Source organism: Shewanella sp. HN-41 (assembly GCF_000217915.1).
GTDB lineage: Bacteria > Pseudomonadota > Gammaproteobacteria > Enterobacterales > Shewanellaceae > Shewanella.
Genome location: NZ_AFOZ01000017.1, coordinates 1 through 57,671 on the forward strand (window position 1 = coordinate 1; position 57,671 = coordinate 57,671).

Below are 57,671 nucleotides of genomic sequence, written 5' to 3' on the forward strand. Positions count from 1 at the left end.
TATCGAATGTCTTGCAAACCGGATGGGTCCATATATGTTTTAGTAGAGCCCTCAGGGACACTTCTTGTTAAATAAAGGGGCGGCGTGTCACTGGGGAAGCAATGACAATTAATACGTAATGCGCGTAACTCAACTGTCTTGTGTTGAGGCATTTGTAGTTATAGATGGCAATGAATTGATATCGCACTGCCATTTTCAAAACTGCTTAACATGCTTATGGCACTTAACTTATTGCGATAACAGTGCCAGAGCAAAGTTAGTTTTTGCTGCTAGTCTCAGTCTCTTTGGCTGTGGGACTGACAACATCCGTTCCGGCATCGAGATACTGTTTATAGGTATCCTCACCCCAGGCCATGAGCTTATTATTCTTAAAAATGAGAGGAGTGCATTCTTCTTTAGTGGTGATACCATCGGATTTCTCATGGTGAGTGCGATAAAAGAGCACTTGTAATTGTGTTTCTTGAACTGCCTTGGCCTCTGAAAAATCCGCTTTTCCCAATAGCGACTTCACCTCGGTAATATCCTGCCCTAGGCTTAAATCAGTCATTTTTTGGCTGTTATAGACTTGCCTGTCTTCCCAATCCATTTCATCCGGGGTGGGTTCATAGACGAGTACTACCACTGCGACAAAGGCCACATAGGCGGCGAATATACTGCCAATAATTACCGAAGTTTTTGATTTCATTTAACCTTATCCTTTCCTCATCAAGTGAGTCTTCCTAGCTCGCCAATAAAATACGCTTTTGTAGCCTTAAGGTAAATGCGTTTATTGCAACTTAGTGTTAACAAGATTCTTATTACTCTATGTTAGGGGCTCGATGTGCGCCGCTTACTCGGAAGTCTTTTAAATTGATATTGAGGGGCAAATCTGTTTGCAATTGCGCCAGTTTGTAACTGAGGCGTGCCATTTCTTTGCCTTCGGCCAGTTTCTTCGCTTGCTTAGCGCCTAAGTTAGGCAAAGATGAAAAGAGTGTGCTTAAGGTTCTAAAGGTTTTTAATAGCTCAGCCGCCGATTTGGGGCCAATCCCTGGGATGCCGGGAATTTTATTGCCGCTATCACCGGCTAGCGCCATTAAATCGAGAAACTGGCTCCGTTCGACCCCAAGCTTTTGCTCTAGTGCGGCGATATCGAGGTATTGTTGATTAAAATGATCCCACTGGTTTATACGGACATGATTTAACTGACTAAAACCCTTATCGGTTGAAACGATAATAGCTTCTCCCTGTGCCTTGGCGGTTTTCATCGCTAAGGTGGCGATAACATCATCGGCCTCGGCGGCGGCATAAATGGAGCCTATGCCTATTGATGTTAAATGCTCCTGCAGCGCAGTAAGCCCCTCTGCCAGCGGTTCTGGCATAGGTTTACGGCCCTTTTTATAATCGGGGTAAAGCTGTTTTCGCCAGGAAATCTCATCGCCATCCCAGACGATAGCGACATGGGTTGGCTGGTGCACGCGCAGCAGTTTTGAGCATGCAGCACTGACACGCTCCTTAAGGCTAGCCATATCGTTCTCATCGGGGATCGCCGCATAAATACGGCGAACCAAATTGAGACCATCGATGATTAAAAATTTATTCATTGGCAAATTTGCATGAGTTAACTGACGCTATTTGACTATCTTATAGCAGGGAACATAGGTGCTTCCCGGCAGTTTCATCCTGTGTTGGGTGACGAATGCGTTCAGTAGATTGTCCATCAGCGCCATTAAACGGGGATCACCTTTTAATAGGAAGGGGCCAAAACGCTCAACATGTTTGATCGTATCCGCTTTTACATTACCCGCTACTATACCCGAGAATGCTTTGCGAAGATTGGCGGCGAGGTCGGCTTTATTGGTTTGGAAGTGTAAATCCAAATTTGCCATGACTTCGTGGGTTGGTATAAAAGGTAATTGGAATTCAGGCTCAATTTTCAGTGCCCATTGGTATTGGTAGGCATCGCCCGTGGCGCGGCGGTAGGTTTTGACTTGCTCCATACCTTGTTTCATCACCCTTGCCACCTCAGCGGGATTGTCTATGATAATTTGGTATTTTTTCTGTGCTTCAGTTCCTAATGTTGCCCCAATAAATTCATCTATTTTACTAAAGTAATCCGTACTTTCCGTGGGCCCAGTGAGCACGAGCGGGAAGGGGGTTTCTTGGTTTTCTTTATTTAGCAAAATACCTAGAATATAGAGTAGTTCTTCAGTCGTGCCCGCACCGCCGGGGAAAATAATAATGCCGTGACCCAAACGTACGAAGGCTTCCAGACGTTTTTCGATATCGGGTAGGATAACAAGTTCATTGACGATTTGGTTGGGCGGCTCGGCGGCGATAATACTGGGTTCAGTCAATCCTATATAACGCGCGTTTTTAACTCTTTGTTTTGCATGGCCGATGGCCGCACCTTTCATCGGTCCTTCCATCGCCCCTGGCCCGCAACCAGTACAGATATCCAGCTCCCTTAGCCCGAGTTGGTAACCCACCTCGCGGGTGTATTGATATTCGACGGCGTTGATACTGTGGCCGCCCCAGCACACAACCACGTTGGGATCCTTCATCGGTGCAATTGCCCTAGCATTGCGCAGAATATCAAATACAACGTTGGTAATATGATTCGCATTGGTCAAATTGATGTGCTTCAGCGTATCGTATTTATCGCTGATATAGAGAATGTCCCTGAGTACAGCGAACAGATGCTCTTGAATACCTATGATGATTTGGCCATCGACAAAGGCTTGTTCTGGGGGATTAATGAGTTCTAATTTTACGCCGCGTTCTCGCTGCAGGACGTTTATATCGAAATTATGATATTGCTCGAATAAGGCTTTCGAGTTATCGGTTTTTGAACCCGCAGCAAGCACGGCTAATGAGCAGTTACGATATAGTTGATATAGTGCGCTTTTGGCGCTTTTTTTAAGGCGATCAACTTCGAGTTGTGAAAGCTGATCCATGCTACCTTTTGGGCTTATTCTTACTATCATTTACCACTCCTTCGTTTCGACAGGAGTGATAAGAGGAGACGTATAGTTGAATCTAATTATACGTCTATCACAACCCTGTCTCTGCTTTCATGTTTTGCTTTGTAGAGTGCTGCGTCGGCGCGCTCAAAAGTTTCATGTATGAGTTCATTCCCCATAACCTGCGCTGCCCCTATAGATACTGTAACTGTAATTCTCTGATTTTTAAATTTAAATGGAATATTTTTTACTTTCTCCCTCACCCTGTTTAAAAGTTGAACAATATCGCCATTGCCAACATCTGGGAGTAAAAGTACAAATTCTTCGCCGCCATAACGGGCGACAAACTCAGTGTCTCTGAGTGAATTTTTGAGTGCCATGGCGATAACCTGCAGCGTTTTATCACCTGTGCTGTGGCCAAAACTGTCATTGATCGTTTTAAAGTGATCAATATCGGCAACCGCCACCCAGAGAGGGCCCTTATGGCGTTGATAGTTGCGGTATTCTAGCTCCATGCGCTCTTCTAAGGCGGCACGGTTAGGCAGCTGCGTTAGGCTATCGAGTAAATTGAGTTTTTGCTGCTCGAACAAACGCTCTTTATAGGTGTTAGCCTCAGAGCTCAGTTCATTGAGCTCTTTACGCATGGTCTCCATCGACTTACGTAGTAAAGCCTGCTCCCTTTGTTCGAGGGCTTCTTTGCGGGCAAGGGCTGAACGAATCGAATTGAGCTGCTCGGTAAGTTGCGCCTTGAGATCGACGATGTCTTCCACATCGATGATAATCTCACCGGCGTTATCGACGCGGGTGTTGATCTCACGATTGAGCTGGGTCTTAAGTTGGAAACTGCGCTGATTGTGGTTATAAGACTCTGTGACGACTTCTCGCACCGCAGTTAAGGCATCGTTCAGGGCGTATAAAAATTCCTGCGATGCCGATTTTTCACGGGCGATATTGTCGAGCAGTAAGGCTAAAATCGTCTGGTAGGCCTCGAGCAAACTGTCGACTTCGATATCCGATGCCAGCACTTCTTTAATGACTAAGACTTGGTCCCGCTGATCTTTACGAAATTCGATTTCCGAAATCATTTGCGCCAACTCATGGGCGAGTTGTCGGTGCTTGGGGAGAACATCGAGTTTTTCAGATTCGTTAAACTGCTGCTGTAAGATGGTTTCGTAGAAGCCAATGATTTGTTTTACTTTAGGAATATACTCCCAAACCGTGTGAAACGGTTTGGCGAGATCCTGTTTGAAATAGTTAACTTCTTTTTTTAGCTTTTCAGGGGCAGAGTTGACCCTTTGGATCTGACGGACCACCTGTGCAAGGCCTGTTCGACTCTCTTCGAGCTGTACCATCACATGGTGGTACTGGCCTTTTAGTAAGCGTTCGACATCGACTAATTCTGGCAATGCTTCATCGACACGCTCAAACGTGTTTAAGTTATGGCGTAGTTTGGCGAGCTTATTATCCAGTTCAAGATTTTGCCCTTTGCAGGCGAGACTTAAATGGCCAATAAATTGGAGTAACGTTTGTAACTTGGCATTTCTATCCTCATTGACTTCATCTAGGGCGAGTTTAGCCGAGTGAAGTTTTTGTTGAAGTAATGCAAGTTGTGAAACTGTCGCGTTGGAATCCTTCATCCGGAGTGTTTTCCTAGCTCTGCAAGGCTAAAAAGCATGATGATCCTCTGTCCAGATTAGCTATTAACTCTCATGCTACTAATGTTATAACAACGGCTGTAGAGTGCAAATCTGTTTGCCCGTGTGTCTGTGATTAATTGCTGATATTGATCAAATATTTTCCAATAAATGCCTATCTTGATTATTTTCCCAGCAAGGCCAGTGAATTTCCTCTTTATTGCCGTTGGTTTCGACTCGGATAAGCCCGCGTTCGATCCCTTTCTCAAGGTGTAGGAATAGTGGGTTAGCAAAAAGGCTAGGGGGCACAAAATTCAGTGCCCTAAGGGTGACAAAATGATCCCTATTTGTAGGTAAACTGCGGGCACAGGCTAGTGCCATTTGTACGGTTTCAAATTGCAATTTAGGGGCTACTTTCATTTCTGATTTGGCGAGCAAGGGCAAGTGGATAAATCCAAGATTAAAGGTCTGCGTTAGTTGCCGCTCATCCAGTTGTTGTCGCATGCGTGTGATAACGTGCTGCGGCTCAATACTCTCGGTAAATCGTACGGCCAAAACCCCTTGCCTAATCACATAAACAGGCATGGATAAGGTTTCTGATATGAGATCAGCGAGCTGTGTCATTACGGCATTAGCAAAGTATTGGCCATGATTGATATCTGAGGCTAGATATCCTTGGAATTCAATTAAACCGAGGGCCATTGTGGGACGTTGATTTGAACGTCTATCACCTAAATGGGCAAGCAGGGCGGCATAGCCTAAGTGATGGGTAAACTGTTCTTCTTGGCTTAATTGTATTAGAACCTCGTTTTGGGCGTGCATTTTTCGGTGACGATTGAATAGTATAATGATTGTTATCATGAGGATAACTGCAATCACTCCACAGATAGCTAGGAGTATATTGGCGTTTTTTGATGCTTGAATAGTATCGTCAAGCTTACCCCGCAGCATACCGAGTTCGAGCTTAAGTTGCTGCTCCGCGAGGGCAGAGGCCGATACTGCAGAGTCTTTTTCGGGTGTTTGCGTCTGTTGGCTCAGTTCGATAATGCGTTTTTGGGTGGCAATTGTCTTACCTTGATCCCCTAATTTTTCGGCGGAGAGGGCGATTTGTGTCAATGCGGATTTTTGTTCATCCGCGAGCTTTAACTCGTTGGCGAGGGCCAAGGCGTTGTCGGCATGGGCCATCATCAGTGGCCAATCTTCCTTGGCTTGGGCTATTTCCCCAATTAAGAGTTCATTGTAGACGAGATAGTGATGGCTATTTTTTCCTTAAATATTTGGTTTGCCATCAATAAATACTTTAGGGCACTACTATTGTCATCAATGTTTGAATACGCTTGGCCAAGGTTATGAAAGTTGAGACCTTGGGCGATATAGTTGCCTCGTTTAGCATCTAATTGTTGGGCGTTGAGGTAGTAATCGATTGCTTTATTCCAATCCCCTTGCTCGCCGTATACCATAGCTATTACTGTCATACAGCTTGATAGATAGGTGTCATTGCCGAGTTTTTTAAAGCCAGCCGCGGCCTCATGGGCATTATTTAGTGCCTCATCCCATTGTTTTAAGTCTCGATATACCTTGGCAAGTTGTAGCTGAAGATGGGTTTTCATCGAGGGATAGTTGGAGCGATTTGAAATCCGAATGGCTTCGCTATAATGTTGTAATGATTTAGTGAGTTGTTGATTTTTATTGTAATAATGACCAAGTTTTGATTCTGCTGCCGCAATTAAATAATCATTTCTGAGCTTGTAGGCAATGTCCCTGTAGGTATGAAAGTGCATTAACGCTGGCACGTCTTGGCGGAGCACTAAATGTAAGCCACCTAAATGTTCCTGAATCGTATGTTTGAGCAACATGGCTTCAATATCGAAGCTGTCATTAATGCGAGTCAAGGCTTCATTATAGAAGGTAATCGCTTCTTGATATTTTTGCTCTGTTCGCCCAAGGTAACGCCCTCGCAGCATGGAAACTGTTGCTTGCTCAAGGGGGGATTGGGCAATGTTAGCGAGGAGTTCGATTAACGTCTTGGCATCTTGAAATCCAACCTTAGATTTAACATTTGGCTCCATATTGAGTCTTGCGAGCAGTTGCAAAATATGTTGAAACTCATCGGGGTTATAGCCTTGTTCCTTGGCGGCGCGTTCGAACTGTTCACGGTTTTTAAAGACGATAGGAAAAGAGATCGATTTATTTAAGGTGTCGTACATTTTCTGCGGGGTTTCACGCAGTTCTATCTCTTCCGATTCGAGATCGCGTCCTAGGGTGCTAAAGGATGCTGACATCAACAAGGCTACGAGAATAATGATGAGTTTATGCATTTGAAGGGGGATCCCATATTTCCTAAATCAAGGCATTTATTTTGTTAGCGTTTGTTAGCGCCTAATGAGGATGCTACATCGACTTGTTATACTTGGGAAAATCATAAGAAACATAATAACAGAAGGAAGCAAGAGTGAAACCCAACAGATTATCAATCTTGGTATTAAGTGCATTATTTTCGGCCAATGTGTGGGCTGATGTAGATTATCAAATTGAGCTGAGTCAGCCAGAGCAGCATTTGGCTCAGGTGAGTGTGACTTTTCCGCATGTGAACGTGAGTGATTTAACCGTTAATTTGCCTGTGTGGCGAACGGGGAAATATCAAGTATTGCCCCTATCCGACGGTGTCCGTTTATTCAAAGCTCAAGATAGCCAAGGCCAGGCTCTCCCATGGAAGCGCACCGCCAGCGGTGAATGGCAAGTTTTACTCAGCCAACCAACGAGTGTCACCGTCAGTTATCAATTGTATGCTAATGAGCTTGGCCAAAGAGTGCGGCATATCGATGCGAGCCACGCGTACTTAGATGCCAGCGGTGTATTCATGTATAGCCCGCAATTTCGCTCTGAGCCTGTATCGGTTCAATTGAACGTCCCTCAAACGTGGCAAAGTTACTCTGGTATGGCTTCGGGCAATGCCTCACATTCTTTCGTTGCTCCCAATTATGATGTGTTAATTGATTCCCCTATCGAAACGGGTGTGAGCACCCATAAGCAATTCAGTGCTAATGGCAAAAACTATGAGTTGGTATTTTGGGGGGAAGGCAATTATGACGCCGATAAAGTCGTTAAGGATTTAACGGCATTAAGTGATCAGGCTAAGGCGATTTGGGACGATTATCCTTTTGATCGTTATGTATATATGGTGCATGCCACCAGCGGCGCCAGTGGTGCGACAGAACATTTAAACTCTACCGTTATCCAGTTGCCGCGTTTTAGTTTCCGTGAGCGCAAGGATTACCTACGCTTTATCAGCACTGCATCCCATGAGTTTATCCATACTTGGAACGTAAAAGCCTATCGTCCTGCGGGACTTGTGCCCTACGATTATCAGCATGAAAACATGACGGAATTACTGTGGATGGCCGAAGGCTCTACCAGTTATTTCCAAGGCCAGTTACTGCTGCGTGCTGGGGTGATGACGCCTAAAGAGTTCCTCGAAGACTTAGCGAAACGCGTTGAGAAAAACCAGCTCAATCCTGGGCGCGAAACTCAATCTGTTGCCGAGGCGAGTGCCGGGGAGTGGAGCAGCACGGGCGGCGATTATGCGATTAATCACAGTGTGAATATCTACTCTGAGGGTTACTTAACTTCCTTAGCGTTAGATTTTTCGCTGCTGCAAGATACTAAACTGAAGCATTCATACCGCGATGTGCATCGCCGTTTATATCAAGATCACCGTGTGCCAAAGGGCTATAGTGTTGACGATGTGCAGCACATATTGCAGGATTTATCCGGCAAAGATTATGCGCCTTGGTGGCAGGGAAATGTGAATAGCCCGATGAGTTTAGATTTCCCTGAGCTGTTATCGCAGGCTGGGTTAGTGATGTCCTATGGCAAAGATTCAAAAGCCGAGGCATTTGCCGGCATGACGTTAAGCAGCACCCATGGCTCTTTAGTGTTAGACCAAGTGCTGCGTAATGGCCCAGCGTGGAAGGCGGGGATTGTCGCGGGGGATGAAGTATTAGCGATTAATGGTCTTAAGGTGACTGCTGCGGGTTTTGATAAGCGCATCAAAGACTTTAAGACTGGCGATAGCATTGAAGTGACATTATTCAGTAACGATAAGATCAAGCAGGTTAAGCTCATTCTGGGTGAACAGCAAAGCGGCAAGCTAGTGCTCAAGGGCAATGCGAAAGCGACTAAGCAACAAAAAGCCTTCTTCAAGGCTTGGTTGGGCATTGATTGGCCGTTCGATAATAAAGGCGAGTTAGAGTCTAAAGCCAATGACTGACACTAGTGATTAAAGTTAGTGCCTAATGCTAGTGCCTAAAGTTAGTAACTAAATCAAGTGATTCGGCTTAATGCGATTAAGCTAAATGCCTTAACTTTAGGCGTTTAACTGTCATAAAAAAGGCGCGCCCTCATTTGGAAGGTGCGCCTTTTGTTATTCTGTCTTTCAACTCACTCATACGAGCGAGTCGCAAATTTAGCTTAACTCACTCGCTGAGGCTTAAACTTGCGCTTCTTCGAGTCCACCGAGTGCTGCAACGAGTGCATGCATCAAGGCGACTAACTCACTGCCCATCAAGGCAAAGTCGGCATCTAAACGGGCCATTGGGTCATCGGTGCCCACTTCGTCGTTACCCGCTCTAAATTCTTCAGAAAACTTAAGGCGCTTAACACTGGCGTCCGATTGCAACAGTAGGGCGATTGATTGTCCAAAGTGCAGGGCTATCTTATGGACTTCTTTGCCCGTGGCGAGGTGGGCTAATACTTCATCTTCCTTAAGATCCTGCTGCTTAAAGCGAACGATTCCGCCTTCGTCGGCGGCGGATTTAAGTTCAGCTTCATCTTGCATCTCAAAGGGTAATGGCGCGCTGCCATTCTTTAACCATTCGGTTAAATGGGATTCAACAGGCGCTTTAAAGCTCAAAGGGATCACGGGTAAACTGCCTAAGGCTTTACGTAATAAGGCTAATAATTCTTCGGCCTTAGTGGCGCTTGAGCTATCGACGAGGATCATTTCAAGCTCTGGTAAAATCAGTGCGTGAGTCTGGCTACGGCGTGAAAAAGCCCGTGGTAGTAAGCTAGTGATGATTTCATCTTTGAGCGCATCTTTTTCTTTTTTCGCGAGTTTTCGATTTTCTTCATCTTCGATGAGGGTGACTTTTTCTTCCAAGGCTTCTTTGATGACTTGGCCGGGGAGAATTTTTTCTTCTTTGGTCACACAGATCAGATGGCGATTATTGGCGCTGTGTACCAATGAACTGCCTTGTTTGCCCAGTGCGTTGGAGAAGCCAAATTTACTGACATCTTGGCTTGAGCACGGAGAAAAAGTGAAATCGGCCAGCGCAGTTTCAAGAGTTTCAGTTTCGACGGCAAAAGGTTTATTGAAACGATAAAGAGTAAGATTTTTAAACCACATAAGAAGCGCTCATTGGAAAATAAAGTGGCAGTTTACGGCATAGTTGGAGCTGGGTAAACCTGTGCGAAACAGTCAAATCTTTACCCAGATACAGAATTCATCAAATTGTAACATTGAAAAAAATCCCGCTGTAACCCTTGTGGTTATTGGCTTTTTATTTCGAGATGTCAGGTGAATCCCAATGATTAAACCCAAGTTGTCACATTTGAAATAAAACTGAAACACATTCATTGCACACTTTCGGTCGTTCCAAACCAATAACCAAGACGAACATAACGTCGAAAGGATTAAATGATGAACGTTTTTTGTAAAACTCTACTTGCTTCTGCGCTAGCTTCTGCAACTCTGGCTTCAGCTTATGCCGCTGAGCCACTGACTGTTTATGGTAAGTTGAATGTCACCGCTCAATCAAATGATGAGAAAGGTGATGCTACAACAACTATTCAAAGTAATGCTTCTCGTTTTGGTGTGAAGGGTGATTTCGAACTGTCTAGCTCGTTACAAGCTTTCTATACAGTTGAATATGAAGTTGATACTGGTGCTGCGACGAGCGACAACTTTAAAGCCCGTAATCAATTCGTTGGCTTGAAAGGCTCCTTTGGTTCGTTCTCTGTGGGTCGTAACGACACACTGCTGAAAATCTCTCAAGGTAATGTTGACCAATTCAATGACCTTTCTGGCGACATAAAAAGCCTGTTTAAAGGTGAAAACCGTTTAGGCCAAACTGCTACTTACCTAACTCCTTCATTTGGTGGTTTCGTATTTGGTGCTACCTATGCTGCTGAAGGCGATGCTGACCAACAAAGTCAAGACGGTTTCAGCTTAGCGGCCATGTACGGTGACGCTAAACTGAAAAAATCACCTTTCTATGCTGCAATCGCTTACGATTCAGATGTGAAAGGTTATGAAATTGTTCGTGCTACGGTACAAGGTAAAATCGCTGATTTCACTTTAGGTGGTATGTATCAGCAGCAGGAAGAGACCTATAAAAACGCATTGCCAGTAACGACCGATAGCATTAATGGTTACCTGCTCAGTGCGGCTTATGATATCAATGCTGTCACTTTGAAAGCACAATACCAAGACATGGAAGACAAAGGTGATTCATGGTCTGTGGGTGCGGATTACAGCTTAGGTAAACCAACGAAATTATTTGCTTTTTACACTAATCGTTCATTAGAAGCCGCTGCCGATGATGACAAATACATTGGTGTTGGTTTAGAACACAAATTCTAAATCCGGCATTAAGGTTCAATTAAGGAGGCATATAGCCTCCTTTTTTATTGCGCTAAACAAACAGTTATATAAACTTATTATGACAAATATCGCTACTATATGGCCTGTGCGGCACGCTTATTCATAAATCTGTAATAAAAATGACTAATAATAGCCGTGTTGACATTCACTGACAGAAAATCACTTATGACTGCAAGGATATTGATAGTAGAAGATGAGTTAGCCATCCGTGAGATGCTGACTTTTGTAATGGAACAGCATGGGTTTACGACCTCTGCGGCGGAGGATTTTGATTCGGCCATTGCGCTGCTAAAGGAGCCTTACCCCGATCTGATTTTATTGGATTGGATGTTTCCTGGCGGAAGTGGTATTCAATTGGCGAAACGCTTGAAACAGGATGAGTTTACCCGCCAAATTCCGATCATTATGTTAACCGCCCGTGGTGAAGAGGAAGATAAAGTCAAAGGCCTTGAAGTCGGTGCCGATGATTACATCACTAAACCCTTTTCCCCTAAAGAGCTAGTCGCCCGAATTAAGGCCGTATTGCGTCGTAGTGCTCCTACCCGTTTAGAAGAAACCATTGATGTGCAAGGCTTGCTGCTCGACCCTGTGAGTCACAGGGTGAGTGTGGGCGAGACTGTATTAGATATGGGGCCCACCGAATTTCGTTTGTTGCACTTTTTTATGACGCATCCAGAACGTGTCTACAGTCGTGAACAGTTGCTCGATAACGTGTGGGGAACCAACGTGTATGTAGAAGACAGGACCGTAGACGTGCATATTAGGCGTCTTCGTAAAGCCGTTGAAGAATCTGGACATGATCGTTTGATCCAGACGGTTCGTGGTGCTGGTTATCGTTTTTCAACACGCATATAGTGCCTAATAAGAGATAGGCACAAGTGGGCTTTTAGGCTATCTTGTGCTCCTCCTATTTAGCCTGATGTCTGGGTTTATCTATGTCTCACTCTTATTCAGGGTATCGGTTATTTACGCGCTTAGCCGTTTTTCTACTGCTTTGTTTGCTACTTGGTTTACTGGTTGGGAAACCCCTCTGGATACTCACTATCGGCCTGCTAGGTCTAGTGTTGTGGCATTATCGCCAATTAGCACGCCTTAACTTTTGGTTATGGCGAGATAGAAAACTCACCCCGCCGCAGGGTAGTGGTAGCTGGGAAGGGGTGTTTAACGGTATTTATCGCCTTCAAGGGAAGAATCGTCGCCGTGTCGGTCAATTGGCCGCACTGTTAGCCCGATTTCGCCAGGGGGCTGAGGCCCTACCCGATGCCGCTGTAGTGCTCGACTCAGAGCATAATATTTTATGGTGTAATAAGTTAGCACAACTTATCCTAGGTTTTGTTTGGCCACAGGATAATGGTCAGCGTATCGATAACCTGATCCGTCATCCCGATTTTTCCGCTTATATTAAATCCGCACAATACAAAGAGCCGTTGGAGTTACCTTCGCCCGTATCGGATAGGCGTTTGCTCGAAATTCGTATTATGGCCTATGGTGACAGGCAATTACTGTTAATTGCGCGGGATATTACGCGGATAAGACAACTCGAAGGCATGCGTAAAGAGTTTGTCGCCAATGTGTCACACGAACTTAAAACCCCGTTGACCGTGCTGCAGGGGTATCTGGAAATGATGCAAAGCATGGCAGAGCCCGATTCGATGAACGCTAAGCCGCTGGCATTGATGCAGCAGCAAACCCGGCGCATGCAGTCCATGGTCGAGCAGTTATTAGTGTTATCGCGAATTGAGGACGCGGCGGATATTAACCTCGAAAATACGGTCAATATGGCGCAGTTAATGGAAGTGTTGAAGGAGGAGGCGAAGGCTCTGGCCCAAGATAAATACGAGCTGAGTTTCTACTGCGAGACGGGACTTGATTCCCATGGCAATGAATTGCAGCTTCGAAGTGCCTGTTCTAATTTGATTTCTAATGCCATTCGTTACACAGAACCGGGCGGAAAAATCACTGTACAGTGGCGTAGCGTGGCGACGGGGGGACTCTTTAGCGTGACAGATACGGGTGAAGGGATTGCCCCGCAACATATTAACCGCTTAACTGAGCGCTTTTATCGTGTCGACAGTGCCCGCTCAAGGCAAACCGGTGGTAGTGGTTTAGGGCTTGCGATCGTGAAACATGCACTTAATCACCATCACAGTGAGTTAAATATTAGTAGCGAATTGGGTAAAGGCAGCACTTTTAGCTTTGTGATCCCACTTCATTTAATCGAACGCAAAAAATAAACGCATAATGTACATGTGAATACTCTTTTTAAAACAGGTCATTATGGCCTGTTTTATTTTTTGCATCTCACCTCTGAAGGCATATGAACTGAAAAAATATAAAATTGTGACACTGTCATCTAAGTGTCATATCACCGACATAGAATTGTCACTGTAGCGATTGATACTGGCTGCGTCTGAAGAAACTTAAGTTAGAAATTAGTTAGCTTACTACTGGAGCACATAATGAAACTGAAAAAGCTTGTCGGCGCGATGACTCTCACAGCCGCTGGTGTATTCTCTGCCACTGCCATGGCATCTATTGACCCATCTCTGCCAACGTACGAGAAAGCAAGTGGTGTATCAGGTAACCTCTCATCTGTAGGTTCAGATACTTTGGCCAATATGATGACACTGTGGGCTGAAGAATTTAAACAGATGTATCCTAACGTTAATATCCAAATTCAAGCTGCTGGATCTTCTACTGCGCCACCAGCGTTAACCGAAGGCACTTCACAATTCGGCCCAATGAGCCGTAAGATGAAGCCTAATGAAGTTGAAGCGTTTGAAAAGCATTATGGTTATAAGCCAACCCAAATTCGTGTAGCGATTGATGCCTTAGCGGTATTCGTACATAAAGACAACCCAATCAAAGGGTTAACAGTTGAACAAGTCGACGGTATTTTCTCTTCTACTCACAAATGTGGTAGCAGCGACATCCAACGTTGGGGCGAATTAGGTCTTGACGGTAACTGGTCAGCAAAAGACGTTCAACTGTACGGTCGTAACTCAGTATCGGGTACTTACGGTTACTTCAAAGAGCACGCGCTGTGTAAAGGTGACTTTAAGGCTAACGTGAACGAGCAACCAGGTTCAGCTTCTGTGGTTCAGTCAGTTTCTCAATCACTTAACGCAGTAGGTTACTCTGGTATCGGTTACAAAACTGCTGGCGTGAAAGCGGTTGCCATTGCTAAGAAAGGTAACGACTTTATCGAAGCAACTGCAGAGAACGCAGCTAACGGTACTTACCCATTATCACGTTACTTATATGTATACGTGAACAAGCAACCAAACAAAGACTTAGCACCAATGGAAAAAGAATTCATCCGTTACGTGCTGTCTAAGCAAGGTCAGCAAGTGGTAGAAAAAGACGGTTATGTGACTCTGCCTAAGAGCGTAGTTGCTAAAGATTTAGAGCAAGTAGGTATTCGTCTCTAGTCTAACCAGCTAAACAGCGAAGGACCTCCTAGAGGTCCTTTTTGTTTTTGGGGTTGATATAAAAATACTCCGGGATAGGGTGAAATGCGTCATAAAACTGCCCATAAAAAAAGCAACCTAAGTAGGTTGCTGTAAATTCCAATTCGGAATCTTGGGACGGTCGCGCTAGAAACCATCTAAAGGAGAATGATGATGAACGAAGAAGCTCATTGCAAAGATTCGGTTCATAATATCTGACTAGGTGTATTCAAATTAGTTCAGACAGAATGCAAAAAATTTCTTATTTTCTGTTATTTATTTTTATTCAATAAAAGTATCAGTGAGTTGTGCCTGTAGTGGTCAACTAAATTTGGTCACATATCCAGAAGATATTTGATTGTTTGTAAATCCGCAGTTGATAATATGGCCTAGGAAGCTTAATCAAATATAGGTTATCGAGGCGATGTCGTTAGATCCAATACTACAAAAAGAAACTACTCCAACAACTTGGGATTTAACTCGGGATTATCATTCTTTTGCCAATAGTGACGAGGTGCAAGTGACCCACCTGTCATTGGCTCTGATTGTTGATTTTGACGAACAGCGTCTGGTCGGTAAAGCGACACTTTCTTTGCATTACCTTCAGGAACAAGTCACTGAATTATGGCTAGACACTCGGGAGTTAATCCTATTATCAGTGGCGACTTTGACGGGGGAGTCCCTTGCCTATTCGCTTCAAGAAACGAGCGCCATACTGGGGCAAAAATTAGTCATCAGTTTACCCAATTCCCAGTGTGACCACATCTGTATTCACTATAAAACATCGCCAGAAGCTCAAGGGTTGCAGTGGTTAACGCCTGAGCAAACCGCAGGTAAGCAGCTCCCCTATCTTTTTAGCCAATCACAGCCGATTAACGCCCGTAGCTGGATCCCTTTACAGGATACACCTAAGGCGCGGATAACCTTCGATGCTAAGGTGCAAGTCCCCAAAGGGATGCGTGCCGTGATGAGTGCTATGAACCATCCGGAAATGCCACTCGATAGTATATTTAGTTTTCAGATGGAAAAGCCCATCCCTACGCATCTTATGGCGCTCGCCGTAGGTGATCTCGCATTCCAAGCGATAGGTCCTCGCAGTGGGATTTATACTGAGCCGAGTATGCTCGCCGCCGCGGCTTGTGAGTTCGATGATACCGAACACATGCTCGACGTTGCCGAGTCTTTACTCGGTCCCTATGTGTGGGATCGTTATGACATGATTATCTTGCCACCGAGCTTTCCCTTCGGTGGAATGGAGAATCCGCGGCTCGCTTTTTTAACACCGACCCTAATCGCAGGGGATAAGAGTCTAGTGTCGACCGTGGCCCATGAGTTGGCCCATTCGTGGACGGGGAATTTAGTCAGCAATGCGACTTGGCGAGATCTCTGGTTAAACGAGGGCTTTACGACCTATTTTACCAATCGAATTGTGGAAGCGGTTTACGGTAAGGAACAGGCCGAGTTGGAGTGGGTAATCGAATTTGGCCGTTTAAAAGAGGAAATGACTTCCTTACCTAAGCACAGACAAACCTTGCCCGCGAATGTGCAGGAGGGGGATCCTAATCTGGCCTTTAATCGTTTTACCTATGATAAGGCATCGATGTTTGTGCATGATTTAGAGCATAGGCTTGGACGCAGTAATTTTGACCAATTTCTGTATCGTTATGTGGCGCATTTTGCTTTTAAAGCGATCACAACCGAAGTTTTTGTCGAGTATGCAAGGGAGACTTTACTCAAAGAGCATGCCGATAGAATAAGTGAGACCGAGCTTTTAGAGTGGATTTATGGTGAAGGTTTACCCGCAGGGTATTGTGGCCCGACTTCCTCGAGCTTAGATAAAGTCGATGATGAACTGGTATGTTTCCTACAGGGTAAGGTGGCGAGCCGATTAACGGTTAAGGGTTGGCGAGTTCACCATTGGCAGTATTTTTTAACCCAATTGCCTGAAGTCTTAAGCCAAGAACAGCTGATGGATCTCGATGAAACCTTCCTATTTACCCAATCGACGAATGCGGAAATTGCCTGTGATTGGTTTAGGGTAGCGATCCGTAATCATTATGATCCAGTTTTACCCGCGCTAAGTGCATATTTGGTGCATATTGGCCGAGGTAAGTTTGTGCGACCTCTCTATGCAGAGTTGCAAATTGCGGGATATCACACTGAATTAAAAGATATCTATGCTAAGGCTCGCCCCGGTTATCACCCTTCTATTCAAGTTCAACTAGATAAATCATTAGGATTTTAAACTATTTAGGATAAAAAAATGGCAACCAATGGTTGCCACAAACAAATCAGAATGGGATACAAAGAATGCAATGCGCTAGCGTGTACTCAATTGTGTCCCCAAAGGGAGATGATGATGAACGACCAACCAATTCGACTTAATGCGCTAAAACAGAAACTGTGTCATTTGAGAAGATGAAACTGCTTATCCAACAAGCTTCATCATCCAACTTGCATTGAATCTTATTCGTTAATCCTTACCTATAGTCAGAGTCACAGTGTCGAATAAAGTTCACCTATGCCATAAAAAATTAAAAATATTTTTCGATAGTGGATGACAATGGGGTTTAGTGGTTAAGTGAACGGCTGCAGTCATATTCATTTCACATTAAAATCACTGACATAAAAAAAGGCAACCCAATGGTTGCCTAGTGACCTATTCCTAGGTCAAGGGGGCCGCGCTAGAAGCCCCAGGGAGAATGATGAACATGAAAAAGACATTCGCTGTTCAATACATTTGAGGGGGCTTGTGCGGTTTAAGTTCCATAAAAAGTTAAAAATAAATCAAATTTTTTATAAAACACAAATTTTCAAATAGATAGCTCGAAACTATTTTAATAAGGCTGCAATTTTACCAGCGATGGCTTCGGGTTTTGTCGTTGGCGCGAAACGTTCAACCACTTCGCCCTGACGATTAATTAAAAATTTAGTGAAATTCCATTTTATGCCTTCAGTGCCTAAAACCCCGGGTGCTTGTTTTTTAAGGTATTGATACAGTGGATGGGCATGTTCACCATTCACGTCAATTTTAGAAAACAGCGGAAAAGTGACTCCGAAATTCAACTCACAAAAATGTTGTATTCCTTGATCATTGGCTTTCTCTTGGGCGCCAAATTGATTACAGGGAAAACCTAACACGACTAATCCTTGGTCCTGATACTGCCGATACAACGCTTCTAACCCTTTGTATTGAGGTGTAAATCCACATTCGCTGGCGGTGTTGACTATCAACAAGACCTTACCTTGGTATTGGGCAAGTGGGATAGGATTACCCTTTATATCGGTTGCCGTATAGCTATAAATGGTGGATTTCATGTTCATCTCCTTTAGTGTTATCCACTAGCATAAACAATATATAGATTTCTAACAATATACTTGTGTGCAACTTATTATGGGTGTTTGCTAATTTTCTTAAGTATCAATATAGTTACGTTAATTTTACTGTGAAAGAAGGGCATTTATGTGACTGAACATGAGGCCGAATATGAAACAAACACTCAGGCTGATGTCGGGCAGGTTGTTCAACAACTCACTGAAGTTGAAGGCGAAGAACAAGCTGAAGTCTTTAGCGAAATTTTAAATGAAGTCGAGCCAGGCACTATTGCACTTGCACTCGAGTCACTGCCCTTAGATGAACGTTATGAGCGTTGGCAGCAAGTTGAATTTAGTGAACGAGTCACAGTACTGAGTTTGATGCGCGCAGATCCCCGTATGGGGATCCTCAAGCAGATGCCTGAAAACGAAGTGGATCTGTTATTTGCCCAATTAAGTCCTGAAGATTTGATTGAGTGGAGTGATTACCTCCCCGAGAGCTTTACCGATCGTGCTTTGGCACTAATGGGGGAGCGCCAGCGGCAACGATTTGAGCTTTACGATCAATATTCTGAAAATGAAATCGGTCGTTATACCGATCACCAGATGTTAGTGCTCAGTGATAGGGCGACCGTGGCTCAGGCTCAGCGCTTTTTCCGGCGAATTGAACTCGATTGTAACGACAATTTGTTTATTGTTGACGATCAAGATAAGTATCTTGGTACGGTTAGACGCTACGATATCTTTAAGCATGATCCCGATGAGCCGTTAGTATCGATTTTATCTGAAGATAGCCGCGCCTTGACGGCGGATGCGACATTGCTTGAGGCCGCCGAAGCTATCGAACACAGCCGCGAAATTGAGTTACCCGTCATTGATGAGTCAGGTGAGTTAATTGGCCGTGTTACGCTGCGAACAGCAACGGCATTAGTGCGCGAACATTATGAAGCGCAATTGATGGCAACGGCGGGTATGGATGAATCCGACGACTTGTTCGCACCTATTATGAAGGGGGCCCAGCGCCGTGCAGTATGGCTTGGGATTAATTTGCTCACGGCATTTTTAGCCTCGGCGACGATTGGCTTATTTGAAAATGTGTTATCCCAAGTGGTCGCGCTAGCCGTGTTGATGCCGATAGTTGCTTCTATGGGCGGCATTGCGGGGAGTCAGTCGTTGACGCTGATGATCCGCGGTATGGCCATGGGGCAGATCTCCGTGGGGAACGTGTTTTCCCTGATGAAGAACGAACTGGGTATTGGCATAGTTAATGGTACTTTATGGGCCATTGTCATCGGCCTAGTCTCGGGTTGGTGGTTTGGTGACAGTACGATAGGTATAGTGATTGGTTGCGCCATTCTGATCAATATGGCGGTAGCTGCCTTAGCCGGTGTATTTGTGCCCATGGTATTACAGAAATTTAACCAAGATGCGGCACTATCGGGGTCGGTGATTTTAACGACTGTGACGGATGTGGTCGGATTTTTCACTTTTTTAGGTATGGCGACCTTGCTATACCTTTGAGTTTTATAGAATAGTTATATACCCAAACAAGCTGCAGATGCAGGATTCAGCGGGAGTTTAACGCACTTTGGGCAAGGCCATTTATTGCTCCTGCATAAATGGCGATGGCGGTTATTTGCAGACCTAGCGGGCTAAGTTAAAAATAACCAACACAGCATAAAGTGTGTTACCCCGTGGTTAACATCAGCCGCCCTGAAACTCGTATCTTCAGGTGGTTTTGGTATATACATCGTTTTGATATCAATGAGTTAACCTAATCATGAATGGTATTCAGTTTGTACTTTGTGATAAGCAAGAAGATTTAGCACTGGCCGCCACTCTAGTCGATAGTCGTGATGATAATGCCCATCCGTTAGACCATGAGTACTTTTTCCACTCAAGAGCGGTGATCCTCGCGAAGACGAGTGAGGGGGATATTGTAGGGTGTGCAGCGATTAAGGCTGGATCTGGTATCGTTGGTGAACTTGGTTATCTTGTTGTTTCCCCTTGTTATCGTCGCCAAGGAATTGCGCAAGGATTAACGCTCAAGCGTATTGAAGTCGCCAAATCCCTCGGTATTGCCATTTTATTTGCGACCATTCGTGCAGAGAACACTTCGAGCCGAGCCAATTTATTGAAAGCAGGCTTTCAATTTTGGCGTGATTATTTAAGTATCCGTGGCACAGGAAATACAGTGGGTTGGTATTACTTACCCCTTAAAGAGCATGTCGATGTTGAAACTGTTATGCAATCTTTAGTGGGAAATCGAGTGCCAGTAGTGTGTACCAATTAGATATTTAATGTGATTGGTATAAATGTTTTTAAATTGAAATCGGTTCGTTTTGCAGTTGTTTTGAAGATGTTTTAGTTGATGCTAAACCTAAAAAATCTCAGCTGTTATCACCTAAATATGCAGATTTTCTTTTTTATTCGGTATGATCCGCGCCATTACCCACAGTCATTATCGAGGTGTTTTTATGGCTAAGTTCAGAGTAGCAAGTGTCTTATTATTGAGTGCAGCTGTGCTGCAAGTGAGTGCGTCAGAATTTAATCTTGGGTTAAACAACGATGTGGTTTCTACCGAATTAGAACTGCAGATGAATAAAGATACCAATGCGGTATTAGGGTATATCTATTCAGATGAGAGCGGACATATTGCCCAAGGTGCAATGCACATGACCCATGATGCTGGTGTGCATCATTTTGAGGTGGGGGCACAGTTAAGCCAGCTTTGGTCTGATGATGCACCAAATGGCAGTGCCGTATCCGTTGGTGGCCGTTATGTCCTGACCATGGGACCAAATATTTCCTTGCATGCCGCCGCCTACTACGCCCCCGAAGTCTTGTCCTTTGGCAATGTCGATGGTTATTACCAGTTAGATTCAAAGGTACAATACCGTGTCACGCCAAATATGGCGCTGTATGTCGGTTACCGTAAAATTGCCTTCGAATACGATAATGCCCGTGATTTCACCTTTGAAGATGGTATCTACATCGGCGGTAAATACCGTTTTTAAGTCATCGACCGCTTTTATTGATTGCAAAGAGCCGGCTAAGGATTAGTTTCGCCGGCTTTTCCATTTAGCCTTGAGTTCACTGTAGCTTGGGAGTATGGATGAAAAAATCACCAATCCAATGCCGACTAGCATAGCTAAGCTCAGTTCCTCATCCAAAACCCACCAACCGAATAAGGCGGCAAAGAGCAGTCCTGTGTATTCCACTGGTGCCATTTGGCTAGCATCGGCGCGTCGATAGGCGTGGATGATGAGATAGGTCATACCAATATAAAACAATCCTAAGGTCAGCCCTACCTGAGCTACGGGTAAACTAAAACTGGCCCCTTCATACAGGGTTGCAGGGATCAGAAAAATCATTGCAAAGGCATTAGACCAAAAGAGTGTTGAGAATGGATGCTCATGGGTTGAATAGGCTTTTAAAATCAAACTATTCAAAGCCGATGTCATAGCGCCGAAAAAGGCCAAGCCGATATACAAGTTAAACTCGGTTGGTTGGCTGAGCAGCAAAATACCCGTAAAGCCAATGATGCCAGCCACTGAGCGTCGATAGCCTATGCGCTCATTCAAAAAGAATGCAGACAATAACAGCAGTAACAGTGGTGAGGTATAAATGACGGCGGTGACTGTGGCTAAGGGGAGATGCATGATAGCGAGCATAAAAATAGCATTGCCAAGTCCAATCAATAGCGCCCGGCTTAAGTGCACCTTGTAAAAGGGGCTTAGTTTAAGGTTTCCCTGTAGGCGCCACACAAAAGGGAGCACTAGCAGGGTGGCAAACAACTGACGATAAAGCACAAGTTGAAAAACGGGTGCGTCGGTTTCGAGCAGTTTGACTAAAAGGTTACCGCTGGCAATCAACAATTGTGCAGCTAAAATCATCAGTAGAGGAGGCATAGTTTCCACAACAAGAAGTCAATATGGGGTCGTACGCTGGCATTTTATGCCGCGTCTTAGACTTTACGGATAAAATACCATCATAAGACATTCGATATCCGACTAATTTAGTCTAACTGATTGTAAAAAATTAGATGTAAACATAAAGTTAACACTCTAGCTTTTTCTCAATGTGAAAATAACCCAGTATTCGAACCGATTTACTTATGAAGACACTTAAAAAAAACACGTTCTGGTGCTTTTTTCTGATTTTATGGACATTTAGTCCTTTTACTTTAAGCGCTGAAATTGCGCTGGATTCCCCTTATTTGTTCCATGCCGACGTGAATCAAACTCCACCGACAAACTATAATGAGATCCCCCATTGGATGGGACGACTCGATGAAGCTACATCGGTCAGTTTAACGGGGGGAGATTACTGGATGATCACTCCAGTGTTAGTCAATAGCCGCCAAAGTGAGTGGGTTGTCGATGCGAGTAATTCGATAGTTGAATCTGTCGATTATTGGTTACTGGGCAGTGATGGCAGTGCTCAATATGCCCACAGTGGTTATAGCGCGCCCTATGAGTTCTTGTTCGATTATGGCCGTAAGGTCAATCTCAAGATGGGCACGGATTATTGGTTAGTCGTCAAACTCAGTAGTCGTTATTATTCATCCGCCCCCGAACTGACATTGCAGAGTGTGGATCAGCATCAGCATGTGTCCGATAGACTCGCCATGGCTGTGTTGTTATGTTTGGGCGGATTGTTATTTATTGCGCTCTATAATCTACTGATTTACATCTCTATTTTTGATAAAGCCTTTCTCTACTATGGCCTCTATGTGTTAGCATATTTTGGCGGATGGGCACTGACCTTCCATTTACCCGCTCACTTGTTTCATTTCCATTTACTCGAATTACATCATCTGTTTTTTATCGGTTTGCCGATATTTAATATCATGTTCTACAAGCATTTTCTCCAGCTACCTAGCTATTCACCTCGGTTATGGCGAATGAGCCAAGGTCTGATGATTGCCTGCATTGTGGCATTACCTACCAGTATTTGGTTGATATCCTATACGGCGATTATCGCCTCAGTGCTTATCATGTTATGGATTGCCCTAGCGATCACTTGCGGTAACGTGTGTTTGATGAAAGGTTTTGCCCCAGCACGCTATTTTATTCTGGCGTTTACTTGTCTATTGCTTCCTGCCGTGATTATTTTGCCTGGCAATATGGGGATAACCCCTGATTTTATTGAGCATGCTGAACTTGCAACCTTAATGGGAGGGACCGCCGATGCCTTGCTCTTGTCCCTCGCATTAGCGAATAAGCTCAAATTATTGGCCGAGGAGCGCAAGGCCCATATAGAAGAATTGGGTATTGCTTGGGAAAAGGCGCGTCTCGATGGACTTACCCGTGTCGGTAATAGATATGCTTTTGATGAATATATGAATTCACAATTAGGTTTTGCCAATAAAGCTGTGCAATCTACAGCCTTAGTGCTACTGAATGTGGATAGTTTAAAGGCAGTTAATGATACCTTAGGGCATCAAGAAGGCGACCGTTTACTGCAAACCTTAGTTCAGCTGCTGCAAACTACAGATATTGCGCACCTTAAAATTTATCGCATCAGCGGCGATGAATTTGTGATTATTCTCCCAGCCAATGGGACTTCGGCCTTGCTTAATACCTTAAGGGATTTAACTGCATTGGTGGCGGAACAGGGGTTTAGGGATTGCCAGTTTAGTTTTGGGGTCTCGTTAAATACTGAGGTGGAGGAACCCCACGAGTGGCTGCGATTAGCGGATACTAGCTTATACCAATCCCGGATGGAAAAACGTCGTCAAGAGTATGCGCAGACCCAAGGTATCGATGTGAGCCTACATTTAAGTTAAAGGTTTGAGTCATCCTATTAAAATAAAACGGCGTGGATATTCCCACGCCGTTTTATTGAGTACTCGCTAGAAATCCTTTTCCCCCTTGATTATTGTTGGGTGGCCGCAGATGGCTTTAGCTGTGTGCATTCCCGCCATAGTCGCAGCCTCGACACAGCCCGCATTGAGGCCGGTTTTTATCCAATCCCCCGTCATATACAAGTTATCTATCCCAGTGCCATCGGTGGTGATGCGATACTGTGAACTGCCCTTAACCGACAGGACATAACGTTCGGATGGGTCCACATTGGCGCGCCAATATTGGCTATCGAAACGAGTCTCTCCTTGGCGGCCTTGTTCATCGTGTAACCATTCCCAGGGGAAATTATCACCGACATTTTGCCAAAGTTTATGGATTTCGGTATTGAGCTGGTGGATAGCACCTGCTTTTGCCTCTGCGGTTTTGCGTTGTTGGAACCCCACATCCGTGTTGGGAGGGTAGACTTCAACGGGTAATGCTGAGCAGAAATAACTGGCATTTTTAGGTGCTAAGCCATGCCAATCTTCCTTATCCAACAATTGATCCATCGATGCCCAAGTGTCGAAGGGCTCGGTAAAACCGGATAGTACTGGTTCTTCGCCCCCTTCAGAATAATTCGGCCAGCCGATCCCATTAAGATCTTGGTTCATCCACAGTTGATAGGCTTGAGTCGCAACGGTTTGCACCTTCTCAACGCAAAGTTTGAGGGCGGGGCTTTGTGATATGACTTCACTCGCTACATGGGGCACAGAACCGATGGAGAGACCGAAGATCACTTTGTCGAAATCCACGCCTTTGACTAAGCGCTTTTTCGGTAGCGCTTTGCCAAAGTGAGTCTCATAAACGCTATCCCAATCGCTCCAGAAGTGTTCCAGATTGATATTATGGGCTTTAAGCAGCGCCGCTTGTTCTGGCTCTAGTTGCTCATAATTGGGCGTACTTGGCCAACAAGGAAGACCTTTAACATCGACTAAGGGAGAGTAGCTTGTGAGTGTCGGTGCTAAGGCAACCTGCTCAGTGATCTCAATCGCTTGAATGCTTTGATCGCGGCACTCGAGATTATCGACTCGATTAAAGTAGTGGAAGTTTACCCCGCGGCGTTTAAGCACTTCATAGAAGGGGGTAAAGACTACATCGCCCATACCCGCCTGCATTTTCCACATTACGCCACCTTGATAGCACAGGGCGATGCGCAGCATGGCGCGGATGATTGTACCTGCCTCGACATTGGGTTTGTCGAAGTTGCCTTTTTCATAGGCAAACACTAAGTCGTAAAAACCGCGTACGGGCGCACTGTCGACGGTATATTTTTGGCTCGCGCCGTGCAGGGTTAGCCATTCACGGTAGTCATAGCCATTGATGGCGTCAAAGCCCTTTTCAAACACATCGTCGGCAAACATACCCTTAAGGATGGTGAGTCCGAGATCGGTGGCGATATATAAGTGGCGCAGTTCGTCATTATCATCTAAATGGTCAACGAAACGTTTTACTAACCTCTGGTGTAGTGCATCGACGGCCGATTCCACCAGCCCATCGTCACTTTCACTGTGCACATGCTCATCGCATTCGCGGCCAATCATTTGATTAAAATGGCATTCTAGCTTGTCGCCGAGCGCGTCGAGCGACTCCTTCGCATCTTCAACCGAATCCTCTAGCTTATCCCTTAAGCGTTCGAACCAATCTGTATCTAGCCAGTTTTTAGGCGTTGCCATGGCTTTTTCATCGGCATCAAGCAGGTCATCCATATCCTTGAGCCATTCCTTTATCCAAGCAAAGGCAGCCTTTACCACTTTCCAGAAGGTGAGGGTTTCAGTGCCATCACCAGGGATGCCTGGCAGTGTCGGGAAAGTGATTGGCCAACTAACCGAGCGACCGTCGATATCCTCCTGTAAAACAATGAAATTATGGGGTTTAAAGGCATCAAAAAAGCTTGCTAGCGGTGCGTTTGCTGGCCTATCTAACTCTTCATAGGCTTTACGCATTAAGGCGCAGGCATTTTGATAAAAACCAAACCAAATGTGTAGGCCGTGTTCTTCAATCCTCTGTCCCATGGCGGCATTGCGGCCACTTGCCCCCTTACCACCAATACGCCAACCGAGTTGATAGATATCAATCTCATATTGATTCTGCCAACCGGGTTTGTCGGTCAGATAACAGGCCGCCGTCATTGCCGCGACACCACCACCGAGAATGGCAATTTTCTGTTTTTTGATTTCGGAGTTATCGACTAACACTTCACCGGGTGGCACTTCAAAATCGAAGTTCACATGGTAAGGGAGTAGGACATGCTGCTCGCCAATCTCAACCCCGAGTGTGTCCTTGAGTGGAAAGCTGGCATTATCAAAAATGGTTGCGATGAAATCATTGTCGAGTAAGGCAACACTGTGCACTTTATTCACTTGAGCGGGGGCGGCGACTATGGCCTGATATACCGCTTTTTGCCCAGAGGAGTCTGGGAGCTGCTTGAGGAAGACTTGATCGATTGCGGGTTTAAACAACAGCTGAAAGAGCTGCTCTTCGCCGAGCAGGTCAAGTTCTGGGATAAAATCTGTCTGTTCTTTAAAGAGTTGCCAGGTTTGGGTAATCGCCTCAAGGGTTGAAAGCTGCGCCTCTGGCTTAGCATTGCAGTTCACCTCAATGAGTGGATGCAGGGCAAGTTCGGTTTCTGGTGAGAAATGCAAAAAACTTTTGCTTGCAAGTGATAGTCGAGTCAAGGGCTCACCGACCGCCGGCATAGTGTATTCACAGGAGTATTTGGGATAGCCAAAGAGTTCGCGACCATTGATTAAGGCCATCGCGTCGTTTACCCAAATGTGCAGCGGTTGAAAATACACTTGGCTTATCTTTGTACTGTTACTGCTATCTTGCCGCCCGACCATGATCCAAGTGATGATGTCGGTTTCTTGGATCCAGCCCTTGGATCTGTCTTCTGGGTAAGCGGAGTAAGCCTTCTCAATCTGGGTGAAAGTTGTCAGTACGTAGGGGGATAACACCTTAAAATACATTGCACTACCAGCAACTTGATTCAAGGTCTTATCGATAGAACGTTGCAGACTTGCTCGTTTCCCCTTAAGAAAAAAACCGTACATATCGGCTTTATTCAGTACTAAGGGGGAGTGCATTAACATACTGCCTTGGGGATAGATAAAATCAGGGCGTTGTTTTTCCATGGGATCATCCTTTAAACCCGGTGCGAGTCATTTCAGTATAGTTATCAATATATTGAGTTTGTTAATCGTTGAGTTATATTAACAAGCCCTAAAAAGCATAGGGTAAATAAGCTATTTAGCCTATTGATTTTACGATTGGTTTATTACAGAGGGGAAAAGGGATAGGAGATTGGTATAACTAGCAAGTTGGAGGGGAGCCAACTTGCTCGGATTTGACTGGCTTTCATCGGGTACTAATTTAATGCAATAAATCAGTACAATTCACGCTACTTCGATTTATGCTGATAAAAATCCACCTCAGTCTCGTCAGAGTAACGGCGCTTAGTATCCCTGCGACGTTGTTTTACGCGTTTATTCTTTTGTTTACCTTTGACGTTATCGCCCCATGGCGCATCATCGTCGTCAAATTCATAGGAGTGTGACATGGTCAAAATTCCAAAAATACCTGTGCCATTCTCAGCACCCGATCTTTTTACCCAAAGGTGAGATGAAGCTAAAGCGAAATTTTTCATCATTGATGGTGAAAAGTTTTGTCCAAGATTGTGTTTTATCCATACCATTCGATTTACTCTGGATTTTATCGTGACTTTTTATGTCTATTTATATGATATATCACTGGTATTTTGATTTTTCACTGCAAATGTTTTTTCTACGTGATGATTAGTGCCCATAATCACGGACACTAAGATCTGATAAAAAATAATGAGTTAGTGTTATATCCTTCGCTGCATTTTGGCGACAAACATGCCATCGCTGTTGGCTTCAAAGGGCCAGATGGTCAACATTTCTGTTTGTTCACCGGTAAAAGGATGGCGGACTGGCATTAGCTGAAATTCACTGTGTTGCTCAAGAAATGCCTTAACCACCTCTTCATTTTCGATGGGGGAGAGCGAGCAAGTGGCATACACTAATAGCCCTCCCTGCTTCACGGCTTTGCTACTACGGCTTAAAATATCGAGCTGTAGTATGGCTTTATCCGTTACGGCTTCAATGCTATCGAGCCAACGCATGTCGGGATTGCGTCGCCAAGTGCCTGTGCAGCTACAGGGGGCATCGACTAACACACCATCGAAATGATCCGCCGGCACGGGGAGGGCATCGCTCTTCCAACGGGCGATGCTAATACCGTCAAATTGTGCTCTTTGGGCGCGTTTGGTCAATTCTTCTAGGGCATTGGAGCGAATATCCGATGAGACTATGCTTCCGGCTGAGCGGGTGTGGCTTCCGGCTGAGTGGGGGGCAGCGGCTCTAGCTAACATTAAGGATCGCAGTTGCAGGGTCTTACCACCCGCTCCACTACAAGTGTCCCACCAATGGGCATTGGCTTCAGGGGCGCAAATCTGTCCTATGACCTGGGAAGCTAAATCTTGGATCTCAATCTTGCCGTTTTTATATAGATCAATGTCATTAAGATTCATGCTCTTGTTGCCAAGATTGATGGCATCGCTAAAGTAGTGACTATCACTCGCTTCTATGCCAAGCGCTTGCAGTTGTGTCACCGCATCTTGACTCGTGATCCCCTGCGCCCGTCCCCAAATCGGTGGACGGCTGGACATCGCAGCGATGAATGGTGTTTGCTGCACGGCATCAATAGGGCATATCTGCCAGAACCAATCGGGTAATAAATCCTGTGGTTTAAACTCAGTAGTAGGAAATAGCTGCCGCATCAGCGCTAACTTATCATTAAGAGTTTCAACACTAAGTAACTGTGCTTGTTGATAATCTACAGTTGATTGTGATAACTCATGCCAGGCGCTGGCAATATCCTGCCATGCATGGGCTTCGAGTAGTGCACAGGCGCTTAGGTTGGCAAAGAAAGCGGCCGATGGCTCTTGTTCACCGAGTTGTCTAAACCAACCCCACCAGCGAAACAGACTAAACAAGGACTCACGGATGACTTTACGATCCTTGGAGCCGTGTTTTTTATGTTCTCTAAAGTAGTTTGCCAGAATTCGGTCCGCGGGCATTTTGCTGCTTTGGATCTCATCGAATAACGGTTTAATGGTATTGGCATAACTGAGCGCGCGTTTCTGTGCGGGCGTGTTTGCCTGGGCACTTAAACCTAGCGAAGTGTTTGAGTTGAATGCATTGCCGGATAAGAAGCTGTTTGGATTACCCATAAATGTAGCCTGAATCATGTCCCTGTTGTGGGCAAATGGGGGAATAATTGCCATCACAGAGAAGAAAATAAGTGGCGCAGAGTGTAGCAGTTTTACCTAAAAACAGGCAGTAAAAAAGCCCCTATTTAGCCTAAGCTTGCGGGGCTTTAAGTGGTTGAATCACTGGGACTCACTATTTTGTACCTAACGGCAATCTGCACCTATTCGCGTAATTATCGCTTGGTAGAGAATTATTTGGTCACCATTTTTTGGATTTGTTTAGCGCGTTCTTCATCGCTCATTTCCACCGGAGGCGGCGTGACTATGCCTTTTTGACAGGCTGGCCTGAGCGCTAACTCATCCAACCAACGTTGCAAATGGGGTAAGCCTGCCATATTGATACCGCTCCACTCGTGGATCCTCACCCAAGGCCAAGTGGCGATATCGGCGATAGTGTATTCCTCCCCAGCAAGATAGCGATGGGTAGCGAGTTGAGTGTTCATCACTTCGAATAAACGTCGCCCCTCCTTTTGATAGCGATCAATGGCGGCGGGGATTTTTTCGGGGAAGTAGCGGTAAAATACGTTGGCCTGTCCCATCATGGGGCCAACGCCACTCATTTGGAACATCAGCCATTGGATGACCTGAGAGCGTTTTTTAGGATCGGCGGGCAGGAGTTTACCCGTCTTTTCGGCAAGATACAGCAGAATTGCCCCCGATTCGAATACCACAAAATCGTCATTATCGCGGTCGATAATGGCCGGGATCCGGCCATTGGGATTGATGGCAAGAAACTCGGGTTGTTTTTGCTCGTTGTTACTGAAGTCTAACCTATGGACGCGATACTCTAGCCCCATTTCCTCCAGTGCGATGGAGATCTTAAAACCGTTAGGGGTCGCGGCGGTATATAAATCTATCATAGTTATTCCCTTAGATTGCGAGTTAGCATACTCATGCTGTTATAAAGGTTGAATATGGGTAGTTTGGGGCTACTAGGCTACTTTTTAGGGGTTAACGATACTATGGCAGGGCGCTGTGCCATAGTGATGAACCAAGCCTTAAGGTGCGGCAAGCTGTCAGTGACTTCAATGTCTAAGTTCTTAATAAAGCTGATAAAAATGTAAGCTGAAATGTCAGCGATACTGAATCTATCGCAGGCGACAAAGGGCGATTTGGCTAATTGTTGGTCCAAGGTTGGTAGGAAGTCAATCACCCTTTGGCGGGATTCTTTGCCCCATGCTTCAACACAGTTTTCCCTGTCTTTGTAGACACCACTTAAATTACGAAAGGCTTGAAATGCGACCATTAAGCCCTGTAGTTCAATGATCCGCTGCCACATTTCAATCTTGGCACGTTCGAGTGGGTTATTGCCAAATAGCGAGTGATCACTTGGATGGATTTCATCTAAATAACGGCAAATGGCAACAGATTCACACAGGTAGCTGCCATCATCGAGTTCGAGTAATGGAATGCGGCCATTTAAACTTTTGGCTTTAAATTCGGTACTTAAATTCTCCCCTCCGCGGATATCGACGTTTACCCTCGGGATATCAATACCTTTTTCCGCTAGGAAAATACTGACGCGGCGTGCGCTGGGTGTGGGGGCTAGTTCATAGAGTTTCATCTAATATCCTTGAGTTTTATAGCTTTTGCATATGCTGCCTAGACACATATTCAGCTTTATCGGAACGATCGGTTAGGATAAAATCTACTCATATCTAAACGAACAGTCAAGAATGTTTTGCCCGTTGCATTTGGGCTGACTATGATGGGTGTAAGTGATTTTTTATGGTAGGTCGCAGGCTATGGCACGTAGTTGTAATTTTGATCGGCAGGATAAACTCAAACTCGCGATGGAGCTTTTTTGGCAGCAGGGTTTTGCCGAGACTTCGATTTCCGATCTTGTCGGCCATTTGGGCATCAATCGATTTAGTCTCTATAACAGTTTCGGCGATAAGCAAAATCTTTACCGCGAATGTCTTAGTTTCTACCTCGACAACTACTCCTTTGGCGCTTCAGATTCGCTGCTGCATGAAAAAGCAGGCTTGGCCGAGATAGAGGCTTACTTAGCGCGCTTTGTTGCCCTACAGCGGGAGCAAAAATACGGCTGTTTTATGCAAAATGCGGTGCTTGAAAAGAGCTTAGACGATGAGGGGGTACTGCAGGAATGTCAGCGATTATTTTGCCGACTACAGACCACCTTTACCCAAGTGTTGCAAACTTGCCAAGCGCGGGGGGAGCTATTAGACCATATACAGCCTCATCAGGTTGCTGCATTTTTAGTACTGCAATTACAAGGAATTAGAGTATTAGGTAAGGCTGGCGAATATGCGCTATTAGACGATGCTTTCGCGGTATTACAGAGCTACTTACGAAGTTTAAATACAAAAACTCATCGGGCCGTTTAGCGGCAAAAAACGCGGTTTGATTGGCCTAGGTTAATACCTAGGCCTGTTGTTTTTAGAAATCAAGATCGAGGGCGAAACACAGATAGGCCATCAATTGAGTGCAGTGTGCAAATTGCTCCGCGCAAAAATGGGTGGCATCTGGGCGGCAGAGTTCTTCGAAGGCGATATTTTTTACGGCGATAAAATCTTTGCGTTTTAGCTCTGCCAGCATAGGGTGGTTTTTATCGAAGCCCTTTGGCGGTCGAGTCAAGCTATCCCCATCCATGTTAAATCCATGGCTCTGCAAGGTTTGCAGCGCCTTTTTATAGCCGTTAGGGTTCTCATCGATACAAGTGCGTATGGCATTTAAGGCCTTTGATTCTGGATGCCAAATCCCCGCTGCAATAAAACAACCTTCTTCGGCAATATGCAGATATAAGCCTGGGGCATGCACATCCTTTCCTTGAAAGTGGCGAAATTGAATACCAACATTGGTTTTATAAGGGGTTTTATCGTGGCTAAAGCGGCTATCCCTCTGGGGGCGCATTAAACTGCCACCCACTTTTTTAGGCACGGCAGTGAGCCTTGGCGACAGTTCAATAATATGCGGTTGAATTTGGGCAATAAAAGCTAATGCTGGGGTACGTACCGTATTTTCGTACTCATCCTGATGGGCTTTAAACCATTCACGGGAGTTGTTTTGTGCCAATTGATGTAAAAATTGCATACTGGCTATGCTGAATGTGGCGCCAGTCATTACAGGCGTTTTAGTTGTGTTTGTGGCCATTTGGGTGAACCTTAATCGTGCATCTGCAGCAAGCATAAACCGCACTGATACTTAGGAATGAGTGTGAGGATCCGCTTGCACTTTCCCAGGGAGTGATAAAGATAGTCCCCATACTGCCATGCTCTGGGAAGATCTTCACTTAGATTTTCCATGATGCCATTCCCTAAACATGTTCCTAATTAGGCTACATCCATCAAACTAAGCCGATCTCAATAGGTGTGCTTTAGCCTTAGAGGGGATGGCGGAATTCCATGGTGGGACTAATGCGGGTTTGCACCCTAGAATTGAGTGTGTTTCTGTTGTTTATCCCTATTTATTCGGTGGCCGCTCCGCAGCAGTGCATAAGTTTATCATTATGTTAGTCTATGAATTTTAAAGATAAATAATCAATGCATTTTTGATATGGCAAGTAAATCGCATAAAAAATAGGGTTATATTGCTTAAGCCCCCTGCCGTAAAAAGCCAATTTATGGCATAATCCGCATTTTAATAAGCATATAGACAGAAAAATGACTGAAAATGAATTGCTAAGTCGCTGTGGCGGCAAGTGTGAATTGTGTGGCAGCGAGCTTGAACTCTCTATTTATGATTTACCCGCATCGGATGGTCGTGACAATGAGATCATGATCTGTGAAACCTGTAGTGGCCAGATTGCCGCACCAGATACCATGGACATGAACCATTGGCGTTGTCTGAATGACAGCATGTGGAGCCCTGTACCGGCAGTTCAAGTGATGTCATATCGTATGCTTAAGCGCTTAAATGGCGAAAGCTGGGCGCAGGATTTACTGGATATGCTCTACCTTGAAGACGATTTAAAAGCGTGGGGCGATGCTGAAGTTGCCTCAGCCGGTGATGACGTTACCCCAACGTTAGACAGCAATGGTGCCGTGCTTAACGCTGGTGATACCGTAGTGATCATCAAAGACTTAAACGTGAAAGGTACTAGCTTTGTGGCTAAGCGCGGCACTGCTGTGCGTAACATTGCATTGACCAATAATCCAGAGCATATCGAAGGCCGTGTTAACGGTACTCGTATTGTGATCCTGACGTGCTTCGTTAAAAAGTCTTAAGTTTTATTTATCGAGCAGCACACCTAAAAACGCCATGTCCGTTAATCGACATGGCGTTTTTTTATGCAAAATGAGATGCTTAAGATACGCAGCGCGTGACTTGATATTGGTGTGCATAGCCCTGCGGATTAAATTGCCAAGATAGTATCCACGCCATCAGACTTATGCCACCGAGCAACAACCAAGCACTGTTAAAGCTATTAAAATTATCGCGGATCAATCCAGCGATCCAAGGCGAAATAGCGGCAATGGTATAACCCACACCTTGTACAAAAGCGGTTAACTTACCCGCTAACATAGGGTTTTGTTGATGATCCATAGTCACAATTAATCCGAGTGGAAAAATCCCGCCTATACCTAATCCCGCCAGTCCCGCCCATAGAAATAGTGACACTTGAGGGGCGAGTGCGAGTCCCATAAAGCCGATGAGTTGCAGTAAGCACAGTAGGGCAATGATGGCGCGTCTGTCCGTCGACTTGCTGGCAAGCCAAGGAAACACTAAGCCCGCGATCACTTCCATGCTGGTTAAGAAACCTAACACTAACCCCGCTTGAGTTTGGCTATAACCTAGCTCGACCGCGTAGGGGGCTAACCATGCCAGCACGCAGACATAACAACTTGTGCCTAGCGCAAAAAATATCGCCAATAGCCAACTGCGACGAAAGCGCCAAAAGCGAAGCGGCACAGTTTGCTCCGTAGTTTGATTCACTAATGCGGCTTTGTGTTTAACCATGAGCCACAGCGCCAGTGCCACTATGCCTAACCAAGTCCAATGGCCTAAGCCCGCGCGCCAACCTAAATTCATGCCGATAAAAGGTGCACTGCTGGCAGCCAAAGCAGCGCCGCCCATAATGGCGGTGACGTAAAGCCCCATCATTAAGGGCACCCGTTCACCGAAATTGAGTTTGATCATAGTGGGCATGATGGTCTGAATGAGGGCAATACCAACCCCAGCCAGTAATGCCGAGCAGATAAGCCAGTTGGCATCCATCACCCAGAATCGCATCGCAGTGGCGACGATCAAGAGGAGCAATGATCCCGTCATCACTGTATTGAATCCTAACCGCTTAGCGATATGAAAGCCCACAAAACAGCCCAGCCCCATGGCGAGTACGGGCAATAGTGTCAGCATAGAGGCCAAGGTAAAACTTAAGCTGATATCCTCTTGTATGCTGGGTAGCAAAGGCCCTACGGAGGCGAGGATGGGGCGTAGATTTAGACCAATAAAGATGAACGCGAGTCCGAGCAGCAATAAATTCGCTTTCTCTGTCAGGGGTGACCGCATGGATTGTCTCCAAAAATAAGCTGAGTTTGATTTGCAAAAAGAGTGACCTGTAGCGGCATTTTGCGCACTTATGATAATTTCCTTTCAACAACAGTAAGTTGAAGCTGCATCACTACAATTCAAAAAGAATCTCTTTCAAATGTATCTTGATATAAAGATATTTTAATTCTGCGAGAAAATGACTAAGATGTAAAGAATGATATAAAGAATCTTTATGTTGAGATAAGTCTATGACAGCGAAAACGACACCCACTCACATGAGCCCTGCGGATACTAACGCGAGTCCTGCGAATAAAGGCCAAGCGGCTTCGAACACCAAAGCAGATGGCCTTGATAGAAAAGATGGTTTGGATAGCATTATCGGCCAATGGCGGCAGCAAGGGGTGACTGAGGATTTGATCCCTATGGCAGTACTTGGGCGAATCGCACGTTTAACTAAGTATATTGAAGTGGTACTGCTGCAATGCCATGGCGAATTTGGCTTAGGTCAGGGGGAGTTCGATGTGCTCGCCACCCTCAGGCGTTCGGGAGAGCCGTTCACACTCTCGCCTTCACAGCTTTATCAGAGCATGATGCTAAGTTCTGGCGCTATGACCAGCCGCTTAGACAGACTCGAAAATAAGGGGTTGATCGAACGGGCGCACAGTAAGGAAGATCGCCGCGCCGTGCATGTCTCGTTAACGATTGAGGGCAAGACGCTTATTGATAAGGCATTGCCGCAGCATATTCAATGTCAGAGTGCATTGTTAGCGGGCGTGAGCGTTGAAGATAGGCCTATGTTATTGCAGATTTTAAAATCTTGGCTGAACCAATTTGAGCCGCAATAGCGCATTTCCCCCACATTGGTATTTGGGATAGAGATGATACGGAGCGTTATTGGCAAATATGGGTTAACCGTGCGTGACAATATTCGATAGTACAAGGGAGTTGCTATGGTAAAAAGACGTGAAGCATTTGAATTAGCAGGTAAACGAGTCACAGCAGGGACCCAACTGGGGATTAAGCTGCCCGCCGCTAAGTTGTATACCGATACCCAACTCGATATTCATGTGGAAGTGTTTCACGGGGCCAAACCCGGCCCAACGCTACTGGTTTGCGCCGCCATTCATGGGGATGAACTCAATGGTATCGAGATCTGTCGGCGATTATTAGGGCGGGTTAATCCTAAGCATCTTTTTGGTACTTTGATTGTGGTACCAATTGTGAATGTGTTTGGTTTTATTCAACAATCCCGTTATTTACCCGATAGGCGCGATCTTAACCGTTGCTTCCCTGGTTCCGGTAAAGGGGCGCTGGCAAGTCGGTTAGCCAACCTATTTGCCACTCAGTTATTAGTCCATGCAACCCATGTGATCGATTTACACACGGGCGCGATTCACAGGGACAACCTGCCGCAAATTCGCTGTGATACCAGCGATGAGATTATGCTCGCCATGGCGAATGCCTTTGGTGCGCCGCTGATCATGCATTCCAAAGCGCGCAGTGTTTCGATGCGGGGTTATGCTAACCAGCAGGGCATTCCGTGTATTTTGTACGAGGCGGGCGAGGCACTACGTTTCAGTGAATTGTCGATCAAATCCGGCCTTAAGGGCGTACTCAATGTGATGCGCAGTTTAGGCATGCTCAAGGGACGGGTGAGCAATAAGGGATCGAGTGTTAGCGCCATTCGCAGCTATTGGGTGCGCAGCGAATCCGACGGTTTAGTGAATATGAAGCTCAAGCTAGGGCAACGGGTGACTAAGGGTTATATCATCGCCCATATCGTCAGCCCCCACGGCGGTGACAGTGTGGCGATTCGCGCCCCAACCGACGGCATCATCATAGGGATCAGCAACATTCCCGTTACCAACGAAGGCGAGGGTATGTTCCATATCGCCCAGTTTGAAGGGGATGAGATTGAGATCGCCAATGAGCAGCTCGATGAATTCCTGATGGAATATGCTTAGGCTCTAGGCTCTAGGCTCTAGGCTCTAGGCTCTAGGCTCTAGGCTCTAGGCTCTAGGCCCTAGAGCCTATCACGTCTACAACTTAAAGCGTTCCACCGAGCTTGTGAGGGAATGGGCAAGTTGTGTCACTTGGCTGCTGCGCTCGGCCATGTCCGTGGCTTCAGTTGCATTGCGTTCGGCCGCGAGGGCTGCTTCACTCATACTCGATTCAATTTGTTGGCTATAGGCGAGCTGTTCATGGGCGGCGTGGGTAATTTGTAAGCTCATATCATTGATAGCATCTAATGTGCTCTGGATATGGGCGATAGCGTTATGGAGAGCTTGGCTCTGCTCCACACATTCATTGGCCTGCAGCTGCCCCGTTGTTATGGCCGTGGCCGCTGCGGCAGTTTCATTTTGTAGGGCCGTGATCATGGTTTGAATTTCTGCGGTGGAGGACTGGGTCCGTGATGCTAAGGAGCGGACCTCATCGGCCACCACGGCAAAACCTCGGCCATGCTCCCCCGCTCGAGCCGCTTCAATGGCCGCATTGAGTGCCAGTAAGTTTGTTTGCTCCGCAATACTGCTGATGGTCGTTAAAATACTGCCTATATTATCGCTGTGGACACTTAAGCGAGACATTACCTCGACGGAACCACTTAATTTTGTGCTTAACTCGGCAATCTTATCTTGGTTATTCTCCGCGATTTGTTTGACCTGATTGCCGTATTGTGAAGCCTGTACTATGAGTTTTGCGGATCCACTCGCCTGCTCTGCAACGAGATTTGAGCTAGCAACCATGTGTTCCGTTAATGCTTTAGTACTGTTTACGCGCCCTATTTGAGTACTTGCTGCGCCTGCGATACCTTGACCCTGTTGGTGAGTTTGGCTCGCCGAATGATCTAAGGAGTGGGCGTTATTACTGATATTAGTCAATAGCTTGGCAAGATCGTCACAAAGGGTATTCATATTATCGATCAGGGTACCAAATTCATCATCATGGCGTTTGGGAATACGTTTGGACAAATCACCGCGAGCGATGCTCGCTAAGGCAACATTGGCTAATGCGAGGGGATGAAGCATTGCCCTAAGGGTGAAGAAGGAAATAAAGCTCACCATGATAATAAAGACAGTCGCAAGCACAATGGCTAAGGTTTGGCCTTGTTGAATATCATTATTCGCTATGGTTTGTAGGCGAGTGAATCGGCGGTCGGCGAGGGTGACAAGCTTATCTAAGGCACTGTTATTGGCATTGAATTCGAGATCGGCATCTTTGTAGTGTTGCTCTGCTTGGATTTGAGTGCCGACAACTTTTTGCTGTGCCTGATATAGCTCGCCAGGCGTCATTAGTAGAGTGCTAATAATGGCATACTGCTGCTCAAATATTTGCAGTAAGCCTAAGGTATCTAAACCCGTTGTTTGTTGTTTTAAAAAGATAAAATTGGTATCAAGGTTGCCTAATAACAGGCTTACATCCTGCTGGTGGTCGGTGACTGTCTTGGTATCGCTGGCATAGATTAATTCGGCCATAGTGTTGCTTAGTGTATATAACATGTCGTCGATACGAGTGCCGGTGCCGATAATTTCCTCCAGTAAGGGTGCATTATCCGGTAGCGATATGGTCTCAAGATCTATCATGGCATTGCTTGCTTGGGTTTTAGCGTCGATAAAATGGTTAAAGAGTGTTTGATATTGCTGTTTAGCCTGCTCATTGGCGAGCTTGGCTGCAAACATCGCTTGGCTTTGTTGTAAATAGGCTTGATAGCGAATTTTGGCCTCTTTTAATGAAGCCTGCATCTGGGGTTGATCGCTGACTCTTTGTGTTAGTTCGTTCTCAATCTGCTGATATTTCCGTTCTAGGGCATTAAAGGCTTGCTGACTAAGGGTTAGCGCTGCGGTATCCCTTTGGCTATGGGCTAATGTGGCAAGACGCGACATTTTTACTAGCACTAATTGCAGGTTATCACTCTGTTTTTGCACCGGAACCGCGAGCGTCTCAATGTTTGCGTAGGCAATTTTCACCTGGTAAAGGGAATAATAGAAAAAGCTACTCCCCGCAAGGAGTAGGATGCCAATTGCGCTGAAACTTAAGAGCATTTTCTGTTTGATGCTGAGTGTTAACATTGAGCTATGGACCTTTTCGTAAGTGGTTTCAGACATATCTTCACCAACAGTATTAAAGGGTAAATCATCAGAGTGCTGAGGTTTGAGGCTTTTTATGCAAGACCATGTCCCTAGTACATTGTTTTTATTTAGATATAAAATTAAGTGTAGCAGAGAGTCGTAGGAGTAAAATTGTATACTGTGTTTTGATTGTAGTAGCTAGTGGCATTGAGTCATCATAAGAAGGACAGAAAATGAAAACCGTGATGTTAGGTAATGAGGCGATAATACCGAGTAAAATCCTTTGTATTGGGCGCAACTATGTCGAGCATATCTATGAGCTAGGCAATGAGATGCCAGAGGATATGGTCGTGTTTTTAAAGCCTAATTCTGCCATTTCGCCCCAACTGCTTGCCGAGCATCAAGGTGAAACCCTGCACTATGAAACCGAACTGTGTTTTATGTTCCAAGATGGTCGTTTTAGTGGTGTTGCCGTTGGGTTAGATCTCACTAAACGTGATTTACAAAGCAAGTTAAAAGCCAAGGGATTGCCCTGGGAGCGGGCAAAGGCCTTCGATGGCGCCGCCTTATTCAGCCCCTTTGTGGCGATTGATAATGCCGAGGCGCCGCTGCATTTTACCTTGAGTATCAATGATAATTTGGTCCAAGAAGGGCATATCGATTTAATGATCTACAAACCTCAGACCATATTGTCCGAGTTGCAAGCCTTTATCAGCCTAGAGGACGGCGATATTGTGATGACAGGTACGCCTAAGGGCGTGGGAGTGATCCCCACTGAGAGTGTATTTAACGTCACACTGAGCCGTGGCCTGCAAGCGAGCACAGAGCCTTTGCTCGAGTGGCAATGGCAGGTATCTTAAGCTTTGAAAAGATTGAAATTCGCACGACTAATATGAATAAATAGCGAAGTCATCAGTGCTGCTACGGCGAGTTACCTGCAATACCGCCGTAGTTTGGATTCAAATTTGTTAGAGTCCCGCGACGGCTTCCATATCGAGTTCGATATCTGTGCAGCCTTTAGCGCAGTAGATCCCCGCCGCTTGTTCAGCTTTTGCCTGCTCAGGCAATATCACTTTTAGTGTTTGTTTACAGTGAGGACATTGCACTGGCTGACCCTTGAATACCCGCTTAATCAGGTTCTTCTGCTCATTGAACGAGGTCGCAGTGGTTTGATTTAATAGGGCAAAGGGGCTAGTAGAAGCAGTTGTCATCGGCAGGGGGATCCTTAGGCTTGATAAAGTGTTATCACGAGAGTGTCATTGCGAATAGCGAGATTATAGCCTGAGTTGCTCTGTGATTGAAAAGCCTCAATGTAAGAGCGTTAAGCTCATGCATAACGCATCGGCCATCAGATGTGATGGCCGACTTCCGCGAGATATCACTAGAGGGTTTTTTTCCAAGTCGATGGGCGGGAGTAACGCGCACCATCTTTGACTCTGGCGCGGATGTGTTTGACATCATTAAGCTTGAAAGCTTGGCGGTAGGTTTGCCAAGATCCTGAGTCGAGTTGGTATTCCAGTTCGGTATTGGGATATAAGCTATTGAGCACTAAGTGTTGATTTTCAACACGTATTCCAGGCGGGGCTATGCGGTAGAAAACTCCCGCTTTTGCTAACTTAGGCCGCACTTTATTGGCGTACACAGCGGCGAAGGTTTGCCAATCCTGTTTGAGTACTTGCTCGGCTTGGCCATTGAGTTGGCTGGCAAAATGTTGAGTCTGTTGGCTATAGATTTTACCTTGATAATCATAGGCTAATTCCCATGGCGCCCTATGCCATGCCCGTTCGGCGAGGGCGATCATGCGCGGGAATAGCATGTATTCTGCTTGCTCGTCCGATTGCACCATTTCGCTCCAAAGGTGCCCCTGCAAGCCGTAAAAACCCTGTTCTGGCTTGAGCTGACTTTGGCTATCGTCTGCGATAAATGGCTGATTTAAGCTATTACGCCAGCGCTCAGCATGGGCGGGCAGGTTGTCGGGCATAAAGCTAAACACCTTAAAACTGTCTATGGCCCTTGCGGCCCAATGATTACCGCGCTCATCTGGATGGCTAGCATAGGGGAAATCAAAATAGGTGACTTCTGGCGTTGAGATCACGACCTTCCAGCCAAGATTTGCTTGCTTATGGGCGATTTGATGGCCGTTGTCCGAAATCAGCGACCAAGCGTTAGATTGCACCTGTGCGGGCATCTTTTCTGGGCGCACCTCACCCATGCCATCATTCCAGCCTGCGGCAATAATCCCTTTATCCGCCAAAATGTTAGCGACACGCTCGATAAAGTAACCATTGAGTGAGTGCAGCCCAGCTAACTTATCGGCTTTTTGTTGCTTCATCGCGATACACGCGGGGGACTCTACCCAAGCGCCCGCGGTTTCATCGGCGCCTATGTGGTAATGCACTAAGGGAACGCCTGCGGCTTGGTGCATTTTTTTGACTTCATCAATCACAGTATCGATAAAATGATAGGTGCTCGGCAGGCACACATTGAGTGTGTTGTCGTGGTAGTACTGGATGGAAGAATATTGGGTTTTATCCGCGAATTCAGTCAGTAAAAACTCCTCCGCCTTAGCTTTTTCTCCCTTAGCGAGGTAATGGCGATAACGCGCCTCCATGGATTTTATCGCGGCGCGGGAATGCCCCGGCATGTCCAGTGAAGGGATCACTTCGATATGGTGGGCATCTGCCAGTTGCAAAATTGCTTGGTATTGCGCCACGGTTAAGTAGCCATCGACGGGGTTTACGTCCGCTATGCCGCTACCCAGTTGTGGCAATAAACAGCTTTGCTCGGTTAAATCGAAACAACGTTTTGCGCCCACATCGGTCAGTTCGGGTAAGCCGGGTATGGCTAAACGCCAGCCTTCATCGTCGGCTAAGTGCAAATGCAGCTTATTGATTTTATAGGCGGCGAGCTGTGGAATGATGCGTTTAATAAAATCGAGCGAGTGGAAGTTACGGGCTAAATCGATATGCAGGCCGCGAAAGGCGTAGCGAGGTTGGTCTTGAATATCGATGGCGACGAGTTGCTCGTCACTTAAACTGATCAGCCCTGCTAGGCTTTGCAGGCCATAGAAGAGTCCCGCCTCACTGCCCGCTCGAATACTAATTTGCTCAGCTGTTATGGTTAACCGATAGGCTTCGCGGTTTTTAATTTCACTATCGCGGGCTTCAGTGTTGGCGACGTTAGGATCTTGAGCATCGAGCTGCAATAACAGTGGTGTGCCTTTGTCCTTGGCCGAAAAGCCTAAAGAATCGAGGTAATCAAACGCCGCCTGCCGCCCCTTAAAATCTACCGCCGCAGCCGTGATTCGATAACCTTTGGCAAGGGATAAGGGCGCCGAGTCTAGGCTTTGGCTGTGAAGTGGCGTGGGGATGAGTTTGCCACTAATGTCAGGCGTCTTGCCTGCGTCTGCGGCTAAGGCTTGGTATTGCTCGGCTAAATACTGACCATCGGCGAAGGGGGTTGCATCGTTTTTTGCCAGTAGGAATTGTTTATCGACATTAAAAGGTGCGAGGTAAGCTTGCTCGGGCAGACCCGTCTCTTTATTGCGCTGGGTTTGAGTGCTCTTTATAGGCTGCGCCTTATCGCCCATAGCGACAAAGAAGTTTGGCATAAACTCGGAGCGGGTGATTTGGCTGCCTTGGCTATAAAACTCAATACGGTAAACTTGATTGGCAACGAAGCCCTTAAAGCTGGCTTTAGGGACGATTTTATGTAAATCGCCATTGATATGCTCAATGTTAAAGTCACCCGCATCGACAAAATAAACGGGCGATAGCTGGCTGAAATAGATCTGCCAATCGCCGTGATTTAACTCTTCGTTAGATAACTGAGTGGGCAGGGTCAGCTCAATGGCAGAGCGATAGCATTGGGCTTCTTTAGCGGGACAGGTTTCAAGGTAACTGGCGGTTAACTGATAACTTAACTGAAGTTTGTCGGCCAATTGATTCAGCGCGACATGATTTGCCTCCTGCACTGTATCGGCGGCCTGCACTGATGAGCTAGCAAGTATTGAAAGCGCTGGCATCGCGGGAAGCACGGCCATTATGCCGCTGACTAAGGCCGTCCTAATCCTCTGCCACTTTATTTTCCCTTTCATTCGTCCTTTCACTTAACTGAGTCCTTTTGTTGTAAAAACCACTGCGCGGCGCCTATGAGTGCCGCATTGTGATGTTGGCTGGCTGAAATCGTCAAGTCCGCCAGTTGTGGGCCATAGGCTAAGCTCTGCAATTTCTGTTTAAGTGCCTCAATAAAAAAGGGAAAGCTTTGGCTTGCTGAGCCGCCAAGGACGATATCTTGGGGATCGTATACCAGTAAGGTTTGGGCGATCATGTGCGCCAAGTGTTCACCAAAATGGACGAAAGCTTGCAGTGCTTGGCTGTCACCTTCACAGGCTTTTTGGTACAAATGCTCGCCACTCATTTGGTGATGAGTGGTAAAGTACTGCCCCGAGCAGTAGTGTTCAATAATGCCATCGCGATAACTCAAGCTGCCGATTTCACCTGCGGCGCAATGCTTACCCGAATACAGCTGACCATTAAAAATCACCCCAGCGCCCACGCCTGTGCCTAAGGTAATCCCGAGCATGTCTTGATTGCTATTGAGCACAGCTTCACCGAGGGCGAAGAGGTTAGCGTCGTTATTCACAACGACTTCAATTTCAAAGGTATTTTGCAGTTGTTGGGCTAACTGCGTTGCCGTCAGCGCCGGGATGTTGAGCACTTCGAGTAAAGTGCCGCTGTGCATATCCACCATGCCGGGCACTCCGATGGAAATACCGTAGGTTTCAGGCGTGAGGTGGCTGTGGATGCAGGTCACAAGGAAATCGAATAATTGTTCAAAATTGCCATCGGCGGGAACGGGATACCGCCAAGTGTCGAGTAAGTTTTTACCTTCCACCTGTGCCAACATCAGTTTAGTTCCCCCAAGATCTAAACATAGGACGCTCATAATAGCTTGTTGCCTCTCGTGTTATTGGTTGCCATTGGCTCGGCATCCTTTGATGCCGCTTTAGCTGAAAATAGAGTGGTGTTTTTAATCAAGGGACGAGCCGTTAGGGCCACATAACCTATGTAACTCATAGGGATTAACAGCACTAACATCCCGAGTCGTAATTCGCCGGAAAGCTCACTGATAACGCCAATGATCGGCGAGATAAACGCGCCACCGATAATGCCAGTGCAGAGAATGCCGGCGAATGATCCGTGATCTTGGGCGCGAGAATTGAGCGCCAGTGAAAAGATCACTGACCACATGATAGAAATGAAAAAGCCAACCAATGGGAAACAAATTAATGCTAGTTGGCTCGGTCCCCATATCGCCACCAGAAAACAAACCAGTGAACTAAGGGAAAAACTGAGCAGCAAGATCTGACTGTCGATAAGCTTAAGTAGCAGTAAACCGAGTAAACAGCCGAGTGTCATGTAAAACCAAAAATCGCTGACCACATTGGCACCGACACTTAAGGTATCAAGACCATGATATTGTGATAAAAAGACCGAAATACTGTTGGCAAGCCCTTGCTCAAGTGCGACATAGGCGGCGATAGCGAAGAAGAATTTCAAAACGGTTTTATCTTTGAAAAGGCGCAAATGGGTCTCGAGAGCCCCCGCCGACTCCTCTGCCAATTTATCCACTTTGGGCATCTTCACTAGGCTGGCAAAGAGCACCATGGCGAGCGCGACCACGGCAAATAACCAATACATGGCAAGCCAACTCATATTCTCGGGCAATAGCTGTTGCACATAGTTGGCTGATGCAACACTGGCTTGATCTAAGGCGACAAAATGCTGATACACCAGCGGCGCTAAGGTTGCGGCGCCGCCAAAGGCGAGTTGGGCTAGAACAGAGAAAAAGGCAAAATGCTCAGGCCCCGCGGCTTGGCGCAGTAAGGGATTCACTGCCACCTGTAATAAGCTCATGCCAGTGCCGATGCAAAACAGGCTAAACATAGCGATGCTAAAGGTAGGGAGACACACAAAAGTGACGGCGCCGATAAACGCCAGACTAAAGGCTAAGATGATCACCCGTTTTTCACCGTACTTATCCACCAAAATCCCCGCAGGAATCGATGTCACGCCGTAGGCGATAAAAAACGCAAAGGGAAATAACCCCGCCAACGTCAGGCCGATAGCATAACTGTCTATTAACGCAGGGAAAATCGGCCCCATGCTGTTGGTCATCAAGGAAATCACAAAGAAAGTGCAGAGGACAAACAGTATGATGAGTTTGTGTTTCATGTGCTTAGCCAATTGAATTAAGTGAAATTCATTGTGGCCTGACGCTCGCTTTGGTGGTGATACGAATGGTGCCTCTGTCGATACTTTTCTCACATATGCAAATCATGTTCGCGCTGATTTGGCGGATTTACGTCGGGTGCTACAACTACAAATAGTGTGCTGTAGATAGCTGCTGCGAATGGGCATAGGTAAAACCGTGTTTTAGCCTCTGCTGATAAAGTGTTTACTTGTAAAATGATTACCTTTAATTAACATTGGATAGAATAGTATCGGAGTAACAGAGTTGAGTATCACTGTAGGGCTGGCTTGCTATAGACAATAGTGCGCGAGGCACTGCTATTTACGCGCTCTGATAGATCAAGGCTCGCATTAAAAAATAAGGCCTATGTGCTTGAATCAGTTAATAGGGAATAACCGTTAGCGTAAGTGAATGCAGGGCTGATTGAAGCTAAGGTAAAGGAATGAGTAACTGGAGTTTAATGGATGAAACCTCTGTGTGAAAAAGTGATCCCCGATGAAAACAGCTCTTGGCGTTACTTTCGTTATGAATGGGACCACATGGATCTCAACTGGCATTATCACCCCGAGTACGAAATCTGCTTAACCCTTAACAGCTATGGAATGCGTTATGTGGGCGATCATATTGCCCGTTATGGCGATTATGATTTAGTGATCATAGGCCCGGATATGCCCCACGGCTGGCAATCCGAAGTGGATCTTAATGCCAATGGTGATATGGGGCCTGAGGTGGTATATGTTGCGCAAATTCCTGCGGCCTGGTTGCACCAAATTGTGAATGAGCAGCGCGAGTTAGCGTCCTTGAATTCCCTTTTGACCCATGCCAAACGGGGTGTGTTGTTTAGTGAGGAAACGGCGCGTAAGACCCATAGTGTGTTTATTGCGATGGAGACGGCCAATCCCTTTAAACGCTATATTTTGTTATTGGAATTATTAGCCTTATTACAACAGGATAGTCAGCAGGAACTCTTGTCGAGCACCTTGTTTACCCACGGCAGTAAGCTCGACTTTACCGTGAAAAAGCTCGATAAAGTGATTGAGCATATCTATGACAATTACACTCAGGCCTTGTCGGCACAGGAGTTGGCAAAGTTGGCGCACATGAGCACCAATCATTTCCATCGCTTCTTTAAAAAACGCACCGAGAAGACTTTAACCGAGTTTATTAACCAACTTAGAATCGCTAAAGCTTGTAAATTGTTGATCACCAACCAGAGCCCTATATCGATGATCAGCGATCAATGTGGTTTCAATAACCTATCTAATTTTAATCGCCGCTTTATCCAATTCAAAGGTGTCACTCCTAGTCGGTTTAGGCAGCGATTTAGTCACAAACAAAGGGCAATTTAAGTGTTTTGTGTTGTATTGTAAGGGCCGAAATAATGGTTCACTATTGCAGCACAATAACTCTTTGCCTGTGCAGTGATTTCAGCAGAGATGGGTTTGAAGGGAAGTTTAAGCTGAGGATCGCGAAAGTCCATTCCCGCTAAGAGGGAGTACCAAGAGGGACGAAAATAAGCCAACTGTTGATCGTATTTGTAGAGTTGAAAATCAAAATCCTCTCCCCTATGCCATGCCTGGAGTAACTGTTTAAGTCTAAGAGAAATAACAACATTTCTAGCATCTTGCCAGTAGTTGCTATCACTACGCTTGCTCGTCACATAATGAGCCTGAATATAATCCTTCACGCCAAGCACTAACTGCATTACCGACTGATTCAGCGTTTGTCGACTTAAGGTTTCTGCCTGCTTATTCAATTGATAACGCTCGAATAACGCCATAAATCGTTCTAGGGTGAACTGGGTCACCATAATCGAAGTGGCTTCTAAGGGTTCGATAAAACTCTGGGCAAGCCCTATTGCCAATACATTGTTGTGCCAAGCTTTTTCACTCACACCTACGCGCATTTTAAGGTGACGAACAGGTGTTGACTCGGACAAGTTCAAGTGGTGTAGCAACGTCTTTGTGGCCGTTTGGGCACAGATATGACGACTGCTATACACATAGCCATTGCCTATCCTATGGGCGAGGGGAATTTGCCATAGCCAGCCCGCACCGAGTGCCGTGGCGCGGGTATGGTATTTGGCGAAAAGAGCATCTGGGGTGCTATTTAAATCGACGGGGACAGTAACCGCACTGTCATTGAGTAATGCTTCTGCAAAGGATTGAAAGGGGACGTTCAAGTTTTTATGCATTAGCTGAGCGTTAAAGCCACTGGCATCGATAAAAAAATCTGCATCGAGTCTCTGGCCGCTAGCGAGTGTTAAGCTGTTAATATCATGATTATTATGCTGAGAAACAGAAATAACATCGCCAATAATATGCAGTACACCGCGTTTGCAGGCATATTCTTTTAAATAGTTGGCCAATTGTGTGGCATCGAAATGGTAGCCATATTCATTGGTAAATGGCAGTTCCCTTTGAGGACGAGGGCTAAGATTATGCTTAGCGAGTACACCACTAGAGAAAAAATCGTCCGGTTGTACCGCATCACCTTGTCCGCGGCGCCTTGCATTTGCATTTACGAAGAACACTTCAGCGGGTTTTACATCCAGTTGAAAATAGAAGGGGTGAAAATATTGCTGTCCATCACCATTCCAATTGATAAAATCGATGCCCGTTTTATAGCTGGCATGGCATTTTTCCATCCAATCGGCTTCGCAAATGCCTAGTTTATCCATAAAACGCTTCAGGTGTGGTGTCGAACCCTCGCCAACCCCAATAGTCCCTATATTTGCGGACTCGACTAGGCAAATCTTTATGGCGGCAAAAAGGGGATTATTCACCAGTGCCGCAGCAGCCATCCAACCCGCAGTACCACCGCCTAAGATGAGAATCTGCTGAATGTTTTTCTTATGCTTCTTCATGGGACATTACTCTAAATTTTAATAAAATAGCCGACACTTAGGTCGGCTATCATATTGAAACACATTAAAATTTGTAGCTCGCCCCTAGGTAGTAACGGGAGCCAAACTCTATGGTGTTTTGAGTTAAACCATAATTAACATCATAGGATTGCACTACTTCATTGGTTAGATTCACCCCTTCTAAGGAGAAGTCTAAGTTTTCCATTGCATGCCAAATAATCGACGCATCCACTTGTTGATAGCTGTCGTTTAGCACGTTTTGAATGTTACCCACGCCTAAGTATTCTGAACGCCAGTTATAGGCGATACGGGCGCTGAACAGATCATCTTCATAGAAGAATGAGCCGTTGAAGGAGTTTTCTGACACGCCTTCGATCATTTGTTCGGTGCCATCGGGGCGAGTGCTCTGACTGTCAACATAGGTGTAGTTGGTTAAGAAGCCAAAACCGCTTTCAAAGTTATGTTGCAGCTGGATTTCAAGCCCAGTCACAGAGCCGCTACCGCCATTCTCTGGAGCGGTAACCCGGCATTTATCCCACTCGGACTCTGAGGCGCCGCAACCTTCGACATATTTTACTGACTCAGTCACAAATACGACGTTATCGATATCTTTGTAAAATACTGCAGCTGAAAGCATTGAGGATTCAGTGAAATACCATTCAATGCCTAAATCAGCTTGGTTGGCTGTATAGGGTTTAAGATCAGGATTTCCTCCCGTAGCAGTACCGAAGTTTTTCGCTATGGCTAATCCAGGTTTGAGATCGCTGTAATTGTTGCGAGCCATTACGGATGAGGCTGCGGCGCGCACGATAATGTCTTCCCTCAGATCGAAGGCGATGTTGATGCTCGGCAACCAATTATCGTAATTGACGGATTCATTGTAGGGCTTACCGTCGGCAAAACCGGTTGAGGTTTGGTCTGTGTTAACGTAACGCAGGCCAAAGTTACCACGGTAGAATTCGCCGCTGAAATCCGCTTGGGCATAGAGGGCCAACATATCCTCTTCGACAGTGAAAGTGTTGCCGAGATCGGCGACTTCCACTAACTCGCCATTGGCGTATTTCTCGCTGATAAAGGCCCACCATTTGTCTTCATCTAACTTGGCATAGGAGTCGAGCACATTGCCGCCGCTCTGGGAATGTAGCCCAGACAGCACGCCATCACTCCAGTTTGCTAGGTTGCCATCAGGGACGAAACCGAGGATTTCAGCGGGGTTGCGGTTGAAGGCATTACGCTCGAAATCACTGGCATTGTATTTTATGCCGACGGCGACTTTATTAATAAAATCATGATCGAGTTGATATTCGAAATCGGATTGGGCGTAGCTGACTTTATGCTCTTGTACTGTGGTTTCATAGTTCGCCTCTTGGGCGTGTTTGAATTGGCTAGCATCGTTGGCATCTAGGCTCGTCAGCACCACTTGATAGGGCCCTGTGGCATCGTAACTAAAGCCGCCATCGACACTGCCTTGACCATTAGGGAAGGCGGGATCGCCAATTTTGCCGCCTTGATCCGTCGCTGGGATCCACCAGGAAGAAGAGCCGCCTTGGGTGCCGCCATCTGAGGTTGATTGGCCAATGACACCGCTCAGTGTGAAGTTATCTCCTTGATATTTACCTGTAAGATTAAGTACATCAGTCTTCATATTAACCGCGTGGCGCACCACAGGGTTATAAATAATCGACGCATATGCCGGCAGAATCGTCGCCGACGCTGTGCCGCCTTGGGCATTGTTGACCACATTAGTCGAGCCTGAACCTCGGGCTCCAACGGTAAGGAAGTTATGGTTAACATGTGGATTATCAAATTCGAAATTAAAATAATCTAAGGTGAAATCCATTTTATCTGAGGGAGCAAACTGCAAGGTGACTTGAGCGCTGGTACGTTCTCGTTCTGCTTTAAAGGCCTGTGAACCTATCCCCCAAGCCCCAACGGTTGACTCTTGGTTTTGCGCGGGATCTTCGGTGAAATACTCATAATATCCGCTCAGCGATTCGAGTACATGACGGCCACTCGTTAACTTTTCCACTGAGTATGCCGCTAATATCCCAAACTGTTCATCGTCATCTTTCCAGCTCCCGAGGAAAGATCCACTCGGATCGGTTTCATCGTATAGGCTGCTTTGGCTTAGTTCGCCAGAGACTTGATAAGTGTGAGCATCGAGGTTGAGCGGTTTGCGGGTTTTGAGATCGACCGTGCCCCCTAATGCACCTTCTTCAAGATTGGCGGTTGGCGTTTTGTGCACTTCAACTGTGTTGACTTGTTCTGCCGACAATAATTCCATATTGAAGGTACGGGTGGCAGGACCAAGATCATACCAAGAAGTGCTGGCAACGGTTTGACCATTAAGCAAAATACGGCTCTGCTCTGGCGCCGTACCGCGAATGGTGACCCCGCTCACTTCACCGTATTGCCTATCGACCGTCACCCCAGAGATCCGCTGCAGCGCATCACCGATGTTTTTATCGGGAAATTTACCTATGTCTTCCGAGGTGATGGCATCGACCGTGGAGTCGGCGAAGCGTTTGGTATTCAAGGAAGCCTCAATCGAGCGACGTATGCCGCGCACTTGGATGACCTCCATATTTTCTGTCGTTGCCTCTTGTTGCTCCGCCGCAACTGCGGTTGAGCTCATCCCGAATAAGGCGTTAGCGATACATAATGCGAGCAAAGAGCTCTTAAATAGTTGACCTTCTGACATGTTATTGCGTCCCTGTAGTGCTTTAGTGTTGTATTTTCTGCAGTTAACTTACCTGTTATCGAATTGTTGATGCGGTACTTTTCACACTAGGATTGGTATTTTTCTATTGTGTTTAAAGCGAGGGAGGCGGTGACTTCAACTTGAGTAGTGATGGGGGATTTATCGATTTAGCGTAGAAAAGTATGGCTTGTTGCTAGGATGGTATAACTAACGCGGGCTGGAATACTCACTATAGATAAGCCGAGCGAATGAGTGCCGCCACCTGTGTACGAGCTTCAATGCAGTGGGAGCTAACTCATTAATTTTTTTTAAACATTAGCTTTAAAACATTATCTATAGGATGAGATCATGAAACTGAAATCGATAGCCGCCGCAGTTGGACTCTGTTTAGCTAGCTTAAGTGTTGCCCATGCCAGCGATAAAACCATTTACCTCACCTTTGATGATGGTCCAATTGACGCAACCTTAGGGCTGTTAGACGCGCTAAAGGACGCCAATATCAAGGCGACGTTCTTTATCAATGCATTTCATATGTATGGCGAAGGGGATGAAAACGAAGCGTTAGCGGCCATAGCCCTTCAACGTTTGCTGGACGATGGTCATATTCTAGCAAACCACAGTTACGACCATATGCTGCATAACTGCACCGATGGCGTGCAATCGGGGGCGGCATATTGTAATCAAGTTGGCCTCTGGCCGGTTAAATCCTATCAAGATGCGGCCACCGATTTTACCTACTTCGTGACGAACACGGCCAAAGTGGCTGAACTTATTCCTAATGCCGCCAGTTATCCCAATAACAAGATGACTAAATTGGCGCGTTTGCCCTACACCAATGGCTGGCGAGTCACCAGTAAACTCAAAGGCGACGGCTTGTGTGCAACCTCTGATACTGTGCCGCCTTGGGATCCTGCTTTTGCTTGTACCGCCGAAACCTCGACCAACAGTTCGCAAGTAGCGGTGCAAATTCAAAACATGCTTGCCGAGAGTGACTATAAGATATTTGGTTGGGACTTTGATTGGGGGCCTGAAAACTGGGGCGTCGCATTCCCTGCTGAAACCATGGCCGATGGGGTTGAGTTGGTGAATAAAATCAATCAAGTGATCAACACTTGTGCACCTACGACGATGAACCCTCTCAACAGTCGCACGCAGAACTTAGACTGTAGCGATGGTTTGCACGACGGTAAAGTGGTGATCTTGACCCACGACTTCCTGTTTGAGAATGCGCACCGTGGTCAAGGTGCGACCATTAACTTGCCTAAAATTAAACGCTTTGTGGAAGAGGCGCAGCGCCAAGGATATCGATTCGATACGCTAGATAACTATGCACCTGCTTGGCAGGATCAGCATGATTATCAGCAGCCTGAGTTTGTGTCCTACCAAGATAAAATCTATTCCCTAGTACAAGCGCACTTCTCTCAAAGCAATTGGCAACCGAGCCAAACCCCAGCCTTGTGGAAAAACGAGAAGTAGGATGTCTCGGGCCGAGTATTTACTCGGCCCATATATTCATCGAGTAATGGGCATGTTGCTGAACTCAGCCTGACAAATTTCAAAATAGCGTCATTTTTTACACTTTACCCACTCCGCTTTAACTCAGTATCTGTAATACTGCTCCGACATCGATTTGAAGTTGATCTGTATTAGAAGAGCAGTGCATAAAGAGCGTGATTGGGGGAGAAAAGATGAGTACGTTTGTAAAATTAACCATAGTCGCCACTGTTGTTGTACTCGGTATTCTTGCCGCGGGCATTTACCGTTTCAACATGACTAATGATGATATTTTTATGGTGATGGAAGATGGTCAGGTCATGCAATATGACGAGGCTAAGGTGAAGAAACACGCCGATACTGTGGCGAATGAGACGCTAGGCACCCCTGAATTTGCTGTACCCAGTGAGGTAAAACCTGTGGCGAATGCCTCGGAGGTTATGCTTAAACTCTTTAGCTTAAATACTGCAAACCCCTTTGAAATCAAATTACCAGAGGGGGGGCAGTCCGTGGTGCTAACCCATTTTATCAAGGTTAAACAAACGGAATTTGCCATGGGTGATTATCAGGATGGTGAAGTGAAGGGGCGAGTCTTACTCGACTATATGCGTATTACCCCGCTCAACTTCGATCCGGCACTCAATCCTGATACTGAAAATCAAGCACCCGTTCAAGATGATCCTAACATGCAGACCATGCCCTTTGTTGCCCCCTTTATCGTGACCACTCAAGGTTCTGGGGTGTTTTGGTATCTTGGATTATTTAACCTCGATTATGGTCATAACACTCTGAACCATTTAGGCAGTGTCATGTTAGGTGACCGGATCGAAGTCGATAGTATAGAACCTGTATATCCCTTTGAATCGCCATATAAAGTGGCTGTGACTTATCGAGATAGGGCGCCGACTCAAGCTATGTCTGAAGAGCCTAAAATCGTTAAGACTATTGAGATGACAGTGAGTGAATCCGAGATCAAATAATTGAAATTAGGGTTATACAGAGTCCTGTGTTAAGTTATTTTTCGCCCAATTAACTCGCTTGGGATCCTAGGCTTAACTTTGCGCTTACTGTTTTTTTGGGGGCTCAAACTTAGGAATGAGCAGGCCAAGATAAAAACAAGGAGAGTACGATGAACGCGAAAAAAATCACCGGAAAATTCGATGTGAAACTCACCCCCAGTAGCACCTATGCAACTGGTGTCGATGGTGTGGCTCTTGGCCGGATGACGTTAGATAAAACATTTTACGGTGAACTTGAGGCGCGTAGCCAGGGCGAAATGCTCAGTGCAATGACGTCAGTCAAAGGCTCTGCTGGCTATGTGGCGATTGAGCAAGTGGTGGGTAACTTGTGTGGTAAGCAGGGCAGTTTCCTACTGCAACATTTTGGCATTATGACCGATGGGCAAAATCGTCTGATCTTAGAAGTGGTTCCCCATTCTGGCGCGGGCGAGTTGCAGGGGTTAAGCGGCACTATGGCCATCAGTATCGAAAATGGCCAACATTTCTATGAATTCCAGTTTGGCTTTGAAACCCGCGCAGAGCCTGAGTTTTAGCTTGTATCCGGCATTCGCCTTCAGTCGTCCCATTTTCCGTTTCCCCAATTTGCAGGCTATAGGTGCATAGGTGAGGAGTGAGCTTAGTGGACCCCAATCGGCCTTAAAAAGTGCATTTTATCTTAATACGCTGAGCACTCGATACTGGCCATTGTTATGGCTGTTGCCACTGGGTTGTTAGTGCTTGGCATGCTCTGCGCCAAGACAGCGCTATTGCAACCCGATCCATCGCTGCAACTTGTGCTTGGCTGGGCGGCATTTTTTATGTTGTTATCCGTGCTGCCGCTGGCATTTTACAGCAACAGTGCTGGTTAGACGCTGGGCAACGGCAACTGTGGATTGGCCGAGGTTTGTTCAATTGGGGATTGATGGGCGTGTGGTGCAGTTATGCCTTTGCCAACATTAAAGCCGTGAAACTTTGTTAGTTGCAAACCACCCACTGGCATCTGCTCGACCGCAATCGCCAAGTGCAAGACACAGTCGAACACTGTCTCGCCTATTTACAATTACATCAACCAAGCGGCGCTCAATTGAAATAGGCTAATAGCAGCGATAGGAAGGAGTTACAACAAGCACTGCAGCAATGAGCACAGGCGATAGGCTGTAAATTTTAGGATTTTAGCAACACCACTCAAAAATTACTTCTCCAAGCTAGTCAATTAAGTGTTATGCGGGTACTTATAGTGCTCACGATATTTATATTGATAAACATTGTTTTTTTGTTATTGATGGAATTTTAGTTCGACACTATTTGGGGTGGGGATATGGGGGTTCAATGGGTCTTGGAGGGGGATAAACAGCTTCAAGGATGCAGGCTGGATTTCAATGTTAATATACCCGCACGAAGGGTAGCCGCATTTGTCTTGCCTGAATTGGAGAGACTGTAAGAGGGGATAAGTCATTTTTCGCTAAAAAACCTTGCAATACGTGTATATAAATCTCTCATCAATTTCTATAGGCAAACACCTATCAGCGAGTCTGGGTTGTTTAGTATCAAGGTCTGTTGCATTTGCATCACGGTAAATCGGCTGTCAGCTCGTTGCCAGAAGTGTCATTGTTTCTTTGTAGGGCAATGAGACAAGTCGCAGTGCTTCTTGCTCTGAAGGCACATTGGTATACCCCATGATTAAACCATAGCGGCGGCTGGTACCGACATACCAAGCGGATAAGGGAAACACCATTAGCTGATGTGTCTGCCAGATGTTGGCGAGCTTACTATCTTGGGTGCCCTTTTTAAGAAAGGCGACTATGTGCATCCCGCCGTCTGTTTGCTCAAACTCAAATACCCCTGAGTAGATTTGCTGCAGCGCGTTATACAGCATCATCCGCCTTTGCTGGTAAAGGGGGCGCATAGATTTCAAGTGTTTGAAAAAATGTCCTTCAGACAGAAAGGCGGTCAGTATTTTTTGTGGCAGCAGTGGCTGGCCAGTTTCGACAATTTCGCCTGTCTCCATAAATTTGCCGATAAGCGCCTTGGGGATCACCAGATAACTGACCCGCATCGATGGCATGATGGTTTTACTGAAAGTGCCGACATAAATAACCCGCTCTTGGGTGTCGAGACTTTTCAGTGCTGGTATCACTTTGCGGGTGTAGTGAAACTCGCCATCATAGTCATCTTCAACTAACCAGGCATCATTGTCCTCTGCCCACTGTAATAAACGGTTACGCCGCGGCAGTGACAGGGTGACAGCCAGCGGGCTGTGATGGGACGGTGTCGTAATGACAAAACGGGCGTCGGCGTGATTACGAACGAGGTAATCGACATCCAGCCCCTCGCTATCCACTGGCACATAATGCAGGTTAAGTACCATTCGCTTGAGCAGTTTTTGCCCAAATAAATAGCCGGGGTCTTCGAACAGCACTTTGTCTTTGGGGCTGGCGATCGCCTGCAGGATAAGTGCAAGGCTGTGTTTGTAGCCGCTGGTAATAAAGACCTGCTCGGCAGCACAATTGAGCCCGCGCGAGATATTTACGTAATTGGCAATAGCGTGACGCAGCGGTTCATATCCCATGGCTGAAGGAATGATCATATCTTCAGAACGCATGGTACGTATTGCCTTGCCTGATAACAGTAGCCACTTTTTGTGCGGAAAAACATCCAGCGCCGGAATGCCCAGACGCAGGAAACCAGGGGTGTCCCTCAGGTCGAGTAGCTCTTGCAGCTTTGCATCTTCAAGTGGCGGGGTCGTCGCTGCCGGCGTTTTTTTTATGTCTAGATCAGGATTAACTATGGTGCCCTTGGCGCCTTGGCTCACAAGATAACCTTCGCCAATCAGAATGTCATAAGCCGTCTCTACGGTTTTCTTCGCGACCCCCAAGTCCTGTGCCAGCACCCGGATAGAAGGGACTTTCTCCCCAGGTTTTAGGCTTCCCGACAGAATACTTTGGGTATAGCGCTGGTATATGTCTTTATAGCCCACTCAGATGTCCTACTTATTTTCATGGTTTTTGTACCTTTTTAATATGGCATATAAGGCTAGACTGAGCCACATGAACATCAAGCGCCGCTGCGGCGCATTGGATACTCCCATGAAGCTGTTACATCTTACCATCAGCCCTAATATCGAGGGTTCATCATCGAGGAAAGTCTCTGCGCGCTTGTTGGTTCGGCTTAAAAGCCGTTTTCCGCAGCTACAGGAAACCCTGCTCGACTTGTCGCAGCAGCCATTACCGCATCTGGATGAACTGACTACAGGTGCCTTTCTGACTCAACCTGCACAACGCACGCCGGCGCAACAACAGGCGGTGCAATTGTCTGACAACATGGTCGATATGCTGCTCGATTGTGATGTGTTGCTCTTGTCCTCCCCTATATGGAACTTAGGCCTGCCATCAGTGTTGAAAGCTTGGTTTGACCATATCACTCGTGCGGGGCGCACTTTTGGCTTTACTGAGCGAGGTACTAAGGTCGGACTTGTGCCGAACAAGAAGGTCTATTTGGTGGTATCCAGCGGCAGTGTGTTTTCTAGCGGCCCTTTTGTCCAGGATGATCATTTCACACTCTATATTCGAACTGCATTGGCCTATATCGGTATTACCGATTTGACCGTTATCCGAGTCGATGGCACTCACGACCCATCGAGTCGTGAAACCGCCTTACCCGCTGCACTGCAAGCCGTTGAGCGACTCGAATTGTAAGTATTTTGATAACCCAAGCCTTCACCCAAATCTAGTATTAGAGGATAAGATCATGAGCAATAGAGTGAACCATTTCGTTACCGCCCCTAAGCTAACTCAGGCACTGAGTGAGGCCTCTATGGCTGGCTATAAGACATCGATAGAGCCCTTGATTAAGAGTCTGATCGATATCCGCGCCTCGCAACTAAACGCGTGTGCTTTCTGTTTAGACATGCATGTGAAGCAGGCAAAAATAAAAGGCGAACGTGAACTGCGTTTGTATCATGTGGCTATTTGGCGCGAGTCGCCGCTGTTTACCGCCAAAGAGAAAGCGGCACTGGCACTGACCGAAGCGCTGACTAAATTGTCAGATTCAGGTGTGAGTGATGAGTTGTATCATTCGACTCTTGAACATTTTAGTGAGGTAGAGCTCTCAGAGCTGTGTTACCTGATAGGCATCATTAATGTGTGGAATCGGTTGCAGATTTTGTCGCTGGCGGAGCCGGGGTCAGCAGATGCCGCCTTTGGCCTGAGTAAGGCTGGTCTGAACTAGGCTAAAGTTACAGTGGCAAGGGCGGCCACAAGGTCGTTTCTCTGCTGCTGAAAGGACGTTTTTAGATGGAGATAAGATGAATATTTTTAAATGCTTAGGTGCATTGATTGTGCTGTTACTCTGTTGGCCAGTACAGGCGCAGCAACTGAATTACCGCGAAGTTCAACTGGGGCAGTTAGGCAGTGCGGATACTGTCACCTTTGGCAGCCGAGATTCAGGTAAACCAACTTATATCAAATTCTGGGCGACATGGTGTCAACCCTGTATGCAACAGATGCCGCATTTCGAGGAGTTACAACAGAAATTTAAAGACAAGGTGGACTTTGTTGCGGTCAACATTAACATCAATGAAGAACGCGCAAAAATCGATGAGGTTATCGCCCGCTTTGGCCTGAGCATGCCAGTGTTGCTAGATAACGAGGGCCAGCTGGGGCTAGCACTCGGACTTGTTGGCACACCCTATAGCGTGCTG

Annotated in this window: 46 protein-coding genes and 1 pseudogene (1 of these 47 running past the window's edge); 23 read left to right on the forward strand and 24 right to left on the reverse strand. The window is 46.1% G+C overall.

Going from position 1 to position 57,671, the window contains the following annotated elements:
- Positions 1 to 256: 256 nt before the first annotated feature.
- The 5 genes and pseudogenes from SOHN41_RS06030 to SOHN41_RS20580 form a co-directional block, all read right to left on the reverse strand.
- Entirely contained in the window at positions 257 to 685 is a 429-nt protein-coding gene (locus SOHN41_RS06030; RefSeq protein WP_007646612.1) for a DUF3192 domain-containing protein, read from the reverse strand.
- A gap of 112 nt (positions 686 to 797) precedes the next feature.
- Positions 798 to 1,580 carry a flap endonuclease Xni gene (gene xni, locus SOHN41_RS06035; protein WP_007646614.1) on the reverse strand — a complete coding sequence of 261 codons (783 nt, stop codon included), beginning with the start codon at positions 1,578 to 1,580 and terminating at the stop codon, positions 798 to 800.
- Positions 1,581 to 1,607: 27 nt separating this feature from the next.
- The gene (gene ppnN / locus SOHN41_RS06040; protein ID WP_007646616.1) at positions 1,608 to 2,963 is read right to left on the reverse strand and encodes a nucleotide 5'-monophosphate nucleosidase PpnN; all 1,356 of its coding nucleotides are present in this window, start codon (positions 2,961 to 2,963) and stop codon (positions 1,608 to 1,610) included.
- 56 nt (positions 2,964 to 3,019) lie between these two features.
- Positions 3,020 to 4,576 (reverse strand): GGDEF domain-containing protein, encoded by a 1,557-nt coding sequence (locus tag SOHN41_RS06045; RefSeq protein ID WP_007646618.1) that lies wholly within the window; start codon positions 4,574 to 4,576, stop codon positions 3,020 to 3,022.
- A 150-nt stretch (positions 4,577 to 4,726) separates the two neighbouring features.
- Positions 4,727 to 6,891, reverse strand: a pseudogene (locus SOHN41_RS20580) (tetratricopeptide repeat protein).
- 134 nt (positions 6,892 to 7,025) lie between these two features.
- Here SOHN41_RS20580 and SOHN41_RS06055 point away from each other — a divergent pair.
- Positions 7,026 to 8,843 (forward strand): M61 family metallopeptidase, encoded by a 1,818-nt coding sequence (locus tag SOHN41_RS06055; protein ID WP_007646624.1) that lies wholly within the window; start codon positions 7,026 to 7,028, stop codon positions 8,841 to 8,843.
- Between the two features lie 219 nt (positions 8,844 to 9,062).
- Here SOHN41_RS06055 and rdgC read toward each other — a convergent pair whose 3' ends face one another.
- On the reverse strand, positions 9,063 to 9,977 hold the full coding sequence (gene rdgC / locus SOHN41_RS06060) for a recombination-associated protein RdgC (protein ID WP_007646626.1): 915 nt from the start codon (positions 9,975 to 9,977) through the stop codon (positions 9,063 to 9,065).
- A gap of 291 nt (positions 9,978 to 10,268) precedes the next feature.
- Here rdgC and SOHN41_RS06065 point away from each other — a divergent pair, with 291 nt between their 5' ends.
- From SOHN41_RS06065 to SOHN41_RS06085, 5 genes are all read left to right on the forward strand, one after another.
- Positions 10,269 to 11,213, forward strand: coding sequence for a porin (locus SOHN41_RS06065; RefSeq protein ID WP_037458286.1), 945 nt, complete (start codon positions 10,269 to 10,271; stop codon positions 11,211 to 11,213).
- Positions 11,214 to 11,399: 186 nt separating this feature from the next.
- A complete protein-coding gene (phoB, locus tag SOHN41_RS06070; RefSeq protein WP_007646631.1) occupies positions 11,400 to 12,089 on the forward strand; it encodes a phosphate regulon transcriptional regulator PhoB in 690 nt (229 codons plus the stop codon).
- 80 nt (positions 12,090 to 12,169) lie between these two features.
- Positions 12,170 to 13,468 carry a phosphate regulon sensor histidine kinase PhoR gene (phoR, locus tag SOHN41_RS06075; protein WP_037458288.1) on the forward strand — a complete coding sequence of 433 codons (1,299 nt, stop codon included), beginning with the start codon at positions 12,170 to 12,172 and terminating at the stop codon, positions 13,466 to 13,468.
- Positions 13,469 to 13,693: 225 nt separating this feature from the next.
- Entirely contained in the window at positions 13,694 to 14,665 is a 972-nt protein-coding gene (locus SOHN41_RS06080) for a PstS family phosphate ABC transporter substrate-binding protein (RefSeq protein WP_007646636.1), read from the forward strand.
- 442 nt (positions 14,666 to 15,107) lie between these two features.
- Positions 15,108 to 16,928, forward strand: coding sequence for a M1 family metallopeptidase (locus SOHN41_RS06085; RefSeq protein WP_007646637.1), 1,821 nt, complete (start codon positions 15,108 to 15,110; stop codon positions 16,926 to 16,928).
- Positions 16,929 to 17,515: 587 nt separating this feature from the next.
- Here the strand turns inward: SOHN41_RS06085 and SOHN41_RS06090 are convergent.
- A complete protein-coding gene (locus SOHN41_RS06090) occupies positions 17,516 to 18,001 on the reverse strand; it encodes a glutathione peroxidase (RefSeq protein ID WP_007646639.1) in 486 nt (161 codons plus the stop codon).
- Positions 18,002 to 18,148: 147 nt separating this feature from the next.
- On the opposite strand from SOHN41_RS06090, the gene SOHN41_RS06095 reads away from it, so the two are divergent.
- The 3 genes from SOHN41_RS06095 to SOHN41_RS06105 all read left to right on the forward strand — a co-directional run bounded on the left by SOHN41_RS06095 (position 18,149) and on the right by SOHN41_RS06105 (position 21,015).
- The gene (locus SOHN41_RS06095; RefSeq protein ID WP_007646648.1) at positions 18,149 to 19,519 is read left to right on the forward strand and encodes a magnesium transporter; all 1,371 of its coding nucleotides are present in this window, start codon (positions 18,149 to 18,151) and stop codon (positions 19,517 to 19,519) included.
- 259 nt (positions 19,520 to 19,778) lie between these two features.
- Positions 19,779 to 20,291, forward strand: a complete 513-nt coding sequence (locus SOHN41_RS06100) for a GNAT family N-acetyltransferase (RefSeq protein ID WP_007646650.1) — start codon at positions 19,779 to 19,781, stop codon at positions 20,289 to 20,291.
- Between the two features lie 184 nt (positions 20,292 to 20,475).
- Positions 20,476 to 21,015, forward strand: coding sequence for a YfaZ family protein (locus SOHN41_RS06105; protein WP_007646653.1), 540 nt, complete (start codon positions 20,476 to 20,478; stop codon positions 21,013 to 21,015).
- 42 nt (positions 21,016 to 21,057) lie between these two features.
- Here SOHN41_RS06105 and SOHN41_RS06110 read toward each other — a convergent pair whose 3' ends face one another.
- Positions 21,058 to 21,909: a DMT family transporter gene (locus tag SOHN41_RS06110; protein WP_007646656.1), complete on the reverse strand. Its 852-nt coding sequence runs from the start codon at positions 21,907 to 21,909 to the stop codon at positions 21,058 to 21,060.
- A 206-nt stretch (positions 21,910 to 22,115) separates the two neighbouring features.
- Between SOHN41_RS06110 and SOHN41_RS06115 the strand changes: the two genes are divergently transcribed.
- A complete protein-coding gene (locus tag SOHN41_RS06115; protein WP_037458290.1) occupies positions 22,116 to 23,789 on the forward strand; it encodes a diguanylate cyclase in 1,674 nt (557 codons plus the stop codon).
- Between the two features lie 66 nt (positions 23,790 to 23,855).
- Here SOHN41_RS06115 and SOHN41_RS06120 read toward each other — a convergent pair whose 3' ends face one another.
- The 5 genes from SOHN41_RS06120 to SOHN41_RS06140 form a co-directional block, all read right to left on the reverse strand.
- Entirely contained in the window at positions 23,856 to 26,978 is a 3,123-nt protein-coding gene (locus SOHN41_RS06120) for an NAD(P)-binding protein (RefSeq protein WP_007646659.1), read from the reverse strand.
- Between the two features lie 266 nt (positions 26,979 to 27,244).
- The gene (locus SOHN41_RS06125) at positions 27,245 to 27,403 is read right to left on the reverse strand and encodes a hypothetical protein (RefSeq protein ID WP_007646662.1); all 159 of its coding nucleotides are present in this window, start codon (positions 27,401 to 27,403) and stop codon (positions 27,245 to 27,247) included.
- A gap of 288 nt (positions 27,404 to 27,691) precedes the next feature.
- On the reverse strand, positions 27,692 to 29,098 hold the full coding sequence (locus tag SOHN41_RS06130) for an RsmB/NOP family class I SAM-dependent RNA methyltransferase (protein ID WP_007646665.1): 1,407 nt from the start codon (positions 29,096 to 29,098) through the stop codon (positions 27,692 to 27,694).
- 230 nt (positions 29,099 to 29,328) lie between these two features.
- Complete coding sequence (locus SOHN41_RS06135) at positions 29,329 to 29,997, reverse strand: glutathione S-transferase family protein (protein ID WP_007646668.1); 669 nt, start codon at positions 29,995 to 29,997, stop codon at positions 29,329 to 29,331.
- 77 nt (positions 29,998 to 30,074) lie between these two features.
- A complete protein-coding gene (locus SOHN41_RS06140; protein WP_007646681.1) occupies positions 30,075 to 30,701 on the reverse strand; it encodes a glutathione S-transferase in 627 nt (208 codons plus the stop codon).
- A 181-nt stretch (positions 30,702 to 30,882) separates the two neighbouring features.
- On the opposite strand from SOHN41_RS06140, the gene SOHN41_RS06145 reads away from it, so the two are divergent.
- On the forward strand, positions 30,883 to 31,485 hold the full coding sequence (locus tag SOHN41_RS06145; protein WP_007646683.1) for a TetR/AcrR family transcriptional regulator: 603 nt from the start codon (positions 30,883 to 30,885) through the stop codon (positions 31,483 to 31,485).
- 52 nt (positions 31,486 to 31,537) lie between these two features.
- Here the strand turns inward: SOHN41_RS06145 and SOHN41_RS06150 are convergent, their stop codons facing one another.
- The gene (locus SOHN41_RS06150) at positions 31,538 to 32,251 is read right to left on the reverse strand and encodes a DUF2461 domain-containing protein (protein WP_007646685.1); all 714 of its coding nucleotides are present in this window, start codon (positions 32,249 to 32,251) and stop codon (positions 31,538 to 31,540) included.
- A 509-nt stretch (positions 32,252 to 32,760) separates the two neighbouring features.
- On the opposite strand from SOHN41_RS06150, the gene SOHN41_RS06155 reads away from it, so the two are divergent.
- Positions 32,761 to 33,324: a PhnA domain-containing protein gene (locus tag SOHN41_RS06155; RefSeq protein WP_007646687.1), complete on the forward strand. Its 564-nt coding sequence runs from the start codon at positions 32,761 to 32,763 to the stop codon at positions 33,322 to 33,324.
- Positions 33,325 to 33,403: 79 nt separating this feature from the next.
- Here SOHN41_RS06155 and SOHN41_RS06160 read toward each other — a convergent pair whose 3' ends face one another.
- A complete protein-coding gene (locus SOHN41_RS06160) occupies positions 33,404 to 34,609 on the reverse strand; it encodes an MFS transporter (RefSeq protein ID WP_007646689.1) in 1,206 nt (401 codons plus the stop codon).
- A 230-nt stretch (positions 34,610 to 34,839) separates the two neighbouring features.
- Here SOHN41_RS06160 and SOHN41_RS06165 point away from each other — a divergent pair, with 230 nt between their 5' ends.
- Together SOHN41_RS06165 and SOHN41_RS06170 are read left to right on the forward strand one after the other, a co-directional pair.
- Positions 34,840 to 35,436: a MarR family winged helix-turn-helix transcriptional regulator gene (locus SOHN41_RS06165; protein ID WP_007646690.1), complete on the forward strand. Its 597-nt coding sequence runs from the start codon at positions 34,840 to 34,842 to the stop codon at positions 35,434 to 35,436.
- Positions 35,437 to 35,541: 105 nt separating this feature from the next.
- On the forward strand, positions 35,542 to 36,555 hold the full coding sequence (locus SOHN41_RS06170) for a succinylglutamate desuccinylase/aspartoacylase family protein (RefSeq protein WP_007646691.1): 1,014 nt from the start codon (positions 35,542 to 35,544) through the stop codon (positions 36,553 to 36,555).
- A 75-nt stretch (positions 36,556 to 36,630) separates the two neighbouring features.
- Here SOHN41_RS06170 and SOHN41_RS06175 read toward each other — a convergent pair whose 3' ends face one another.
- Entirely contained in the window at positions 36,631 to 38,658 is a 2,028-nt protein-coding gene (locus SOHN41_RS06175) for a methyl-accepting chemotaxis protein (RefSeq protein WP_007646692.1), read from the reverse strand.
- 233 nt (positions 38,659 to 38,891) lie between these two features.
- On the opposite strand from SOHN41_RS06175, the gene SOHN41_RS06180 reads away from it, so the two are divergent.
- Positions 38,892 to 39,518, forward strand: coding sequence for a fumarylacetoacetate hydrolase family protein (locus SOHN41_RS06180; protein WP_007646693.1), 627 nt, complete (start codon positions 38,892 to 38,894; stop codon positions 39,516 to 39,518).
- A gap of 108 nt (positions 39,519 to 39,626) precedes the next feature.
- Here SOHN41_RS06180 and SOHN41_RS06185 read toward each other — a convergent pair whose 3' ends face one another.
- The 4 genes from SOHN41_RS06185 to SOHN41_RS06200 form a co-directional block, all read right to left on the reverse strand.
- Positions 39,627 to 39,869, reverse strand: coding sequence for a hypothetical protein (locus SOHN41_RS06185; RefSeq protein ID WP_007646694.1), 243 nt, complete (start codon positions 39,867 to 39,869; stop codon positions 39,627 to 39,629).
- 170 nt (positions 39,870 to 40,039) lie between these two features.
- Positions 40,040 to 42,754 carry a family 20 glycosylhydrolase gene (locus tag SOHN41_RS06190; protein ID WP_086017344.1) on the reverse strand — a complete coding sequence of 905 codons (2,715 nt, stop codon included), beginning with the start codon at positions 42,752 to 42,754 and terminating at the stop codon, positions 40,040 to 40,042.
- A gap of 8 nt (positions 42,755 to 42,762) precedes the next feature.
- Positions 42,763 to 43,605, reverse strand: a complete 843-nt coding sequence (locus SOHN41_RS06195) for an ROK family protein (RefSeq protein ID WP_037458295.1) — start codon at positions 43,603 to 43,605, stop codon at positions 42,763 to 42,765.
- The gene (locus tag SOHN41_RS06200; protein ID WP_007646697.1) at positions 43,602 to 44,894 is read right to left on the reverse strand and encodes an MFS transporter; all 1,293 of its coding nucleotides are present in this window, start codon (positions 44,892 to 44,894) and stop codon (positions 43,602 to 43,604) included. Before SOHN41_RS06200 ends, SOHN41_RS06195 begins: the two co-directional genes overlap by 4 nt.
- Before the next feature lie 483 nt (positions 44,895 to 45,377).
- Here SOHN41_RS06200 and SOHN41_RS06205 point away from each other — a divergent pair, with 483 nt between their 5' ends.
- Positions 45,378 to 46,262: a helix-turn-helix domain-containing protein gene (locus SOHN41_RS06205; RefSeq protein ID WP_007646698.1), complete on the forward strand. Its 885-nt coding sequence runs from the start codon at positions 45,378 to 45,380 to the stop codon at positions 46,260 to 46,262.
- Here SOHN41_RS06205 and SOHN41_RS06210 read toward each other — a convergent pair.
- Together SOHN41_RS06210 and SOHN41_RS06215 are read right to left on the reverse strand one after the other, a co-directional pair.
- Positions 46,259 to 47,779 (reverse strand): tryptophan halogenase family protein, encoded by a 1,521-nt coding sequence (locus tag SOHN41_RS06210; protein ID WP_007646699.1) that lies wholly within the window; start codon positions 47,777 to 47,779, stop codon positions 46,259 to 46,261. The two genes, SOHN41_RS06205 and SOHN41_RS06210, sit on opposite strands and share 4 nt — an antisense overlap.
- A gap of 64 nt (positions 47,780 to 47,843) precedes the next feature.
- Positions 47,844 to 50,480 (reverse strand): TonB-dependent receptor, encoded by a 2,637-nt coding sequence (locus SOHN41_RS06215; RefSeq protein ID WP_007646700.1) that lies wholly within the window; start codon positions 50,478 to 50,480, stop codon positions 47,844 to 47,846.
- A gap of 348 nt (positions 50,481 to 50,828) precedes the next feature.
- On the opposite strand from SOHN41_RS06215, the gene SOHN41_RS06220 reads away from it, so the two are divergent.
- The 4 genes from SOHN41_RS06220 to SOHN41_RS20330 all read left to right on the forward strand — a co-directional run bounded on the left by SOHN41_RS06220 (position 50,829) and on the right by SOHN41_RS20330 (position 53,841).
- On the forward strand, positions 50,829 to 51,956 hold the full coding sequence (locus tag SOHN41_RS06220; protein WP_007646701.1) for a polysaccharide deacetylase family protein: 1,128 nt from the start codon (positions 50,829 to 50,831) through the stop codon (positions 51,954 to 51,956).
- Positions 51,957 to 52,168: 212 nt separating this feature from the next.
- Entirely contained in the window at positions 52,169 to 52,954 is a 786-nt protein-coding gene (locus SOHN41_RS06225) for a hypothetical protein (RefSeq protein WP_007646702.1), read from the forward strand.
- Positions 52,955 to 53,103: 149 nt separating this feature from the next.
- A complete protein-coding gene (locus SOHN41_RS06230) occupies positions 53,104 to 53,526 on the forward strand; it encodes a DUF3224 domain-containing protein (protein ID WP_007646703.1) in 423 nt (140 codons plus the stop codon).
- 156 nt (positions 53,527 to 53,682) lie between these two features.
- On the forward strand, positions 53,683 to 53,841 hold the full coding sequence (locus SOHN41_RS20330) for a hypothetical protein (RefSeq protein ID WP_007646710.1): 159 nt from the start codon (positions 53,683 to 53,685) through the stop codon (positions 53,839 to 53,841).
- Here SOHN41_RS20330 and SOHN41_RS20335 read toward each other — a convergent pair.
- Both SOHN41_RS20335 and SOHN41_RS06240 read right to left on the reverse strand, forming a co-directional pair.
- Complete coding sequence (locus tag SOHN41_RS20335) at positions 53,838 to 54,014, reverse strand: hypothetical protein (protein WP_007646712.1); 177 nt, start codon at positions 54,012 to 54,014, stop codon at positions 53,838 to 53,840. The two genes, SOHN41_RS20330 and SOHN41_RS20335, sit on opposite strands and share 4 nt — an antisense overlap.
- A 543-nt stretch (positions 54,015 to 54,557) precedes the next feature.
- Complete coding sequence (locus SOHN41_RS06240) at positions 54,558 to 55,949, reverse strand: PLP-dependent aminotransferase family protein (RefSeq protein ID WP_007646714.1); 1,392 nt, start codon at positions 55,947 to 55,949, stop codon at positions 54,558 to 54,560.
- A gap of 109 nt (positions 55,950 to 56,058) precedes the next feature.
- Here SOHN41_RS06240 and SOHN41_RS06245 point away from each other — a divergent pair, with 109 nt between their 5' ends.
- The 3 genes from SOHN41_RS06245 to SOHN41_RS06255 all read left to right on the forward strand — a co-directional run.
- Entirely contained in the window at positions 56,059 to 56,667 is a 609-nt protein-coding gene (locus tag SOHN41_RS06245) for an FMN-dependent NADH-azoreductase (protein WP_007646716.1), read from the forward strand.
- A gap of 52 nt (positions 56,668 to 56,719) precedes the next feature.
- A complete protein-coding gene (locus SOHN41_RS06250; RefSeq protein ID WP_007646718.1) occupies positions 56,720 to 57,199 on the forward strand; it encodes a carboxymuconolactone decarboxylase family protein in 480 nt (159 codons plus the stop codon).
- A gap of 76 nt (positions 57,200 to 57,275) precedes the next feature.
- Positions 57,276 to 57,671: the 5' portion of a TlpA family protein disulfide reductase gene (locus SOHN41_RS06255; protein ID WP_007646723.1), read on the forward strand. It continues 525 nt past the right edge of the window; the window shows 396 of its 921 coding nt (coding positions 1-396); the start codon lies at positions 57,276 to 57,278; its stop codon lies off the right edge, out of view.

Excerpts from the sequence above, each read along its gene's own strand:
- SOHN41_RS06030 (WP_007646612.1), bottom strand. The coding sequence starts at position 685 with ATGAAATCAAAAACTTCGGTAATTATTGGCAGTATATTCGCCGCCTAT.
- xni (WP_007646614.1), bottom strand. The coding sequence starts at position 1,580 with ATGAATAAATTTTTAATCATCGATGGTCTCAATTTGGTTCGCCGTATT.
- ppnN (WP_007646616.1), bottom strand. The coding sequence starts at position 2,963 with ATGATAGTAAGAATAAGCCCAAAAGGTAGCATGGATCAGCTTTCACAA.
- SOHN41_RS06045 (WP_007646618.1), bottom strand. The coding sequence starts at position 4,576 with ATGAAGGATTCCAACGCGACAGTTTCACAACTTGCATTACTTCAACAA.
- rdgC (WP_007646626.1), bottom strand. The coding sequence starts at position 9,977 with ATGTGGTTTAAAAATCTTACTCTTTATCGTTTCAATAAACCTTTTGCC.
- SOHN41_RS06065 (WP_037458286.1), top strand. The coding sequence starts at position 10,269 with ATGATGAACGTTTTTTGTAAAACTCTACTTGCTTCTGCGCTAGCTTCT.
- phoB (WP_007646631.1), top strand. The coding sequence starts at position 11,400 with ATGACTGCAAGGATATTGATAGTAGAAGATGAGTTAGCCATCCGTGAG.
- phoR (WP_037458288.1), top strand. The coding sequence starts at position 12,170 with ATGTCTCACTCTTATTCAGGGTATCGGTTATTTACGCGCTTAGCCGTT.
- SOHN41_RS06080 (WP_007646636.1), top strand. The coding sequence starts at position 13,694 with ATGAAACTGAAAAAGCTTGTCGGCGCGATGACTCTCACAGCCGCTGGT.
- SOHN41_RS06085 (WP_007646637.1), top strand. The coding sequence starts at position 15,108 with ATGTCGTTAGATCCAATACTACAAAAAGAAACTACTCCAACAACTTGG.
- SOHN41_RS06090 (WP_007646639.1), bottom strand. The coding sequence starts at position 18,001 with ATGAAATCCACCATTTATAGCTATACGGCAACCGATATAAAGGGTAAT.
- SOHN41_RS06100 (WP_007646650.1), top strand. The coding sequence starts at position 19,779 with ATGAATGGTATTCAGTTTGTACTTTGTGATAAGCAAGAAGATTTAGCA.
- SOHN41_RS06105 (WP_007646653.1), top strand. The coding sequence starts at position 20,476 with ATGGCTAAGTTCAGAGTAGCAAGTGTCTTATTATTGAGTGCAGCTGTG.
- SOHN41_RS06110 (WP_007646656.1), bottom strand. The coding sequence starts at position 21,909 with ATGCCTCCTCTACTGATGATTTTAGCTGCACAATTGTTGATTGCCAGC.
- SOHN41_RS06115 (WP_037458290.1), top strand. The coding sequence starts at position 22,116 with ATGAAGACACTTAAAAAAAACACGTTCTGGTGCTTTTTTCTGATTTTA.
- SOHN41_RS06120 (WP_007646659.1), bottom strand. The coding sequence starts at position 26,978 with ATGGAAAAACAACGCCCTGATTTTATCTATCCCCAAGGCAGTATGTTA.
- SOHN41_RS06125 (WP_007646662.1), bottom strand. The coding sequence starts at position 27,403 with ATGTCACACTCCTATGAATTTGACGACGATGATGCGCCATGGGGCGAT.
- SOHN41_RS06130 (WP_007646665.1), bottom strand. The coding sequence starts at position 29,098 with ATGGGTAATCCAAACAGCTTCTTATCCGGCAATGCATTCAACTCAAAC.
- SOHN41_RS06135 (WP_007646668.1), bottom strand. The coding sequence starts at position 29,997 with ATGATAGATTTATATACCGCCGCGACCCCTAACGGTTTTAAGATCTCC.
- SOHN41_RS06140 (WP_007646681.1), bottom strand. The coding sequence starts at position 30,701 with ATGAAACTCTATGAACTAGCCCCCACACCCAGCGCACGCCGCGTCAGT.
- SOHN41_RS06145 (WP_007646683.1), top strand. The coding sequence starts at position 30,883 with ATGGCACGTAGTTGTAATTTTGATCGGCAGGATAAACTCAAACTCGCG.
- SOHN41_RS06150 (WP_007646685.1), bottom strand. The coding sequence starts at position 32,251 with ATGGCCACAAACACAACTAAAACGCCTGTAATGACTGGCGCCACATTC.
- SOHN41_RS06155 (WP_007646687.1), top strand. The coding sequence starts at position 32,761 with ATGACTGAAAATGAATTGCTAAGTCGCTGTGGCGGCAAGTGTGAATTG.
- SOHN41_RS06160 (WP_007646689.1), bottom strand. The coding sequence starts at position 34,609 with ATGCGGTCACCCCTGACAGAGAAAGCGAATTTATTGCTGCTCGGACTC.
- SOHN41_RS06165 (WP_007646690.1), top strand. The coding sequence starts at position 34,840 with ATGACAGCGAAAACGACACCCACTCACATGAGCCCTGCGGATACTAAC.
- SOHN41_RS06170 (WP_007646691.1), top strand. The coding sequence starts at position 35,542 with ATGGTAAAAAGACGTGAAGCATTTGAATTAGCAGGTAAACGAGTCACA.
- SOHN41_RS06175 (WP_007646692.1), bottom strand. The coding sequence starts at position 38,658 with ATGTTAACACTCAGCATCAAACAGAAAATGCTCTTAAGTTTCAGCGCA.
- SOHN41_RS06180 (WP_007646693.1), top strand. The coding sequence starts at position 38,892 with ATGAAAACCGTGATGTTAGGTAATGAGGCGATAATACCGAGTAAAATC.
- SOHN41_RS06185 (WP_007646694.1), bottom strand. The coding sequence starts at position 39,869 with ATGACAACTGCTTCTACTAGCCCCTTTGCCCTATTAAATCAAACCACT.
- SOHN41_RS06190 (WP_086017344.1), bottom strand. The coding sequence starts at position 42,754 with ATGAAAGGGAAAATAAAGTGGCAGAGGATTAGGACGGCCTTAGTCAGC.
- SOHN41_RS06195 (WP_037458295.1), bottom strand. The coding sequence starts at position 43,605 with ATGAGCGTCCTATGTTTAGATCTTGGGGGAACTAAACTGATGTTGGCA.
- SOHN41_RS06200 (WP_007646697.1), bottom strand. The coding sequence starts at position 44,894 with ATGAAACACAAACTCATCATACTGTTTGTCCTCTGCACTTTCTTTGTG.
- SOHN41_RS06205 (WP_007646698.1), top strand. The coding sequence starts at position 45,378 with ATGAAACCTCTGTGTGAAAAAGTGATCCCCGATGAAAACAGCTCTTGG.
- SOHN41_RS06210 (WP_007646699.1), bottom strand. The coding sequence starts at position 47,779 with ATGAAGAAGCATAAGAAAAACATTCAGCAGATTCTCATCTTAGGCGGT.
- SOHN41_RS06215 (WP_007646700.1), bottom strand. The coding sequence starts at position 50,480 with ATGTCAGAAGGTCAACTATTTAAGAGCTCTTTGCTCGCATTATGTATC.
- SOHN41_RS06220 (WP_007646701.1), top strand. The coding sequence starts at position 50,829 with ATGAAACTGAAATCGATAGCCGCCGCAGTTGGACTCTGTTTAGCTAGC.
- SOHN41_RS06225 (WP_007646702.1), top strand. The coding sequence starts at position 52,169 with ATGAGTACGTTTGTAAAATTAACCATAGTCGCCACTGTTGTTGTACTC.
- SOHN41_RS06230 (WP_007646703.1), top strand. The coding sequence starts at position 53,104 with ATGAACGCGAAAAAAATCACCGGAAAATTCGATGTGAAACTCACCCCC.
- SOHN41_RS20330 (WP_007646710.1), top strand. The coding sequence starts at position 53,683 with ATGGCTGTTGCCACTGGGTTGTTAGTGCTTGGCATGCTCTGCGCCAAG.
- SOHN41_RS06245 (WP_007646716.1), top strand. The coding sequence starts at position 56,059 with ATGAAGCTGTTACATCTTACCATCAGCCCTAATATCGAGGGTTCATCA.
- SOHN41_RS06250 (WP_007646718.1), top strand. The coding sequence starts at position 56,720 with ATGAGCAATAGAGTGAACCATTTCGTTACCGCCCCTAAGCTAACTCAG.